Raw genomic sequence first — 56384 nt, forward strand, 5'->3', positions numbered from 1 at the left:
GGCCGGGGCGGGCCGCTGTGGCCGGGGGCCCCCCGGGGGCCGGTTTGGGCCGGCCCCCCCGCCGCCCCCGGGGGGGGGGCCGCGGGGGGGGGCGCCCCCCCCCCCCCCCCCCCCGCCGCCATCATGGCGGCCAGCAGCAGCCACGACCTCCTGCCCCGGGTGCTCACAGCGCGCAGTCCTGCGGCAGCGACAGGGCGCTGGCGATATCGCGCCAGTCGAACGCCACCACGCCCTGGTCGTCATGTACCGCATACAACGCGCCCTGCGGGAAGCGTGCCGATGCCTGCTGGCTGCTCCATATGCCGTCGGTATTGGCCACCGTATCGCCATGGAACGCGCCGACGTGGGCCAGCGTTTTGCGGTCGAACAGGTGGAACACGCTGCGCTCCTTGCCCTGCTCGGTGGTGATCCACCAGCCGCCCTCGCCGCAGGTACGCAGCATCACGCCCTCGGCCTGGGCCTTGAACACACCCTCGCCGAAGGTGCTGCCGGTGAAGTCGCCGGCCAGCGTGTAGACCTTGACCTCGCTGGCGTAGCTTTCGTCCTCCTCGGCCACCAGCAGGCGGTCGTTGGCCGGATCGCCCCAGATCGACTCGACCACCCGCAGCGCCCCCTTGGCCGTGGTGTCGCCGATGCTGCGGACCAGACGGGCCTGCACGGCACCGCCATCGACGCGGACGTGGTAGCGGCGCACCCGCTCGTTCAAACGCTCCAGCGGCGGCAGGATATCGTTGCCGGCGGCGTCCTCGCCCTCGTCGTAGGAATCGGTGACGTACACGTCGTAGCCGTCCTGCTGCGGATTCACCCACAACCCGTAAGGCTTGCGCAGGTCGGTGCCGGCGAATGTGCCCAGCGGGGTGAAGTCAGGCAGTTGCAGCACCTGCACGCGATGGTTGTCGCGCTCGACGATGAACAGCAGGTCGCCCTGCACGGCGATGCCGTTGGGGCGGTCGAACTGGCCAAGCGCGGTGCCGCTGCTACCCACGTCACGCAGGTGCTGGCCGGTCTGCCCGTCGTAGACCACCAGTTTGTCGGTGGCCTTGGCGGTGGCGATCAGCCATACCCGGCCATCGGCGTTGCGCCAGCTGGCTGGCGAATCGATGTTGTCGGCCGACGTCGTCGGCGTGAGGAAGGCTTCCCCTACCCGCTTGGCAACCGGGGGGCGCGCACCCTCGGCGATGTCGGCCGCAGTCAGCGGATGGGAGCTTCTGGCAGCCGGCTGGCAGGCGACAAGCGTCAGGGCTAGGCCGCTACACAGCAGCGCGGCCCTCACAGTGCCACCTTCAGGCCAACGGCGTAGGTACGGCCGTATTCCTCGTTCTGCAGCGTTCGCGAACGCACGCCCTGGTACAGCTCCAGCGGTTTGTCGAGCAGATTGGACGCCTCCAGATACAGGCTCACGTTGCGGGTGAAACGGTAGTCCAGACTGAAATCCAGCTGGGTGTGCGGTGCCACATGGATGTCGTAGGCGCGGCTGTCGCCGATGCTGTCCAGATACTGGCTGCGGTACACACCGGCCAGACGCGTGCTGAAGCCGCCCCACTCATAGCCCACATGTGCGCTGTAGACATTGCGCGACGCGCGCGGCAGGGTGAAATCGTCGCGCGCACGACCGGCGATACCGGGATCGAATCCGGTGTCCAGCCAGGTGCCGCTGGCCCCGACCAGCAGGCCGCCCCAGGCCCCCGGCAGGAACGCCAGTTGCTGCTGCCAATTGAACTCGGCGCCGAACACCCTGGCCCTGTCGCCATTGATCGAACGGGTGACCTCGAAGCCGGGGAATCCGGCATCGGCATCGCTGACGGTCTGCACGATGTAACCGTCGATGTCCTTGTGGAACAGGCCCAGCGCCACCAGCCCGGTCTGCCCCAGATAGCGCTCGAACGAGAAATCCAGGTTGGTCGATTCGTAGGGGTCCAGCTGCGGGTTGCCGACCCGGACTTCCCCGTCATCCCGGTTCATCGCCAGCCGCGGTGACACGTCGCCGAAGGACGGGCGCGCCACGCTCTTGTTGAGCGCGCCGCGCAGCACCCAGTTGTTGCCTGTGTCGTAGCGTAGATGCAAGCCCGGCAACACGTTGCTGTAGCTGTTGCTGGCGGTGCGCGGGCTGACGGTGACGGTCCTGCCGTCGGCGGCGATGTCCACCTGGTTGCCGCTGGCATCGAACCGGGTGTTTTCCACGCGCACGCCGCCGATCACACGCAGCGCGCCGATATCCCAGGTGCCCATCGCATAGGCGGCGAGGATGTCCTCGTTGGCGGTGTAATCCTCTTCCAGCGAGGCCATGACGTTGCCGGCGACATCCTGCGGCCGGGCACTGTACTGGCCACCGCTGCTCGCCCACCAGCGACGCATCGCCGCCGAGCTCATGCCCTGCCCCAGCGGCCCGCCACGGTGTGCCAACGTCGCACCGTTCCAGCTGGTCAGATCCACCGCCGGACCGCGGCGCATTTCGGCCTCGTCAACATTCACCGCACGCTCGCGCCAGCGGCCGAGCAGGCCGAACTTGTAGCTGGCATGGTCGGCATCGAAACGGGCATTGACCTGCGCGCTGCGTTCGCTGTCATCCACCTGCTTGGGCCCGATCACCACCCGGTCGAACGTGTAGTTGGCGCTGTCCATCCAGCCGGCATAGCCCAGGTCCAGCGCGGGAATGCCGCGGTTCTGGTCGATCGTGGCCGACAGGTCGGCACCGTCGTACTCGAAGCGCGCTTCCATTTCGTCATTCACGCGCTCGCGGGTCCTGGTATAGCCCAGCCGGTAATCAAGCACCGCATTGCTCAGGCGGTTTTCACCGCCGAGACTGGCGGCAAAGGTGTCCTCCTCCTTGGTGCGGTAGCGCATGCGTTTGCTGATCGCGTCGGCCGGCAGGTCATCCACCTGGTAGCGACCACCGCCCAGCGCACTGATGACACCGTCCTCCAGACCGAACACGGTGCGCTGGCGGGTTTCGGCATCATCGAAGCGGCTGTACAGCGTGCGCAGGTAGTAGCGGTTGTCCTGGTCCGGTCGCCAGTCCAGATTGAGGTTGGCGCCGCTGCGGGTGCGCTCGATGCTGTACTTGCGACGCTGGATCTCCAGCGCGGCCAGGTCATCGTCGGCGCCCCCGTCGAAGCTGCCGTAGGCAACCTCGGTGTTGTCCGACTCGAAGCTGCGTTTGTGGTGGTTGATACCCAGCGCGATACCGAAGGTGTCGTTGAACACCTCGCTGTAGTTGAACGCGGCCTTGGGGCTGGTTTTGCCGGAAAGCTGCTGGTGACTGGCTTCGAGCTTGCCTTTGAGCGAACGGCCGTCGCGGTCGAAGGCCGAGGCCGACTCCACCACCACACTGCCGCCAATGGCATCGCCCGGCATGTCCGGCGTGGCCGACTTGATCACCCGCAGGCGTTCGGTCGAATCGGTGGGAATCACGTCCAGCGGCGCGGCGCGCGAGGAATCTTCCGGCGTGCCCACCGCGATGCCGTCGATGCTGACACTGTTGAGCGCCGCATCCAGACCACGGATCACCACGAAGCGGCCTTCACCCTGGTCGCGGGTGACGCTGACGCCGGGCAACCGCTGCAGCGACTCGGCGACGTTCATGTCCGGGTAGTCGCCCATCGAATCGGAAGCCACCGCATCCTGGATCGCATCGGCGTCGCGCTTGAGTTCGACCGCCCGGGTCTGCGCCTCGCGCTGAGCCCGCACCTCGATCGGCTGCAGATCCACCGCTGCCGCCGTGACGGCGGCAACCACCGCGCCATCCGGAGCAACCGGCTTTTGCCCAGCCTGCGCGGTGGCCATACAGGCCACCGCCGTCGTCACCGCCATCACCAACACGCGCTTGCGCACTACCGCCCCCAGAGGATGTAAAGGATGGGTGGGCACGGTATGTCCGTGGGATTGCGCGGCGATGACAGCCCGGGGACGGTCGTATTGCAACGCCGTACTGGCCGGATACAGAGGGCCTGCGGCACACTGGCCACTCGCCCCTGCCGTCATATCCGCCATGAAAATCGTCGAAGTCCGCCACCCCCTGGTCCAGCACAAGATCGGCCTGCTCCGCGATCCGGACATGAGCACCAAGGATTTCCGCGAAGTGGTCAACGAGCTGGGTACCCTGCTCGCCTACGAGGCCACCGCCGATCTGGACACCGAGAGCCACACGATGAAAGGCTGGGCCGGTCCGGTGCAGGTGCAGCGCATCGCCGGGGCCAAGATCACCGTGGTGCCGATCCTGCGCGCCGGCCTGGGCATGCTGACCGGGGTGCTGTCGCTGATTCCGGCCGCACGGGTGAGCGTGGTCGGCCTGCAGCGCGATGAGGAGACCCTGCAGCCGGTGCCCTATTTCGAGCGCCTGACCGGTCGCCTGGAAGAGCGCGACGCACTGATCCTGGATCCGATGCTGGCCACCGGCGGCACCCTGATCGCCACCATCGACATGCTCAAGCGCGCCGGCGCCCGCCGCATCAAGGGCATCTTCCTGGTCGCCGCACCGGAAGGCCTCAACGCCGTGGAGGCCGCGCACCCGGACGTGGAGATCTTCACCGCCGCCATCGACGAGCGCCTCAACGACAAGGCCTACATCCTGCCGGGCCTGGGCGATGCCGGCGATCGCATCTTCGGTACCCGCGTCGGCTGAGTTCCACGGTCCCGGGCGCCATCGCCCGGGACCTTCGGGCAGTTTTCAGGCAGCGGCCAGCGCGCGGGCTTTCAGCTCGGCCACTTCATGGGCGGTGCCGAAACGGCCCTTCTCATCACGCACCACCTGCGCCATCGCGCACTGCGGATCGTGGGTGAAGAACAGATGCACGTTGCGCGCAAGCTTGTCTTCCAGAAACGCGCGCTTCTCGTCGATCAGCAGCTCGGCATTGCGGTCATAGCCCATCGTGATCGGCACATGCACCCACGAGCGGCCGGGAATCAGGTCGGCACAGAACACCACGCCACCGCGCGGCAGGCCATCGACCCGCTCCGGGCCGACGATCTCGGCCAGCATCAGCCCCGGCGTGTGGCCGTCGCTGAAACTGAAACGCACCGATTCCCCGAGCACCTTCGAATACTCGCCGGACACCACTTCCAGCCGCCCGCTGTCCTGCAGCAGCTTCGGCAGTTCGGGGATGAAACTGGCACGGTCACGCGGATGCGGATGCAGCGCCCGCTCCCAGTGCGCGGCGCCCACCACGAAGGTGGCGTTGGGAAACAGCAGCTCCGGTGCGCGGCCTTCCGACCATGGCGCCAGCAGCCCACCGGCGTGGTCGAAATGCAGATGGCTCAGCACCACCACATCGATATCCTCGTGCTCGAAGCCGGCTTCGCGCAGCGAATCGATCAGGATATGTCGCGGCTCCTGCACACCGTAGCGTTCGCGCAGTTTCGGCTCGAAGAACGCGCCAATACCGGTTTCGAACAGCACCGTCTTGCCGGCCAGCGGACTGGCCAGCAACGCCCGGCATGCCAGTTCGATCCGGTTGAGGTCATCGGCCGGTGCCCACTTTTCCCACAATGCCTTGGGGGCGTTGCCGAACATTGCACCGCCATCGAGTTTTTGCGAATTACCGCGGATCGACCATAGTTTCATATGAAAAATTCTACTGACTCCGCGTTAAATATTCGCAAGCCGACAGCGCCGGATTATTGACACCCCGGAACAGAAAAGCCCCGCCGGACGGCGGGGCTTTTTGCGTTGTTCGGCGCGCGTGTCAGTCGGCCGTTGCGTTGCGCTTGACCTCGGCACTGCCGACCGGATTGCGCGGGTCGGTGCCGCCGCTGAGGGTGTTGCTGCGGCGGTCCCATTCCACCGTCTGCAGGTTGCCCCACACGTGGCTGGAACCGCGGCCACCAGCGGCGCTGTCCCCGGGCAGATCGACCTTGTGACCCATCGCCTGCAACTGCCTGGCCACGTCCGCCGAGAACGCCCCGGACTCGGCGGAGATCTCATCGGGCAGCCACTGGTGGTGGTAGCGCGGCAACGCAGCCACCTGCTGCGCATCCAGTCCGGCGTCATAGCCGAGGATGCCCAGCAATACCATGGTGATGATGCGGCTGCCGCCCGGCGTGCCGATCACGATGACCTTGTCCTCGTTCTCCATGAAGGTCGGCGTCATCGAGCTCAACATGCGTTTGCCGGTCTTGGGCGCGTTGGCCTCGTAGCCCATCACGCCGAACGCATTCGGGGTGCCCGGCTTGAGCGCGAAGTCGTCCATCTCGTTGTTCAGCAACACGCCGGTGCCGGCCGGGATCAGCCCCGAGCCGTACAACAGGTTCACCGTCTGGGTGCCGCCGACGCGGTTGCCTTCGCCGTCGATGATCGAGAAGTGCGTGGTCTCGTCGTCTTCCAGCGGCGTCGGATTGCCCGACAGCAGGTCACTCGGCGTTGCCTTCTCCGGATGAATCGTCGCGCGCAGGCCCTGCGCATAGTCGCGACTGGTCAACACCTTCTGCGGGATATCGACAAAGTCCGGATCGCCGAGGAAGAACGTGCGGTCGCGATAGGCGCGGCGCATCGCCTCCACCACCAGATGGGTGCGGTGGGCCTCGTCCATCTTGTTGATGTCCCAGCCTTCCAGGATCTGCAGCATCGATGCCAGCGCGATGCCACCGGAGGACGGCGGCGAGGCGGTGGTGATCTTCCAGTCGCGGTAGTTGAAAACGATCGGCTCGCGGGTCTTGACCCGGTAGCCGGCCAGCTCCGCGGCGGTCCAGCGGCCGCCGGCCTGCTTCACCCCGGCCAGCAGCTTCCTGCCGGTTTCGCCGCGGTAGAAACCGTCAAAGCCCTTCTCCGCCAGCAGCTGCAGGGTGCGCGCCAACTCCGGCTGCTTGAAGATGTCGCCTTCGGCGATCGGACGGCCGTTGCGCAGGTAGACCTCGCGGGTCCCCGGATAACGCTCCATCACCTCGCGGCGCGACTCGTAGCCACGGGCCATACGTGCATACACCGGGAAGCCGTCACGGGCGACCCGGATTGCCGGCGCCAGCGAGTCGGTCAGCGGCAGCCGGCCGTGTTCGCGGGCCACCTGCACCAGCAGCGCCGGCAGGCCCGGGATTCCAGCCGACCATGGACCGTTGACCGAGCGGTCGCGATCCAGCTCGCCGTTCTTGTCCAGGAACTGCTCGGGCGTGGCCGATTCGGGCGAGGTCTCGCGCGCGTCCAGCATCACATCCTTGCCGGTTCTGGCATCGTGCAGCAGGAAGAATCCGCCGCCACCCAGGCCCGAGCTGATCGGCTCGACCACGGCCAATGTCGAGGACACCGCCACTGCGGCATCAAAGGCGTTGCCGCCCTTGGCCAGGATTTCCATGCCGGCATCGGTGGCCAGTGAGTGGCCGCTGGCGATGACCGCTCCGTCAGGATGGGTGGCACGGGCCGGTGCCGTGTCCGAGGCCCACACGCTCGGGCTCAACAGCCATGCACACAACAACAGGGAACGGGCAAACGGTTTCATGCCGTCGGATCCTCCGGTTCGTAAAGTTCGGGATGGTCGCGCTGCAGGCCGAACAGCTTGGCCAGCAACTGCTCCTGGGTTTCGGGGATATCCGGGTCCGGGTCGATGCATTCCACCGGACAGACCACCACGCATTGCGGCTCATCGAAATGGCCGACGCATTCGGTGCAACGGGCCGGATCGATCACGTAGATCGTCTCGCCCATGGAAATCGCCTTGTTCGGGCAGGCAGGCTCGCAGACGTCGCAATTGACGCAGAGCTCATTGATTTTCAACGACATGGCACTACTCCATGCCCGCGCCTGCCAGCGTTGAACCGGTGGGCCCAGCCGCGACCGGTTGCCTGCGGCGTGACATCGCTGCCGGCCGCAACCGGGCACGCATTGCGCGTGCCCGGCCTTGCACGGGTATTACTTGGCTTCAACGAAGATGTAATCGGCGCCGGTCGGCTGCACGATGGTCTGCACGCGGGCATTGTCGGCGGCATCGCCGATGAACACCACGCGCACGCCCTTCATCGAATCGGCCTGCACGTCCTTGAACGCGGTATCGATCAGGTCGGCCATCTTCGCCGAAGCCGAGGAACCGAAGGCCAGCATGTTGCCCGGCTGGATGCCGCGGCTCATGGCGGTGGTGGCGCTTTCCACCTGGCGGCCGTACTTGGCGGCGAATTCCGGATCGGACTCCGGCGGCAGGTAGTACAGGAACGGGCTGGCGGTGATGTTGCCCATGTTCTGCACGGCCACGGCCTGCAGGTACTTCTTCCAGCCGGCATCGTCGTCCTTGGCCGGGGCGACCAGCGCCTGCTGGGCGTCGGCGACCGGCGCGGCCTCTTCCTTCTTGCAGGCCGCGAAGGCCAGCACCAGCGAAGCGGCCAACATCACGCGCATCGTTTTCTTCATGGTGGTTCTCCCTTTAAAGGTGTTCGTTACAGCTGTTTGGAGGATTCGGCGGCCGCGCGGGCTTCGCGGGCCTTGCGCAGCGCTTCCAGCACGGTTGCCGGCACGAAACCGGACACATCCCCGCCCAGCCGGGCGATTTCACGCACCAGCGAGGAGGAAATGAAGCTGTGCTGTTCAGAGGGGGTCAGAAACAGGGTTTCGACCTCCGGGATCAGATGGCGGTTCATGCTCGCCATCTGGAATTCGTATTCGAAGTCGGACACCGCGCGCAGACCGCGCAACAGCACGCCGCCATGCACGGAACGTACGAAATGTGCCAGCAGCGTATCGAAACCCACGACTTCCACATTCCCATGGCGCTTGAGCGCCTCACGCGCCAGCTCCACGCGCAGGTCCAGCGGCAAGGTCGGGCCTTTGGACGGGCTGAAGGCCACACCGACCACGATCTTCTCGAACAGCGGCGCAGCCCGGTTCACGAGGTCGATATGACCATTGGTGATCGGATCAAATGTCCCCGGATAGACGGCAATACGACGATTGGCCGAAGTCATGCGTTGTTTACCGCGTTCAAGTCGTTGCGAAGTGTAACAGTGGCATGCCGATACAGGGCATAGCCGACCTCGCGCGTGCCGCCCTCGCGATGCAGGCTCCATTCCGGCGGCAACGACTGCCGCCGCTGCGCTGGCGCCTCCACATACAGCCACGCACCCGGCGCGATATGTCGCGGCAGGCGTTCGATCACCTGCTCCCACAGGCCATCGGCGAACGGCGGATCGACGAACACGATATCGGCCTGCTGCGGCGCGGCCGTGTCCAGCCAGCGCAGCGCATCGCCGCTGGCGACCTGCACCTGCCCCTCGGCCCCCAACCGGGTCACCACCGCGCGCAGCGCCGTGACCAGGACCGGATCCCGCTCGACCAGCACGGCGGAGGCCGCGCCTCGCGAAAGCGCCTCCAGCCCCAGCGCGCCACTGCCGGCGAACAGGTCCAGCACCCGGGCACCGGGCAGCTTGGGCATCAGCCAGTTGAACAGGGTCTCGCGCACGCGGTCACTGGTCGGACGCAGCCCCGGCAGGTCCGGCACCTGCAGCCGGGTATTGCGCCAGCGCCCACCGACGATACGCACCTGTCCGCCACCAGCTGGACCGGCCGCCTTGCTGCGGCCGTTCATGTGCCCACCACCGGAAGGAACAGGCGAGAAATCAAGGACATTGGCGGCACGGACCTTCGAGCGAAAAACAGGACGGGAATGATAGACCAAGCACCTGCCGGGCCACCCAAGCCTTGAAATCGGTTCAATCACCCTTACCCGTGGAGTCAGCCGCCGCGATCCCCACGCGGCATGTCAGCCATGGAGCACGACCGACCGATGAACGCAGAAACCCAAAAGGAAACCCTGGGCTTCCAGACCGAGGTGAAGCAGCTGCTGCACCTGATGATCCATTCGCTGTACTCGAACAAGGAAATCTTCCTGCGCGAGCTGGTGTCCAATGCCGCCGACGCCGCCGACAAGCTGCGCTTCGAAGCGCTGACCCGGCCCGAGCTGCTGGAAGGCGGCGCGCCACTGCGCATCCGCATCGAGGCCGACCCGGCCGCGCGCACCCTGATCATCGACGACAACGGCATCGGCCTGAGCCGCGAGGAAGCCATCGCGCACCTGGGCACCATCGCCAAGTCCGGCACCGCCGATTTCCTGAAGAACCTGTCCGGCGACCAGAAGAAGGACTCCAACCTGATCGGCCAGTTCGGCGTGGGCTTCTATTCGGCCTTCATCGTCGCCGACCAGGTCGACGTTTACAGCCGCCGCGCCGGTCTGCCGGCCAGCGAGGGCGTGCACTGGTCCTCCAGGGGCGAAGGCGAGTTCGAGATCGCCACCATCGACAAGCCCGAGCGCGGCACCCGCATCGTGCTGCACCTGAAGGAAGGCGAGGACAGCTACACCGACGGCTGGCAGCTGCGCAGCCTGATCAAGAAGTACTCCGACCATATCGGCCTGCCGATCGAGCTGCAGAAAGAACACCACGGCGAGGAAGCCGACAAGCCGGCCACGCCGGAATGGGAGACCGTCAACCGCGCCAATGCGCTGTGGACCCGCGCCAAGTCCGAGATCAGCGACGCGGAATACCAGGAGTTCTACAAGCACATCGCCCACGATCCGACCAACCCGCTGGCCTGGAGCCACAACAAGGTCGAGGGCAAGCTGGAATACACCTCGCTGCTGTACACCCCCGGTCGCGCCCCGTTCGACCTGTACCACCGTGACGCGCCCAAGGGCCTGAAGCTCTATGTGCAGCGCGTTTTCATCATGGACCAGGCCGAGCAGTTCCTGCCGCTGTACCTGCGTTTCATCAAGGGCGTGGTCGACTCCAATGACCTGCCGCTGAACGTGTCCCGCGAAATCCTGCAGTCCGGCCCGGTGATCGACTCGATGAAGTCGGCGCTGACCAAGCGTTCGCTGGACATGCTGGAGAAGCTGGCCAAGGACAAGCCGGAGGACTATGCCGGCTTCTGGAAGAACTTCGGCCAGGTGCTGAAGGAAGGTCCGGCCGAGGATTACGGCAACCGCGAGAAGATCGCCGGCCTGTTGCGCTTCGCCTCCACCCATGACGGCAGCGGCGAGCAGAGTGTGGCCCTGGCCGACTATGTCGCCCGCATGATCGACGGCCAGGACAAGCTCTATTACCTGACCGGCGAAAGCTACCAGCAGGTCAAGGACAGCCCGCACCTGGAGGTGTTCCGCAAGAAGGGAATCGAGGTGCTGCTGATGACCGACCGCATCGACGAGTGGCTGATGGGCTACCTCAACGAGTTCGACGGAAAGTCCTTTGTCGACATCGCCCGCGGCGACCTGGACCTGGGCAAGCTGGAAACCGAAGAGGACAAGAAGGCGCAGGAAGAAGTCGCCAAGACCAAGGAAGCTCTGGTCACGCGCCTGAAGACCGCGCTGGGCGAGGACGTGGCCGAAGTGCGCGTCTCCCACCGCCTGACCGATTCGCCGGCGATCCTGGCCATCGGTGAGCAGGACCTGGGGCTGCAGATGCGCCAGATCCTGGAAGCCAGCGGCCAGAAGGTACCGGAGTCCAAGCCGGTGTTCGAGTTCAACCCGGCCCATCCGCTGATCGAAAAGCTCGACGCCGAAGCCGATATGGACCGTTTCAACGACCTGGCCCACGTGCTGTTCGACCAGGCCGCACTGGCCGCCGGCGACAGCCTGAAGGACCCGGCCGGCTACGTGCGCCGCCTCAACAAGCTGCTGCTGGAGCTGTCGGCGTAACTTGCGCCCACGCAGCCCCCGCCCGGAGCCGGCCCTGTGCCGGCTCCGCGTTTATCCGCCACCGCCCCCCTGCGGGCCCCGGTGGTAGCATATGCCGCTGATTTCAGGCCTTTTTCCCTCATGTTCAGCTTTTTCCGCCGCAAGAAGAACGACGACGCCCAACAGCCCGCCAAGCCGTCCACGCTGAGCGCGGAGGAGCTGGCCGCGGCGTTCCCGAAAGCACCCGCCGATGCCTCACCGCATGTCGATGCCAGTGAAGCGTTTCCGGCGCCGGCGGCTGAATCCCCTGCCACGGCCGTGAGCGAGACGCCTGCTCCGGCCAGTGTGGTGGCCGAAACACAGCCTGCATCCGTCATCAGCGCAGCGACAGCTGCCGTACCGGCCGCTCCGCAAACGCCGGCCGCGGTGATCGAACCAATGCCCGCCGCGCAGGAAGAGGCGCCACCGGTAGCGGTTGCAGTGCCCGCAGTCGAAACCGCGGCGACCGACGATGCGCTTATTCCCGCCAGCGCCGCACCGGCCGCCGCCTCCGGCAAGCTCGGCTGGCGCGAACGTCTGCGCAACAGCACCCTCGCCCGCAGCTTCGGCGGCCTGTTCTCGCGCAATCCCAAACTCGACGACGACCTGCTCGACGAGATCGAGACCACGCTGATCACCGCCGACGTCGGCGTGCCGGCCACCACTGCACTGGTCGAAGACCTGCGCAAGCGCATGAAATCGCGCGAATTCGCCGACGCCAATGCATTGCTGGCCGCACTGCGCGCGGACCTGATCGCACTGCTGCAGCCAGTGGCCAAGCCACTGGTCATCGACGCCAACGCCAAGCCGTTTGTGATCCTCACCGTCGGCGTCAACGGCGTCGGCAAGACCACCACCATCGGCAAGCTGGCCAAGCGTTTCAAGGATCAGGGCCACAGCCTGATGCTGGCCGCCGGCGACACCTTCCGCGCCGCCGCCGTTGCCCAGCTGCAGATCTGGGGCGAGCGCAATGGCGTGGCCGTGGTCGCCCAGGGCCAGAACGCCGATGCCGCCTCGGTTGCGTTTGATGCCCTGCAGGCCGGCAAGGCGCGCGGCACCAGCGTGCTGATCGCCGATACCGCCGGCCGCCTGCACACCCAGACCGGTCTGATGAACGAACTGAGCAAGATCCGCCGCGTGCTCGGCAAGATCGACGACACCGCTCCGCACGAAGTGCTGATGGTCATCGATGGCACCACCGGCCAGAACGCGCTGTCACAGCTGCGCCAGTTCCACGCCGCCGCCGGCGTCACCGGGCTGGTGGTGACCAAGCTGGACGGCACCGCCAAGGGCGGCGTGGTGTTCGCGCTGGCCCGCGAGTTCGGCATTCCGATCCGTTTTGCCGGCATCGGTGAGCGCCCGGAAGATCTGCGCGTGTTTGATCCGGAAGCCTTCGTCGACGCCCTGCTGCCCGAAGCACTGGGCAGCAGCGGCAACTGATGCCCCGCTCCGCGAAGACCGGCGCCGACACCTTCGCCGGACCGCTGCTGGCGTGGTTCGACCAGCACGGCCGCCACGACCTGCCGTGGCAGCACCCGCGTTCGCCATACCGGGTATGGCTGTCGGAGATCATGCTGCAGCAGACGCAGGTGGCCACGGTCATCCCCTACTTCCTGCGTTTTGTGCAGTCGTTTCCGGCTCTGGCCGATCTGGCCGCCGCCGACAACGACATGGTGATGGCGCACTGGGCCGGGCTGGGCTACTACGCCCGCGCCCGCAACCTGCATGCCGCGGCAAAGCAATGCGTTGAACTGCACGGCGGTGAACTGCCCCGCGATTTCGAGGCCCTGCTCGCCCTGCCCGGCATCGGCCGCAGTACCGCCGGTGCGATCCTCAGCCAGGCCTGGAACGACCCGTTGCCAATCCTCGATGGCAACGTGAAGCGGGTGCTGACCCGCTATCACGGCATTGCCGGTTTTCCGGGCCTTCCCGCCATCGAAAAGCAGTTGTGGGCGCTGGCCACCGAACAGCTCACCCAAGTGCCCGCCGGCCGCATGGCCGACTACACCCAGGCGCAGATGGATTTCGGCGCCACGCTGTGCACCCGCGCCAAGCCGGCCTGCATCCTGTGCCCGCTGCAGACTTCATGCATTGCCCATGCGCAAGGACTGGTCGAGTCGCTGCCCACGCCCAAACCGAGCAAGACCCTGCCCGAACGCGAGGCCACCGCGTTGCTGCTGGAGGACGCGCAGGGTCGCATCCTGCTGCTCAAGCGCCCGCCGACCGGTATCTGGGCCTCGCTGTGGACCTTGCCCCAGGCCGACACCGACAGCCAGATGCGGCAATGGTTTGCCGACAACATTGCCGGTGACTACGACAACAGCAAGGAATTGCCGCCGATCGTGCATACCTTCAGCCACTACCGCCTGCACCTGCAGCCGCTGCACGTGCGCAAGGTCGCCCTCCACGCAAGGGTCGGCGACAATGACAGCCTGCGCTGGGTGGCAGCCAGTGAACTGCCCTCGCTGGGGCTGCCCGCACCGATCCGCAAACTGCTAGAGCGCCACCCGGCGCACTGATCCAACAGGAATACGCCATGTCCCGCTCCGTCTTCTGCCAGTACGAACAACGCGAAACCGAAGGTCTGGACTTCGTGCCCTATCCCGGCGAGCTGGGGCAGCGCATCTTCACTGGCATCGGCAAGCAGGCCTGGGCATCGTGGCTAGCGCACCAGACCATGCTGATCAACGAGAACCGGCTCTCGCCGCGCGATCCGAAGCATCGCGCGTTTCTGGAAGAAGAACTGGTGAAGTACCTGTTCGCTGGCGGGGCGGAAAAGCCTGCCGGTTATGTGACGCCCGACACCCAGGGCTGAACCCGAGGCGCAGGCCACCTGCGGCCCGCCGTGCGATTACGGCTTGGCCGCTTCGCGCTCCTGCAACCTGGCTTCGCGCAACGCCTTCTCGGTCTGCCGCAGGCCCTTCACGTCCACTGGCCGGATGGTCTGGATCCGGCAGGGAATGCCCGGCCCACCCAAGCCAGCGCCAAGCACGATCACACTGTCGAACCGGGCAGATACCCGCCCCATCTGGTTGGTCACTGAAATGGCCGGCGCAAAATCCAGATCGATACATGGCCCCATCAGCTCCAGCAGATATGCCTCACTGGGGCGGGTCCACACCGCCAGTGCGCTGTCGCCCAGCTCGGTCCAGCCGTTGAGCGAGCCGAAATACTGGAAATCCTTTACCGGTTCGCCGGCATGGGCGCGATACAGCGCCAGCCGCTCATCGCTGGACAACTTGCCCGTGGTTGCACACCCAGCCAGTGCGGCGAGAGCAATCAAGGTAACCAGCAGCTTTCTCATGACATGACTCCTTGGACATAGGGTGACCACGGGCATGGCACCCGCATGGCGATCATCCGCCGTGCAAAGTTAAATCCGCAGCAATACCGGCGCGTAAGACCCGGGATCAGACCTGGCCGCGTTCCAGCTCGTGCAGGCGTCCTTGGCGCAGCTCCAGCACCCGGTCCAACTTGCGCGCCAGACCCCGGTCGTGGGTCACCAGCACCAGACTGGTGCGCTGGGCACGGTTCAACTCCAACATCAGCTCGAAAACGGTCGCGGCCGTCTTGTCATCCAGATTGCCGGTCGGCTCGTCTCCCAGCACGCAGGCCGGCTGGTTCACCAGTGCACGCGCCACCGCGGCACGCTGGCGCTCACCGCCAGACAGCTCGCCCGGCTTGTGCTCCAGGCGATGGCCAAGCCCGACCGATTCCAACAGGGCCGTAGCACGCTTGCCCGCCTCGGCCGCGTCGCTGCCGCCCAGCATCACCGGCATCATCACGTTCTCCAGCGCGGTGAACTCCGGCAGCAGATGGTGGAACTGGTAGACGAAGCCCAGCGAGCGGTTGCGCAGGCGCCCGCGCTCGGTATCGGACAACGTCGACATCTTCTGCCCGGTGACATAGACCTCGCCGGCGCTGGGAATATCCAGACCGCCCAGCAGGTGCAGCAGCGTGCTCTTGCCGGCACCGGAAGCGCCGACGATCGCCACGGTCTCGCCGGCGGCCACATCCAGGTCCAGGCCATCGAACACCGGCGTGTGCATCTTGCCTTCGGCGTAGGTCTTGCCCAGTCCCTCGGCGCGGATCACCGATTCCATGCGTGCATTCTCATTCATAGCGCAGCGCCTCCGCCGGCTGGGTGCGCGCCGCGCGCCAAGCCGGGTACAGCGTTGCCAGGAAACTCATCATCAGCGCCACCAGGGTGATCACCACGATATCGCCGGTCTGCATATCCGTCGGCAAGCCGGTGATGTAATACACGTCCTCCGGCAGCAGCTTGATGTTGAAAGCGCTCTCGATCAGGCCGAGGATGCGCTCCAGATTCAGCGTCAGGGTGATGCCACCGATCACGCCGGCCAGCGTGCCGAACACGCCGATCAAGGTGCCCTGCACCATGAACACCTGCATCACCCCGCCGGGAGTCAGGCCCAGGGTGCGCAGGATCGCGATGTCGGCCTGCTTGTCGGTGACCAGCATCACCTGCGAGGACACCAGGTTGAACGCCCCCATCGCGATGATCAGCGACAGCAGGATGCCCATCACCGTCTTCTCCATGCGCAACGAGTGGTAGAGGTTGGCGTTTTCCTGGGTCCAGTCGCTCACGCGGTAATAGCCGTTGAGATTGACTGCCAGATCGCGCGCCACCGTGTAGGCCTGGTCCATGTCGTGCATCTTCAGGCGCACGCCGGTGGCCCCGTCCATGCGCAGCACCCGTTCCATGTCCTGCATGTTGGTGAAGGCCACGCCACGGTCGACCTCGTTGGAACCGGCCTCGAAGATGCCACTGACGGTGAAGCGCTTGACCCGCGGCATCGCCCCCATCGGCGTGCCCTGCACTTCGGCCAGGGTGGCGACCACACTGTCACCGACGCCGACGCCGAGCCAGATCGCCAGCTCCTTGCCGAGCAGGATGTTGAACTCTCCGGGCTTGAGGCTGTCCAGCGATCCCTTGACCATCTTCTCGCCGATCACCGACACCTTCGGCTCCTGCGCCGGGTCGATGCCCTGCACGATGGCACCCTGCACGCGCGGGCCGGCCAGCATGGCCTGGATCTCGATATACGGCGCGGCACCGGCCACGCGTGGATCCTTCATCGCCACATCCACCGCATGTTGCCAGTTGGACATCGCCTCGCCATCGGCACTGACGGTGGCATGGGCGGACATCTGCAGCAGGCGGTCGCGGATCTCCTTCTGGAAACCGCTCATCACCGCCAACGTGGTGATCAGCACCATGACCCCGAGTGCGATACCCAAGATCGATGCCATCGAGATGAAGGAAATGAAACCGTTGCGGCGCTTGGCACGCAGGTAACGCAATCCGATTGCGACAGGTAAGGGTTTGAACATGCGTGTGTGCCCGTGAACTGCCGCTATGGTGCCACCGTCGGCGCGTCGCGGGAAACGGCATGGGTACGAACGGCCAGTCGGAGTTCACGTCGCTGCCCGGAATCCAACGTGTCGGGCCAGAACAGACAGCTGCCGCGGCGGCGGCCCTGCCTGAAGCGCAGCAGCGTCAGCGGCCCGCGCTCGAGCAACTCCACGGCGGTGACCGGCGCGCCGTCCACCAGCACCGGCGATGGCGCGCAAGGAACCAGCAGATGACGCGGCGGGCGCCGCAGCTCGCAACGACAGCGCCACACGCAGACGGCCAATACGCACAACGCCGCGGGCGCCGCATACAGGCGCGGCAACGCGCAGTCCATCAAGGCGATGGCCGCGCCGAGGCCCAGCGCCATCATCACCAGCGCCTGCCAGCGCGATGGCCGCCACTCACACCGGCAAGGCGCGGATCTTGTCGAGCAGTTGTGCCAGTTGCGCATCGGGGCAAGCCTCGTAGCCCATGGACCAGCGCCACAACTTATCGTCTTCGGTCTCCAACAGCTGTAGGAAAACCACGCGTTCTGCTGCCGGCGCCTGCACCCAGCAGCGGTCCAGATAGCGACCGAACAGCTGGTCCAGCTCGCGCATGCCGCGTCGGCAGCGCCAGCGCAGCTTCTTCAGCTCGATTTCTTCTTCCGGGCTCATCATCCACCTGTCCTGCAAGCCGTGGCCAGTCCACGGCAGAAACGAAGACGGCACCAGACCCAAAGGCCGGTGCCGCCAAAGTCGCCAGGCACGGTTGCCTGGCGGAAAACCGCTGGATCAGGCGCGGCGCGCCATCATCAGCTTCTTGATCTCGGCAATGGCCAAGGCCGGGTTCAAGCCCTTCGGGCAGGTCCGTGCGCAGTTCATGATCGTGTGGCAGCGGTACAGCTTGAACGGATCTTCCAGGTCGTCCAGACGCGCACCGGTGTCCTCGTCACGCGAGTCGATGATCCAGCGGTAAGCCTGCAGCAGGATCGCCGGGCCCAGGTAACGCTCGCCGTTCCACCAGTAGCTCGGGCAGCTGGTCGAACAGCAGGCGCACAGGATGCACTCGTACAGGCCGTCGAGCTTCTTGCGGTCCTCCGGCGACTGCAGGCGCTCACGGTCCGGCGGCGCCGGGGTCTGGGTACGGATCCACGGCTTGATCGAGGCGTACTGCGCATAGAAGTGGGTCAGGTCCGGAACCAGATCCTTGACCACGTCCATGTGCGGCAGCGGGTAGATCGGTACCTCGGCCTTGCCGCAATCGGCGATGGCGCGGGTGCAGGCCAGCGTGTTGGTGCCATCGATGTTCATCGCGCACGAACCACAGATCCCTTCGCGGCAGGAGCGGCGGAAGGTCAGGGTCGGATCAATCTCGTTCTTGATCTTGATCAGCGCGTCCAGAACCATCGGGCCGCACGCATCGAGATCGATCTCGTAGGTGTCGGTCCGCGGATTCTGGTCGTCATCCGGCCTCCAGCGGTAGATCTTGAAGGTCCGCGTGTTCTTCGCACCGCTCTTGGCGGGGAAGTGCTTGCCCTTGGTCAGCCGGGAGTTCTTCGGGAGTGCAAATTCAGCCATTTTCGTAGTTCCCCGGATCAGTAGACGCGCGGCTTCGGCGGCACCACGGACACGTCATCGCTGAGCGTGTACATGTGCACCGGACGGTAGTCGAAGCTGCACTTGCCCTTTTCGTCGACGGTGACCAGCGTGTGCTTCTGCCAGTTGACGTCGTCGCGGTCCGGGAAGTCCTCGTGCGCGTGGGCACCGCGGCTTTCCTTGCGCTGTTCGGCCGAGTTGATCGTGGCCACAGCGTTGAGCAGCAGGTTGTTGAGCTCGTAGGTTTCGATCAGATCCGAGTTCCAGACCAGCGAGCGGTCGGAAACCTTGACGTCCTGGAACGAATCGAACACCTGCGCCATCTTCTGGCAGCCTTCTTCCAGCGTCTTGCTGGTGCGGAACACGGCCGCGTCAGCCTGCATCGTGCGCTGCATGTTGTCGCGGATCACCGCCGTCGGCGTATCGCCATTGGCGTGGCGCAGCTTGTCCAGCAGACCCAGCGCCTTGTCGCAGGCATCGGACGGCAGGGTCTTGTGCGATGCACCCGGCTTGATCGTTTCGGCGCAGCGGTTGGCAACGGCACGGCCGAACACCACCAGATCCAGCAGCGAGTTGGAGCCAAGACGGTTGGCGCCATGCACCGAAACGCATGCGGCTTCACCGATGGCGTACAGGCCCGGTACGACCGCATCGGGGTTGTCGCCGACCTTGCGCACCACTTCACCGTGGTAGTTGGTCGGGATGCCACCCATGTTGTAGTGCACGGTGGGGATCACCGGGATCGGCTGTTTGTGCACGTCGACGCCGGCGAAGATGCGGGCGCTTTCGGCGATACCCGGCAGCTTCTCGTCGATCACGCCCGGGCCCAGGTGGGTCAGGTCGAGCAGGATGTGATCCTTGTGCTCGCCGACGCCGCGGCCTTCGCGGATCTCGATCGTCATCGAACGCGATACCACGTCGCGCGAGGCCAGATCCTTGTAGTGCGGTGCATAGCGCTCCATGAAGCGCTCGCCACTGCTGTTGCGCAGGATGCCACCCTCGCCCCGGACACCTTCGGTGATCAGGCAGCCGGCGCCATAGATACCGGTCGGGTGGAACTGCACGAACTCCATGTCCTGCAGCGGCAGGCCGGCACGGGCGACCAGACCGCCACCGTCGCCGGTGCAGGTGTGGGCCGAGGTGGCGCTGAAGTAGGCGCGGCCGTAGCCGCCGGTAGCCAGCACCACGCCCTGCGAACGGAACAGGTGCAGGGTGCCTTCGGCCATGTCCAGCGCGAGCACGCCGCGGCAGACGCCTTCCTCGTCCATGATCAGGTCGAGCGCGAAGTACTCGATCATGAACTGCGCGTTGTGCGCCAGCGACTGCTGGTACAGGGTGTGCAGGATCGCGTGGCCGGTACGGTCGGCGGCGGCGCAGGTGCGCTGCGCGGACGGGCCCTCACCATACTTGGTGGTCATGCCACCGAACGGACGCTGGTAGATCTTGCCGTCTTCGGTACGCGAGAACGGAACACCGTAGTGTTCCAGCTCGATGATCGCCGGAATGGCCTCGCGGCACATGTACTCGATCGCGTCCTGGTCACCCAGCCAATCGGAGCCCTTGATGGTGTCGTAGAAGTGGTAACGCCAGTCGTCCTCGCCCATGTTGGCCAGTGCGGCGGAGATGCCGCCCTGCGCCGCCACGGTGTGCGAGCGGGTCGGGAAGACCTTGGTGATGCAGACGGTCTGCAGGCCCTTCTGGGCCAGACCGAAGGTCGCGCGCAGGCCGGCGCCGCCGGCGCCGACGACCACCATGTCGACCTTGTGTTCAGTGATGTTGTAAGCGGACATGTATCAGTTCCCAAGCGCAACGCGGGCAACCGCGAAGATGCTGACGATCGCGCCGATCACGGCAACGAACTTCACCGTGGTCTGCAGGGCCAGGGCCAGCAGCGAATTGTGGATGTAATCCTCCAGCACGACCTGCAGACCGAGCTGCGCGTGCCAGAACATGGCCACCAGGAAGCCGACCAGCAGCATGGCATTCCACGGCTTGGCCACGGCAGCCACGGCGGTGACATAGTCGGCGTTCATCAGGCTCAGCACGAAGCACAGGAACCACAGGGTCAAGGCGACCAGTGCGGTTGCGGTCAGGCGCTGGTGGATGAAGTGCTCGGTGCCGGACTTGGCGCTGCCAAGGCCGCGGGCATTCTTGAGCGGGGTGCGGTACTTGCTCATGCGGCAGCTCCCATGCAGACGTAGGCCCAGATCAGCGCGGTGATGACCAGCGATGCGATCACCGACACCCAGCTGCTGCGGATGAAGGTCGGCTTGGCGTAGCCGATGGCGAAGTCCTGCACGATGTGCCGGATGCCATTGCACAGATGGTAGGCAAAGCACCAGGTCCAACCGAACAGGATCACCTTGCCGTACCAAGCGCCGGCATGGGAGGTGAAGCAGCTCCAGGACTCAGGGCCCATCATCAGGGCGAGCAAACCGCCTGCGATGATCAGGGCGCCGACAGCCAGAATGATGCCGGTAGCTCGATGCAGGATCGAGGTGGCCATCTGGATCTGCCAGCGATACACCTGCAGGTGCGGAGAAAGGGGGCGGGGTCTGTTCGCCATTCGCTGACTCGTATCTCGGCTGGGCGGCGGAATGCCGCGTTGGCTGTACGCTGCTCAGAAATCGATGCAGCGCCCGTTTTTTTCCCAATCCCCGTATCGCACCGGATCAAGTCCGCCGCGACCACCGATTTCCTGCGGCACCGCGTCAGCCTCGGGAAGCGGCTGCTTCTCCGGTGCCTGCGGGGCTTCAGTTTCGGTCTCGGGAGTGGGGGTTGTTTGGCCTATCATTGTCGGTCTCGCAACGCACAAATTTTAGTCCCCAGTCACGTGTCTGACAACCTCGCCCCTGTTTTCAACGGTTTCCGCATGCTCGCCCAGCCGCAGGTATTGCGTCTTGCCGGCCCCGATGCGGTCCCCTTCGCCCAAGCCCAATTCGCCAATGACGTGGTCGCGCTCGATGACGGCCATTGGCAATGGAACGCCTGGCTGACGGCCAAAGGCCGCGTGGTTGCTGCGTTTCAGCTGTTGCGCGTGGATGCCCAGCAGTTGTTACTGGTCTGTCATGACGGCGGTGCGGAAGCCATGGCCGAGCAACTGCGCCGCTTCGTCTTCCGCCGCAAAGTCACCCTGACGACGGAAGCCACCCCCTGCGTGAGCGGCGCCTTCCAAGCACCGGCCCAGGCCACCGGTGCGCAGATCGCGCAGCTTGAAGGCGGTGTCCTGGAGCTGGATGTGGGTACGCCGCAGCTGCCCCGGAGCCTGCGCCTTGGCGCAGCCAGCGGCGCTCAGCAGGCCAGTGCGACAGAAGAGCTGGCCTGGCGCCAGTCCGACCTGCGCCTGGGCCTGCCGCGTCTGATCGACACGCAGCGCGAGCAATGGACCCCGCAGCAACTCGGGCTGGACCGGCTCAATGCCTACAGCGTCAGGAAGGGCTGTTACCCGGGACAGGAAATCGTGGCGCGCACCCACTTCCTGGGCAAGGCCAAGCGCTCGCTTGCGCTGCTGCACACCGCTGCCACCCCCTCGCCCGGCGACAGCGTGAGCGCGGAGGATGCCAGCGTCGGCACCGTGGCCAGCTGTGCCGGCGCACTGGCATTGGCGGTATTGCCACTGGAGCTGCCGCCAGCCGCACTACGGATCAATGGTGAGGACGCCGCGCGGCTGGAGCTGCTGGACGGTCTGGCCCGCTGATCACCCCGGCACCCATTCCAGCCGCTGGCCAGTACCGGCATCAAAGAAGTGCAAGGCCGCCGGAGTGACCGCGACCCCGACCCGCTCACCCGGCGCCGGCAGCGGCTGCGGCGCCACCCGCATCACGAGCGGCTGCGCGCCATGGCGCAGGTTGACGAAGATCTCGTTGCCGACCGGCTCCACCCCCTCGACCACGGCACTGAAGTGCCCTACCGCTTCACTGGGCTGAAGATGCTCGGGGCGCACGCCCACCACGATCTCCGTGCCAAACCAGCCCGGACTCAGCGTCAGCCCGCCCAGCGGCAGCAGCGGCCCGTCCGCCAGTTCCAGCGCCAGGCCATCCACGGACGAGGACTTCAGCCGCCCACGCAGCATATTCATTGCCGGACTGCCCAAAAACCCGGCCACGAACAGATTGGCCGGCCGCTGGTAGAGCGCCATTGGCGTATCGATCTGCTGGACCCGCCCTTCATCAAGCACCACGATGCGCTGCCCCAGCGTCATCGCCTCCACCTGGTCGTGGGTGACATAGATCATGGTGGTACCCAGCTTGCGGTGCAGCTGGGCGATCTCGGCGCGCACCGAGTGACGCAGCTTGGCATCCAGATTGGAGAGCGGCTCATCCAGCAGGAACACCGAAGGCTCGCGCACCAGCGCCCGCCCCAACGCCACGCGCTGCCGCTGCCCGCCCGACATCGCGCGTGGCAGCTTGTCGAGCATCGCTGCCAGGCCGAGCGCCTCGGCCGCGCCCTGCACTCTTCGCTGTACCTCGGCCTTGCCGTGGCCACGCAGTTTCAGACCGAAGGCCAGATTCTCGGCGACGGTCATGTGCGGATACAGCGCGTAGTTCTGGAACACCATGGCGATGTCGCGATCCTTCGGCGCCACGTCGTTGACCACACGATCACCAATGCTCAACGTGCCGGCGCTGATCTCCTCCAGCCCGGCCACCATCCGCAGCAGGGTGGACTTACCGCAGCCAGATGGCCCCACCAGCACCATCAGCTCCCCATCTTCGATATCGAAACTGGCCCCGTGCACCGCCACCTGGCCGTTGTCGTAGACCTTGCGCACCCCGTCAAACCGGACCTTGGCCATCGCCACCTCGCTGCCGAACCCGTCACCGCCACCTCGCGGCAGCCCTCCAGCACAGGCAAAACCATCCAGCACCCGTACCCTGCAATCGTATACATCGGAAACCGTGCCCCCGTTAAGCATATTCATATGGCACCATCACCTGGGTTCCCAGCGTGAACGGCGGACCCGAAGTCCGCGGGCGAAATCGCCCAGCCAGATCGCCCTGCGCACGGTGCCGTGCACGCCGCAACTGCCCGTGCCAGCCTGCATTTCCATACCCGCCCGCATGTGGTGCGGCCCGATGAACAACGATTGACAACGATGTCACCCGCACACGAAACTCGAACCATGCACGACACCCTTTTCCTGTTCGGTGCCACAGGCGATCTGGCCCAGCGTTATCTGTTCCCCTCCCTCCTGCGCCTGCTGGGCGATGGCCTGCTTCCCGAGGACTTCCGCGTACGTGCACTGGCGCTGTCGCCGCACGATACCGCGAAGTTCCACGACATCCTGCGCCCGCGCCTTGAACAGGCCGTGCCGCATGCCAGCCAGGACGACATCGACAGCCTGCTCGCGCGTATCGACTACCGCTCGGTGGATCTGCGCAACCCGGAGTCGGTGGCCGAAGCGGTCAAGGATCTGGCGCACCGCAAATGCGTGAGCAACCTGTCCATCCCGCCGGGCCTGTACATCTCCACCTGCGAAGGGCTGGCCCTGGGCGGCGCGCTGGCTGCACCGAACCGGCTGATGCTGGAAAAACCGATCGGCTCGGACTCGGCCAGTGCCGCCGAAATCCTGCGTTCGATCGGCAAGCTGATCGACGAGGACCGCGTCTTCCGCATCGACCACTACCTCGGCAAGGCGGCGGTGCAGAACCTGATGGCGCTGCGCTTCGGCAACACCTTGCTGGAGGCGGTGTGGAACCGCAATTACATCGAGTCGGTGCACATCCTGGTTGCCGAAAGCGATGGCGTGGATGGCCGTGACTCTTATTACTCCCGCTCCGGCGCGATGCGCGACATGGTGCAGAGCCACATCCTGCAGCTGCTGTGCTTGGTGGCGATGGAGCCGCCGGCATCCCTGGAAGCCGACCGCATCCGCGACGAGAAGGTCAAAGTGCTGCGCGCCCTGCGCCCGCTCAGCGCCAAGCACGCGGCCAAGGACAGCGTCCGCGGCCGCTATACCGCCGGCACCATCAACGACCAGCCGGTCCAGGCCTACCAGCCGCCGGAAGGCAGCGAGGCCGAGACCTTTGTCGGCGTCACCGCGCATATCGACAACTGGCGCTGGGAAGGTGTCCCGTTCCATCTGGTTACCGGCAAGCGCCTGCCCGAGCGCACCACCCGCATCGAAGTCAATCTCAAGCCGGTCACGCACTGGGTGTTCGAACGCCCGGATCGCAAGAACGCCACGCCCAACCGCATCACCTTCCAGCTGCAGCCGCAGGAGAACATCCAGCTCGGTCTGATGAGCTCGCTGGCCGGCCCGGAATGGGGCGCGCTGGAGCTGCAGCCGCTGTCGCTGGAGCTGTCCGTCCCCACCGGACTGCACCGCCGCATCGCCTACGAACGCCTGTTCCTGGACGCGTTCAACGGCAACCACGCCCTGTTCGTGCGCGATGACGAAGTGCGGGCGGCCTGGGCCTGGATCGACAGCATTGCCGATGCCTGGAAAGCGGCCGACCTGCCCATGGAGCCTTACGCGGCCGGCAGCTGGGGCCCGGCGCAGGCCCTGGATTTCCTGCCCGAAGATATGGCCGCCAAGTCTGCGGAGGCAGCACAGTGACGGCATCGGCGGAGTTGACCCTGGTGGCCGATATCGGCGGGACCAACGCGCGCTTTGCGCTGGCCGACATCACCGCCGGGGCCCCGCTGGACCAGAGCAGCATCCGTGCCTACCCGGTGACGGCCTTCCCGTCGCTGGCGGATGCGGCAGCCCACTATCTGCAGGAACAGGGCGCGCAAGCGCGCAGCGGGGTGTTCGCGGTGGCCGGTCGGGTGGATGGTGACGAGGCCCGGATCACCAACCATCCGTGGGTGATCTCCCGTGACCGCACCGCCGCGCAGCTGGGCTTCCATTCGCTGCACCTGGTCAACGACTTCGTTGCCCAGGCCATGGCCGTGGCACTGCTGCAGCCGCAGGATGTCGCCCAGATCGGCGGCGCCAGCTGGCAGCCGGGCGCCGCCGGCCAGTCGCGCACCTACTGCGTGATCGGCCCGGGCACGGGCCTGGGCGTGGGGGCGCTGGTGGTCCGCGATGGCCGCAACTATCCGCTGCCTACCGAGGGCGGCCACGCCAGCTTTGCGCCGGCCTCGCCCGAACAGATCCGGATTCTGGAAATCCTTTCGGCACAGTTCGGCCGTGTCTCCAACGAGCGGCTGGTCTGTGGCCCGGGCCTGGTCAACATCCACCGCGCACTCAGCGAGATGGCCGGCAATGACCCGGGGCTGCTGCGGCCGGAACAGATCAGCGAACGCGCCCAGGCTGGTGATCCGCTGGCTGTGCGCGCTATCGAGGTGTTCATGGAAGTGTTCGGCGCGGTGGCCGGCGATACCGTGCTGGTCCAAGGCGCATGGGACGGGGTATTCCTGACCGGCGGCCTGGTGCCACGACTGCTCGATTCACTGCGCCATTCGGGCTTCCGCCAGCGCTTTGAAAGCAAGGGCCGGTTCACCGCGACCATGTCGCAGGTACCGTCAATGGCCATCATCCACCCCTGCCCCGGACTGCTCGGCGCTGCCGCCTATGCCGTGGACGCGGCCCGTCACACTGAAGGAGTTGTCGCATGAACGCCGCTGTTTCCGACCGTATCACGCTGGTTCGCCACGCCAATCACGAGGCCTGGACCGACGGTGTTGCCAAGGAGATGGAAACGGTCCTGGCCCACGAGATCGAGCAACGCGGGCGCGCACGCATGCTGCTGTCCGGCGGTACGACCCCGGCACCGGTCTATGAAACGCTGGCCGAGCTGCCGCTGGAATGGGCACGTGTCGAGGTCGGCCTGGCCGACGAACGCTGGCTCTCGCCGCAGGACCGCGACAGCAACGCCTGGCTGGTCCGCAACAGCTTCCTCAAGCATGCCGAAGGTGCGCACTTCGATCCGCTGGTGCGAATCGGCAAGCCGCTGGCCGAGTGCGTGCACGACGCCAATTTGCAGGCCCAGCACAGCCAGCCGGCCTGTCTGGTGGTGCTCGGCATGGGCAATGACGGCCATACCGCCTCGCTGTTCCCGGGTTCGCGCGATCTCGGACGGGCCTTGGCCAGCACCCAGACCTATGCGGCGCTGGACGCCACCGGCTGTCCGGTCGCCAATGGCTGGCCGCTGCGTATCACCCTGACACCGCAGGGGTTCGCTCCGATCGGCACGCGCCTGTTGCTGCTGCGCGGCCAGCAGAAGCTGGACGTGCTCAATGCCGCTCTCGAATCCAACGATGTCGCCCGCTATCCGGTACTGGCCGCCATCAATGCCCCGGGCCCGCGCCTGCGCGTGCACTGGTGCGCCTGAGTACCGGTCCGGGCCAACCACGCTGCCGACGATCGCGCCTGCGCAGTCGCCGCACCCTGTCACCGGGCGCTGTCCGCGCCCCTCTCATAGCTGGTAGCCAATGAGCCTGCACCCGAAAATCCAAGCCATCACCGACCGCATCCGCCAGCGCAGCGCCCCCTCGCGCGCGGCCTACCTGGCCGGCATCGACGCGGCGTTGCGTGACGGACCGTCCCGTTCGCGCCTGAGCTGCGGCAATCTCGCCCACGCCTTTGCCGCCTGTGGTCCGACCGACAAGGGCCGCCTGCGTGCCGATGTCACCCCGAACCTGGGCATCATCACCTCCTACAACGACATGCTCTCGGCCCACCAGCCGTTCGAGCACTACCCCGAGCAGATCCGCCGGGCCGCGCGTGAACTGGGCGCCACCGCGCAGGTCGCCGGCGGCGTGCCGGCCATGTGCGATGGCGTCACCCAGGGCCGTGGCGGCATGGAACTGTCGCTGTTCTCGCGGGACGTGATCGCCCAGGCCACCGCGATCGGCCTGAGCCACGACATGTTCGACAGCACGATCTACTTGGGCGTGTGCGACAAGATCGTGCCGGGCCTGCTGATCGGCGCACTGGCCTTCGGCCACCTGCCGGCGGTGTTCGTGCCGGCCGGGCCGATGACCCCGGGCATCCCCAACAAGAAGAAGGCCGAAGTCCGCGAGCGCTATGCCGCCGGCGAGGCCACCCGCGAAGAGCTGCTGGAAGCCGAATCGGCCTCCTACCACGCCCCGGGCACCTGCACCTTCTATGGCACCGCCAACTCCAACCAGGTCCTGCTCGAGGCGATGGGCGTGCAGTTGCCCGGCGCCTCGTTCGTCAATCCGGAGCTGTCGCTGCGTGATGCACTGACCCGCGCCGCCACCGCACGGGCGCTGGAGATCTGCGCGCTGGGCACGGACTTCCGCCCGCTTGGCCGCATCATCGACGAGCGCGCCATCGTCAACGCGGTGGTCGCACTGATGGCCACCGGCGGCTCCACCAACCACACCATCCACTGGATCGCCGTGGCCCGCGCCGCGGGCATCGTGCTGACCTGGGACGACATGGACGAGCTGTCGCAGATCGTGCCGCTGCTGGCCCGCGTCTACCCCAACGGCGAAGCCGATGTGAACCGCTTCGCCGCCGCCGGCGGACCGGGTTTCGTGTTCCGCGAGCTGATGGACGCCGGGCTGATGCATGACGACCTGGTCACCATCGCCGAGGGCGGGATGCGCGCCTTCGCCCAGGAGCCGCGTCTGCTCGATGGCGAGGTCCGTTACGTCCCGGCCGCAGCGGTCAGTGGCGACGAGGACGTGGTGCGCCCGGCCTCCAATCCATTCGAAGCGCAGGGTGGCCTGCGCCTGCTCAAGGGCAATATCGGCCGCTCGCTGATCAAGCTGTCGGCGGTCAAGCCGCAGTACCGCACCATCGAGGCCCCGGCCGTGGTGGTGGATGCGCCGCAGGTGCTGAACAAGTTGCACGCCGCCGGCGCCCTGCCGCAGGACTTCGTTGCGGTGGTGCGTTACCAGGGCCCGCGCGCCAACGGCATGCCGGAGCTGCATTCGCTGGCACCGCTGCTGGGGCTGCTGCAGAACCAGGGCCGGCGCGTGGCGCTGGTCACCGACGGCCGCCTGTCCGGCGCCTCGGGCAAGATCCCCGCCGCCATCCATGTCACCCCGGAAGCCTCCCGTGGCGGCCCCATCGCCCGCGTGCGCGAGGGCGACATCATCCGCCTGGACGGCGAGGCCGGCACTCTTGAAGTGCTGGTGGACGCCGCCGAATGGGCGGCCCGTGGCATCGCCGCCAATACCGCGCCGGCCGGCAACGACCTGGGCCGCAACCTGTTTGCGATGAACCGTCGCATCGTCGGCCCGGCCGACCAGGGCGCGGTGTCGATTTCCTGTGGCCCGGCGCATCCGGATGGCAGCCAGTGGGACTATGACGCCGAATACGAACTCGGTCATGACGCCGCCGCGGCCGCCGCGCCGCACGAAGCCAAGGACGCCTGACCCCCGCGCGCCGCGCAAGCACGGCGCGCCCACCGCTTCAAGAGGAACCCCATGAGTATCGCCCAGCACCAGGATCGCGCCGAACAGCTGCTCACCGCAGCCGGCATTCTGCCCGTGGTCACCGTCCATACCCTGGACCAGGCACGGGCGGTCAGCGCCGCGCTGCTTGAAGGTGGCCTGCCGGCCATCGAACTGACGCTGCGCACACCGGTGGCGATGGAGGCGCTGGCCATGCTCAAGCGCGAGCTGCCCGACGTCGTGGTCGGCGCCGGTACCGTGCTGACGGTCGAACAGATGCAGCGTGCCATCGATGCCGGTGCCGATTTCCTGGTGACACCGGGCACCCCGGCGCACATGGCCGAGGCGCTGGCCGCCGCGCCGCTGCCAGTCGTACCCGGCGCGGCCTCGCCGACCGAACTGCTGACGCTGGTCGCGCGCGGTTTCCGCATCTGCAAGCTGTTCCCGGCCACCGCCGTGGGCGGGCTGGCGATGATCAAAGGCGTGGCCGGACCGATCCCGGAACTGAAGCTGTGCCCCACCGGCGGCATCACCGAAGCCACCGCCGGCGACTACCTGTCGCAGAAGAACGTGGTCTGCATCGGCGGCTCGTGGATGGTCCAGGACAGCTGGATCCGTGCCGGCCAGTGGGATGAGGTCAAGCGCTCGGCTGCTGCCGCGGCGGAAATCGTCCGTACGGCCCGCGCCGGCTGATTTTCTGAAAGTACGGCGGGAATCCCCCTCTCCTTTCCCGCCGGCTTAATGCGCCTCGCCTGCGAGGCGCAGTTTTTATTTGCGCAGACCACTCCCGCCCACCTCAGCGGCGTGAGCGCTCATCGCGCCGCACCTGCGCCGGCATGTCGATCTCGACCTTGGCCGGCACGCTGCCGATCCGCAGCTCCCCGCCCGACCACGGTACCGGCTCGCCATTGATCATGGCCGCCCCCGGCTCACCCTCGTAGGGCCACGGCAACACCAGCCCGCCGGGCGGAAGCTGCAGGCCGTCGGCCACCTGCAAGGTCAAGCGACGCTCGCTGCGGACCAGGCTGAATTTCAAGGGGCCATGCGCGGTATGCAGGCCCTCAATGGCAACGCCCTTGCCGGACAGCCAGGCCACCGGCACCCCGGCGGCCAGCACAATCGACTCGTCCAGCTCACGCTCGTAGGCGAACATGTCCAGCGCCGAACGCACGAAGTCCGACGCCACCCAGGCATGCGGCAGGTCGCCGACAAAGAACGGCTCGCGCGGCGTGCGTGACACCACCTCGGCCCACTGGTTCCAGCCGGCCGGCGCACGATCCTTGAAGAAATATTCGCTGGCCTGCTGGGCCCGTTCGCGCCAGCCCAGGCGCACGAACGCCCCGACATTGCGCCATTCGTAGGGCGTGTAGTCCTTCCAGTCGCGCTTGCCGTCACGGCGGGCGAGGAATTGCTGCAAGTAGCGCTCGAAAGTGTTGTCCAGCGCCGGTTGCGGCAGCCGCCCCTGCTCGCCGCCGGGCGCCAGCGCGATCGTGGTCGAGGTCGGATCGAAGTCGCCCAGTTCCACCGAACCGGGCAGATAGTCGATGCGATGGGCCTTCATGGTTTCCAGCAGCGACTGCTGCAGGTCCTGCTGGAACTGGTCGCGCGACTCGGCCATCGCCAGCGCCTCGGTCTCCAGTCCCAGCGCCACCGCCATCGCCGCCGCGTCCTTGTAACCGCGCAGCGCCCAGAAACCGTCCCAGTACGAATGCACCGGCTTGGCCGAATAGCCTTCGTGGCTGATTGAGGCCGGCATCATGCCGTAGAAGCCCGGATGCCGCGCGCGGTTCTCCTCGGTCCGCTCGCCCAGGCGAAGGTCTTCCATATACCCCCAGGCAGCCAGCACATGCGGCCACATGCGCTCGAGGAAAGCGCGGTCGCCGGTATGCCGCCAGTACTCGGCGATGGTGTAGATCAGCTCGCCATGGCTGTCGTTTTCCGGCACCGGATCACTGCCGCGCGCATCCACACAGCACGGCACCATGCCGTTGTCGAACTGGTAGGGCGCATACCAGTCCACATAGCTGCGTACCGCATCACTTCGGCCCATGCGCAACAGGCCTTCGGAGATCATCGCGCCATCGCGGATCCAGCTGCGCGCATACGAGCGCGTGCCCGGCTGCAGGCTCGAACCGACGCGGGAGATCAGCATGTGCGCCAGCGCCGTGCGCAAGGTGTCGGCCAGCGGTTGGCCTGCGGCAGGCAGCTGCAGCCGCACCTGGTCCAGTTTCTGCCGCCACATCGTGGCGACCTGCTTTTGCGCCTTGTCCGCATCGAACGCCGCCGGCATCTGCCAGGCGCCCCGCTGCGGCAGCACCAGTGCCACTTCGCGGCTCTGCCCCGGCTCCAGCCTCCACGTGTAGAGCATCGCGCCGGACGCCAGGCCGGTGCTGTCACGCACCTCGCGGGTCGGCGGCAGACTCTTGCCGGCCAGATGGGTGACCTCCAGCTTGCTGTCGAAGGCGCTGGCAAATTCGGCATCGGGCTTGAGCGTGGCGAATGCCTGCAGCGTGCCATTGACGCTGACCTTGCCGTCCTGGATCGCCAATCGCTCGATCCGGCTGACGCCCCCCACGGTGTTGAGGAACTGGCCGGGTGGATTGACCTGGAACGGACGCACGGCCAACGCCAAGGTGTAGTCGTGGGCGACCCTGTCCGGATTGTGCAGCCGGTAGCGGGCCACCAGCTGCGCCTGCTCGGGGCGGCCTTGCACGAACCCGGTGACCGTCAGACCAAGCTGGTCATGCTGCCACTGCACCGAGGGAATGGGCAGATAGCCATCCTGCAGCTGCTGACTGGCTTTCACGTCGGCCCAGCCCAGCGTCTTGCCATCGAGCACCACGAACGGCTCGATGCTGAAGCCGGATTTGACCGCCTCCAGCGCGCCGTCCTCGCCCATCAGCGCCTGCTCGTGGCCCCCGTCCAGGCCCAGCAGGGTCCAGTACGGCTGCTCGCCACTGAAACCGCGCGGCAGCGCCCCTCGCGGCAGCTCCTGCGCCAGCGAGCGGATGAAATCGTTGGGCGTGGCCGCGAACGCCAGCGGCTTGAGGCTGATATCGCGGATGCCGTAGCGCCAACTGGGACCATCGACCAGGTCGAAACGCAGATAGCGCGCCTCCGTCTCCGGCAAGGCCAGCCAGTCGCGTCCGCCGCCTCCGGCCACCACTTCGCGGATCTTCTGCCAGTCGCGTCCATCGCGCGAGGCCTGCACCACGTAGCGCGATGCCTCCAGCCCGGGGACCCACTGGATCACCGCGCCGCCGAACTCGCGCACCTTGCCCAGATCCAGGCTGATGGTCTGCTGTTTCACGCCGCCACTGATCCACACCGTATCGGGCTTGCCATCGGCGATCCGCTGCTGCAGCGCGGTGGCGGTATCGGCGATCACGCTCGTGGTCAGCGCCGAGGTGTCTTCCTTGGGCAGCACCTGCATCGTCAGGCGGTCGAAACACACCGTACCCTTGCCACCGAACTTGCTGTAGAGGGTGAACTCCACCGCCGCGGTGCGCCGCAGGGTCTTGTCCTGGCCAGGGCCCCAGGCTTTTTCGATATGCCGTTTGCGATAGCTCACCTGGGTCCAGTCTTTCGGAAACACATAGCCGGGTCGGTTGACCCACCACACGTTGTCGCCGCTGGCATCGATCAGCTTGAACTGCAGGTCGTTGGCCGGCGAATCGCCGCGCAGCATGAACGACACCTGGTAGTTCTCCGGCCAGGTCATTTCCAGGGGCCGGCGGATGCCCACATAGCCGGAGACATCGTGGAAGTCGTAGTCCAGGCACAGCGCGCGACCGCTGCCGGCCATCACCGGCCGCAACGCGCCACTGACCTGGTTGGAGGTGATCAACTGCCATGCATTGACGTCATCGAACTTGGCCAGCACCCGCGCACCACTTTGCGCCTGCGCCGCGACCGCCAGACCCAGCCCCCCCACCATTGCGATGATTGCCGACCACTTCACCCTTTGACACTCCCGAGCAACAGCCCTTGTATGTAGTAACGCTGCAGCAGCAGGAACAGCAGCAGCACCGGCAGCACGGTCACCACCGCCCCTGCCATCATCATTTCCACGTCCATGATGTGCTCACGCGACAGCGACGCCAAGGCCACCGGCAGCGTGTAGTGCTCCTGGTCGGTCAATACGATCAACGGCCACATGAAATCGTTCCATGTGCCCATGAACGTGAATATCGCCAGCGTCACCAGTACCGGTTTGAGCATCGGCAGCACGATCTGGAAGAAGATCCGCGCCTCGCTGGCCCCATCGATCCGCGCCGCTTCCAGCAGCTCATCGGGAATCGAGCGTGCGTACTGGCGCACGAGGAAAATTCCGAACACGCTGGCCAGTGCCGGAATCACCACGCCGGCAAACGTATTGACCAGGCCCAGCTGCTTCATCAGCAGGAACAGCGGCAGCATCGCCACCTGCGCGGGGATCACCAACGCGGCCAGCAGCAGCCGGAAGATCCGCTCCCGGCCGGCTAACCGCAGCTTGGCGAACGCATATCCGGCCAGCGTGTTGAACAGCAGCGAGCCCAACGTGATCGCAACCGATACCAGCAGACTGTTGAGGAAGTTGCCGCCCATGCCGGTACGCGCGAACAGCGTCCGGTAGTTGTCCAGCGTGGTCTGCACGGGCAGCAGCGGCGGCGGAAACTGCGAGGCCTGACCGCTGGGCATGAATGACACCGACAGCATCCACGCCAGCGGCGCCAGGCTCACCATCGCCAGCACCGCCAGCCCGCCATTGATCCACAGCACATGCCAACGCGACTGCCCGATCTCGCGCCCGCTCCCGGTGTGACTCATACCAGCTCCCGGCGCTTGCCAAAGCGCAGCATCAGGGTGGTCAGCGCCAGAATGATCAGAAACAGCAGGAACGCCACCGCCGAGGCGCGCCCCAGGTTCCACCATTTGAAGCCTTCCTCGAACATGAAATACAGCACGCTCACCGTGCTCTGCAGCGGATCACCGCGGGTCATCACGTACGGCTCGGCGAACAGCTGGAAGTAGCCGGACACGGTGATTACGCCCACCACCAGCAGCACCGGCCCCAGCATCGGCAGGGTGATATGCAGGAACTGCTGCCAGCGCGAGGCACCATCGATGCGCGCGGCCTCGTACAGGTCCTTGGGAATCGCCTGCAGGCCGGCCAGAAAGATCACCATGTTGTAGCCGAAGTTCTTCCACACCGCGAAACCGATGATGGTCGGCATGGCCCAGCGCGGGTCGCCCAGCCAGTCCACCGGATGGAGACCGATCTGCTCCAGCCCCCAGTTCACCAGCCCGTAGCGGGTATGGAACAGGTAGCGCCAGATCACCGCCACCGCCACCAGCGTGGTCACCACGGGTGCGAACAGCGCGGTGCGGAACAGCGCCTTGAACCGTGCGGCGGGCGCGTTGAGCAGCAGCGCCGCGCCCAGCGACAGTGCGATCGACAGCGGCACGCCCAGCAGCACGAAGTAGGCGGTATTGCCAAGCGACTTCCAGAAGATCGGCGTCCGCAGCAGGTCGATGTAGTTGTCCAGGCCGGCGAAACGCAGGTTGCGGGGATCGGCCAGCGCATACAGGTCGAAGTCGGTCAGGCTCAACGCCAGCGCCGACAGCACCGGCAGGCCGAAGAACACCCCGATGACGATCAGCGCCGGCGCGGCGAAGATCCAGCCCGCCAGTGAACGGCGCTTCATTGCCCCGCTCCGGCAGCCGCCTGGTCGGCATGCCGCTCCTGTATCCAGCTGCGCTTGGCCAGGATCTCATCGACTTGTCGGTCCAGCTGCTCCACCGCCCGGTCCTGCGGCAACCCGCCCCGCACCACCTGCTCGGTCACCACCCGCATCTGCTGGGCGATGCGCTCCCATTCCAATACCTTGGGCGTGGGTTTGACGCGTTCCAGCTGGTCGGCGAACGCGGCAGTCAGCGGGTCGTTGACCAGCTCCGGCGATTGCCACGCGCTGCGACGCGGCGGCAGGTCGCCGATGATCGTGTAGAAGCGCTGCTGGATCTCCGGCCGCGACAGGAACTCGATGAGCTTCCATGCCGCCTCCTTTTTCTGTGAGGAACGGAACACCACCAGGCTGGTGCCGCCAGCGATGCCGGCACCCGGGCCATGCGGTCCGGGCAGTGGCGCGGTGCCCCATTCGCCCTCCAGCCCGGGAGGCTGGCGCTGGCGGAATTCACGGATGTTCCAGGGACCGGACAGATAGAACGCGGTGAAGCCGCGGAAGAACTCGTCCCAGACGTTGGAGATCTGCGTCTCGGACATCTTCGGCGCCCATCCCTGCGCGAACATGTTTTCGTAGAAGGCCAGCGTGCGCCGGAACCCGGGGCTGCGGAAATTGCCGCGGGTATCGCCCTCACGCAGCAGTGGATCGTGCTGCTGCAGGGCAAACGACAACTGGGGCTCGAACTCGTTCAACGGCATCAATACCGGATAGCCGCGATCGCCCATGCGCTTCTTCAGCGCGGCATTGACCTGCTCCCACTCGGCCCAGGTCCGCGGCGGATGGTCATAGCCGGCTTGCCGCAGCAGATCCTTGCGGTAGAACAGCAACCGCGTATCCACGTACCACGGGATACCGGCCAGTTGGCCGGCGATGACATTGGTGTCCCAGATACCGGCGAAGTAGTCCGCAGGATCCACCACCGTTGACGCCTCCACGTAGGACTGCAGCGGGGTCAGCGCCTGCAGCGTGGCGAATTCGGCAATCCAGGTATTGCCCAGCTGGCAGACATCCGGCAGACCCTCGGCGGCATAGGCGGTGAGCAGCTTCTCGTGCGCCGCGGTCCACGGGATGTTCTGCACCTCGACCCGGAGGCCGGGATTTTCAGCCTCGAACTCGCGGACCAGCTCGCCGACCACTTCGGCCTCGCGCCCCATCGCCCAGAAGCGCAGCGTGGTGTCCTGCTCGGGCCGCGCGCAGCCGGCCAGCACCAGCAACAGCATCACGACGGCCAGCCAGCGGATCATCGCGCTGCTTAAGGCTGATGCGGCTTGGACGCCGCCGGCTGATCGGCGGCGGCCTTCTGCGCTTCGGCGGCCGCCGCACGCGATTCGGCAATCCCGGAGGCGCGTGCCGAGGCGGCCTGTTCGTCCTTCTGCAGCGGCTGGCTATCGCCTTCCGGCGCCAGCCAGCCCCCACTGAAACCGGCACGTTCCAGTCCTTTGCGGATGTAGGGGTTCTTCTTCATCACGTTCCAGACGAACTCGTCACGGTAGTTGGCGATACCCGTCAGGATCGGTCCCTGGTCGATGGCGATGTAATCGCTGGCGACCCAGCCACGACCCGGAATCAGGCGCCCGGTTTTGAGCGGGATATCGTAGTTGAAGCTGGGGTTGAACGAATCCAGAAAGCCATAGCTGGAATACAGATAATCCCCATAACGCTGGTGCATCGCCACCGTTGCCGGAATCACCACCTCCGGCGCGAACGGCAGCGAGGAAATCGCCGCCGACGGCACGATGGTGCCATCGTCGAAATTCTCGCGCAGACCGGCGCCACGGGCCGAATAGTGGCGGAACTGGCGCTGCTCGCTGCGGTATTCCTGGGTGGTGTTCTGCGGGCCGTCGCCCGCGGTCAGCCCCCACACGTTCTCGCCGTAGTCCTTCCATTGCATCGGGTTGGCGATGGCGTACTCGCGCTGGGCCAATGTCGCCCGGCGGCTGTTGAGGAAGTAGTCGATGCCGCGCTCGCGCATGTAGGCATCCTGGATGTCGCGGAAATCGATCCAGACATGGCTGTACTGGTGCCCGAACAACGGGCCGAAGGACAGATACTCCTGGCCCTGGAACACGCCCCAGTCGTTGTCGTAGGTTCGCGCCCATACCGTCCAGGCATCCGGCCCGACCGGATGGGTCGGCGAACCCAGCGCCAGCACGTACAGCATCATCGCCTCGTTGTAGCCCATCCAGTCATGCTCGATGAAGCCACTCTCGGGAAACCAGCCCATCGACACCAGCGGCTTGTTGCGCTGCAGCCACTGCCAGTCGGTACGCCGGTAGATCGTGTCGGCGATCTGCCGGATCTCCTTCTCGCGTGCATCGTCGCCGTCGTAATAGGACTGCGCGAACAGCACGCCCATCAGCAACAGCGCGGTGTCGACGCTGGAAAGCTCCACCCAGCTGTCGTAGCGGCGGCCTTCCTGCATGTCCAGGAAGTGGTAGTAGAAGCCCTTGTAGGCGCCTTTGCCGGTGCGCTGCGGGCCCGAAGGCAGATCACGGAAGAACTTCAACGTGAGCAAGGTGCGGTCGATCGCCTGGTTGCGGCTGATCCAGCCGTTCTCGATACCGATCGGATAGGCGGTCAGCGCGAAACCGACCGAGGCGATGGAGGCGAACGGCCGCGACGGATAGCGGTCCGGTGTCAGCCCGTTCTGCTCGTTGGTGGTGTCCCAGAAATACTGGAAGGTGCGTCGCTCGATATCGTCGAACAGCGGCGGCAGCTCGGGCTTCATCGGCCGCGGCGGCAGGTCGGCCTCGATCAGGATCACCTGCGGCAATATCTTGGGCATCGGCGGCTCCGGCGCTTTGCCACATCCAGCCAGCAGCACCAGCCCGAAACCGGCGACAACGCTACACAGCAACGGGATCAGGCGCGGCATGCTCAAGGCAACATCCAGATGAAGAGGAGTCAGGCCGCCACGATCCCGCGACGGAACAGGTGACGCATGTGCGAAAGGTCCCGGCCGCCATGACAGCGGCCGGGATCCGCACTTACCAGTCCAGTCCGAAAGACAGCTTGAAGGTGCGGGTGCCGCCGACGATGCCGTCCTGATGGCGGCCAAAGTTCACATTGGGCTCGTTCGGACCGCCGTACCAGTCGTCATAGCCATCCCAGTTGGTCCAGTCGAACACATTGAGCAGGTCCGCCCGTACCCGCAGCTTCAGCGAAGTACCCGTATCCCATTCCTTGCTGGCGGCCAGATCGAAGCGCTTGTAGCCGATGCTGCCATTGGGCTGGTAGGGATCGATGAAGCAGTCGTCCCAGCCTGGCAGGCAGTTGGTGGCATTGCGGTATTTGGTGGACTCCAGCGTCAGCTTGCCCGACAGGGTGACGCCCCAGCCCGCATCCCAGATGCCGGTGCTCACCAGCCGGTGCTCGGGCACGCCGCGCGCCGGCAACCAGCCGTAGTAACCGGTATTGGGGTACTCGAACATGTCGATCCAGCCATCGGCATTGGTGTTCTGGCGGCCACGGGTATAGGTGTAGGCCACCGTCGCGCCCCAGCGCGAGGCGGCATTGAACGGCTTGTCCAGCTTCAGCAGCACCGACTTGGTCTTGGTCTCGTACATGTTGTCCAGCAGGACGATGCGGCCAAACGGCGGATCGAAGCCCCACGGCGTGCCCCAGGTCCCGCCGGGTGGCAGGAACGAGCCGTCCGGCCGGCGATTGCCCAGGCGCGCGGTGATGCCATCGTGACTGCGGACGTAGGACAGCGTCACCTCGCTGTACCAGGTCTGCGCACCCAGCTCGAACGCATTGCGCATGCCCAGGCTGAACTGGTCCGAGTACGGCACCTTCAGGTCGTTGTTGTTCAACCACCACTCGCGTGGCAGGTCGACGGTTGCGGCCAGCTGGTCCAGCGCGCCGGGATTCAGGTAGCCCGGATCCCAGGCCACGCAATCGTTGCCAGGGCGGCGGCAGAGGCCGTCGGCATCGGTGAAATAGAAGTTGTAGCGGCCAAACGAGGTGCGGTTGGTCTCGATCTGCAGGTAGTCGAACAGGTTGCGGTCATAGGCACGGCCGGCACCGCCAAAGATCACGTGGCGCTGGTCGGCATTGAGGTCGTAGGAGAAGCCCAGACGGGGCTGCCAGGCGCCCTTGAACGCATCACGGTTCTTGCCGGTGGAGAGGTAGTCATCTGGGTTCCAGTCGGCATTCTGGAAATTGGGATAGTTGCGGATGTCGTTCGCCAGCGCCGCCGGCGTGACGAAATCCTCATAGTTCGGGGTGGTCTCATAGTCCCAGCGCACGCCGTAATTCACGGTCAGGTGCTCATTGACCTCCCAGTCGTCCTGGATGTAGACGCCGAACTGCTTGTTGGCCGAGGTGGTGAAACCACCCGAGGTGCTGGGATCGCCGGTGGCGAATTCGACCCGGTACGGCTGCTGGAGGCCGGTCGCCAGGTCATAGTAGAACTGCGGATTGGAGTAGTTGCGCTCCACCGCGTTGACGTCGACCGCCTTGTACTTCACGCCCATCTTCACGGTGTGGTTCTGCCAGCCGGTGAAGGTGAAATCGTTCTGGATCGACCAGCCCTTCTGCCCCTTGTCCTGGTTGTTGGGGCTGGCGCCGGTGTTGATGATCGTGCCCAGGTTGAGCCGGTCAGTGGCGGTCGGCTGGGAGATATTGAGGATGTAGCCGTTGCCGTCGAAGGTCGGCTGCGGTGCCCACGACAGGTCCTCGTAGGTCAGGTGCGCATCGTTGAGCCAGGTGTCGGCGCTGTATTGCCAGCGCAGGTCGTAGCGGTTGACCTCGTTGTGGTTGATCGTGGCCCGCTGCGCGGTGTTCTGGTCACCCACACCGATGCGCTCGTCTTCTTTGCGTACCTGCGCGGACAGTTCGACCAGGTTGCGGTCATCCGGCGTCCAGGTCAGCTTGCCGAAGTACATGTCCTGGGTGAACGGCGAGGCGGCCGGGCCGATCTGGTCGCGGATATCGGCCGGGATATCGGCCAGGTCATAGCGCCCCTGCGCGCCCAGACTTACCGTCTTGGGCGTGCTGTACTCCTTGGCCTCATAGGCGACAAAGAAGTTCAGGCGATCCTGGACGATCGGGCCACCGAAGGAGACACCGTACTGCTCCTCCTTCGAGGGCACTTTCTTGCCGCCGGCTTTCTCTTCGGCCGGGGTCGCGGTGCGCCAGTCGGTGGAGGTGCGGTCCCAGAAGAAGCTGCCCTCGAACTCGTTGCTGCCCGAGCGCGTGGCCGCCACCACCGCGGCGCTGCTGATCTGGTCGAACTCGGCCTTGTAGTTGGAGGTGATGACCTTGTACTCGCCGATGGCCGACTGCGGGAACGGATTGCCGCGGGTCGAGTCCTGTCCACCCACGCCACCGGGCAGGGTGTAGCCCTTCTGGCCGACGCCATCGATATACACATTGATGCCGCTGCTGCCCTGCGCGCCGGAACGCAACTTGGTGTTGCCGGCCGCATCCTGGGTGAACTGCATGCCCGGCACGGTATCGGCAAAGGCCAGGAAGTTGCGGGTGCCCTGTGGCAGCGCTTCGATCTGCTTGCGGGTGATGTAAGTGGCCACTTCCGAGGTGCGGGTTTCAACCGGACTGGCCACCACCTGCACAGTATCCAGCGTGGTCGCCGTCCCGCCGGCGGCGGTTTCTGCGACGCCGCCCACGCCCAGATCCAGCGTGGCCGTCTGTCCCACCTGCACGGTGATGTTCTGGCTGCTGCGCTTGCCGCCGGCCTCGACATCCAGCCGGTAGGTGCCCGGCGGCAGGCCGGCCAGCGAATAGCCCCCACTGGCAGTGCTCTGCACAGTGCGGCTCAGGCCGGTCGCAAGGTTTGTGGCGGTGATCTGCGCCTGTGCGGCCGGGGCGGAGTCCGCCATCACCTGGCCGCGGATCGTGGCGCTGGTGCTTTGCGCGAAGGCCGGCGCGGCGCCCAGCAGCAGGCAGCTGGCCAGGGCGCAGCTGAGCAATCCGCGTGGGGGATGCGAGGTGCGAGGGGGGTGGCTTGTCATGAGGGGGGTTTCTCCGTGGACGGCGGGCAGGCGGTGCTATCCGCGCGATTCGTTAATCGGATATCCCTGCGCCAGGCGCCGGGCTTGAAGGACTTCGTGCAGCGGTGGAATCACGCACGACCAGGCTTGGAACCAGCGTCACGCCGGGCGTTGTGTCCAACGCGCCATCGCTGTCGATCAATTGCAACAGGTGCAACATCGCCCGCTCGCCCAATTCAGCAATACTCACCTGCATCGTGGTCAATGAAGGGTGAACAAAACGCGCCAGCGGGATGTCGTCAAACCCGGCCAGCGCCACCTGATCCGGCACACGGATACCCGCCTGTGCAAGCGCATACAGGCACCCCAGCGCCATCATGTCGTTGGCGGCAAAGATCGCATCGGGCAGCCGCGCGCCACGCAACAGCTCAAGGCCGGCGCGATGTCCGGACGCTTCGTCAAAGTTGCCCGGCAACTCGATGGCCTCGGCGCCGGCACCGAACGCGGCCATCGCCTCGCGGAATCCGCGCAGGCGCTCGCGCGCATCGTGGTTGTTCTGCGGCCCGGCAATGAACGCGATGCGGCGGTATCCGGCTCCCAGCAGGTAGCCGGTCATGGCCAGCGCCCCGGCGTGGTTGTCGATGGTGAAAGCGGGATATCCGCCTTCCGGCAGCGGGGTGTTGATCAGTACGGTCGGCAGCGCCGGCGGCAGGTTGTCGACCAGGAAATCCGAATCCACCGCGTACGGGGACAGCACCACAAGGCCATCGACCCGGCCACGCATGGCCTGCAATGCCGCCGCCTGCTGCTGTTGGTCGCCGTGGTAGCTGGACACCAGCAGATGGCGGTTGCGCGCACGCGCCGCACCGTCGATACCGCGCATCAGTTCGGAAAAGAACTCGCCGTGCAGGTCGGGCAACACCACGCCCAGGGTCTGGGTACTACGGCTGCTCAGACTGCGTGCCGCCGCATGGGGCGCATAGCGCAGCCGTCGGGCGGCCTCCAGCACCCGCTGGCGGACCGGCGCGGCGACGTTGGCATGACCGTTGAGCGCCCGTGACACGGTGGCGACCGAGACATCCGCCTCGCGGGCAACATCCTTGATGGTGATTGCCGACTGCGCCACCGCCCCACCCTCCGTCGACCCGGGTTGGGCGGAATGTAAGCGTTTCCAGACCGGACTGTAAACCGTCCGTTATCGCCGCCGAAAATGAACAGGACAACGTATGACCGCCACAGGATAGCGACGCCCCACCCCCTGGTGCCGCCCTGATCGCGTCAGGGCGCCTCGTCGGGACTGTGCGCCTTGATCGACAGCGCATGGATGTCGGTTTCCATCATCCCGCCCAGCGCCGCGTAGACCGCCCGGTGCCGGGCCAGCGGCGTCTTGCCCGCAAAGGCGGCACTGACGATATGCACATTGAAATGCCCGCGCCCGTCGCGCGCACCGGCGTGCCCGGCATGGCGATGGCTGTCGTCCTCGACCTCCAACAGTTGCGGGGCGAATGCTTCCTGGAGCGCCGCACGGATCCGTTCCACCCGGACCGCGTTCATGGCAGCACCTTCCTGAACGGACGCACTTCCACCCGCGCATAGACCCCGGCAGCAACATAGGGATCGGCATCGGCCCATTCCCGCGCGGCCTGCAGATCGGTGAATTCGGCGATGACCACGCTGCCGCTGAAGCCCGCCGCACCGGGGTCCTCGGCGTCAATGGCAGGACAGGGGCCGGCCAACAACAGCCTGCCCTGCGCCAACAGGGCCTGCAAACGCGCCAGATGGGCGGCGCGGGCGCCCATCCGGGCTTCCAGCACCTGCTCACCGTCATAGCCTTCAATCACGTACCACACGGGCTGCCTCGCTTTGTCCGCTGAATGGATTCCCGACCAGTCTAGCGTCACGGCGCTGGACATCGGCCGGTCCCGGCCATTACTCTTTGCACCATTGCACGCAGCCGGCCTGTCGCGGCTCGGTACGGCAGCAGGCCCCGCCCTCCTGTCGAACCGCCGATCCACAGCGCATCCCGGACCGCGTAGACGACCTCCTCGTGATGACGTTGCCGCAGACCTGCGGCGCGCCCAGTTGTTGATATGTGTACGCACGCCTGACTGGCGCGCATGGCTTGCAATATTGAGGGCGGCATCCTTTCCGGCAGGAACCGGGAATGTGTGCGGCTACTGCAACACCCGATGTCGACCTGATGACTGCCGAACTCGCGCACGACGCGAACCCGCCAACGCCGCCTCACTTTCCGCAGCAGCAGGAAATGCCGCTGGCGATGGTGCATGGGCAGCCGGTGCTGCAGATCCCACAGGACCTGTATATCCCGCCGGACGCGCTGGAAGTCATCCTGGATGCGTTTGAAGGCCCGCTGGACCTGCTGCTGTACCTGATCCGCCGGCAGAACCTGGACATCCTGGATATCCCGGTCGCCGAGATCACCAAGCAGTACGTGGAATACATCAACGTGATGCAGGAGCTGCGCTTCGAGCTGGCGGCCGAGTATCTGGTGATGGCCGCGATCCTGGCCGAAGTGAAGTCGCGGATGCTGCTGCCACGTCCGCCGGCCGAGGAAGGCGAGGAGGCCGATCCACGTGCCGAACTGGTACGCCGGCTGCAGGAGTACGAACGTTTCAAGCAGGCCGCCGAAGATATCGACGCCCTGCCCCGCCAGGACCGCGACACCGCCGTCGGCCATGCCTTCGTACCGGAGCGCGCCGCGGTGAAACTGCCGCCACCGGTGGAGCTGAAGGAAATGCTGATGGCGCTGCACGACGTACTCAAGCGCGCCGAGCTGTTCAGCGGTCATGCGATCAAGCGCGAGGCATTGAGCGTGCGGCAGCGCATGGGCGATGTGCTCAGCTATTTGGAAGATGGCAAGTTCTACCGTTTTGAGACCCTGTTCACCGCCGATGAAGGCAAGCTCGGCGTACTGGTCACCTTCCTGGCGTTGCTGGAACTGGCCAAGGAACAGCTGCTGGACATCGTGCAGGAAGCGCCACTGGCGCCGATCTACGTCAAATCCCTGGCCGCCGGCAACACCAACGCACCGCTGCAATTCTCCAGCGAGTTCGATGACGCCGACACCTCCGACCCCGCCTGAGCAACCGACCCGCCGCATGGATCAACCGCTGATCAACCGCATCGTCGAAGCCGCGCTGCTGGCCTCCCACCAGCCGGTGACGCTGTCGCAGCTGCAGAGCCTGTTCCCGGAAGACGAGCCGGCCCCGCCGGGCAGCGTGGAGCGGGCCCTGGAGCTGCTGGCCGAGGCCTGCAGCGGGCGCGGCGTGGAGCTGGTGGAGGTCGCCTCCGGCTTCCGCTACCAGATCACCGGCGAAGTCCACGGCTGGGTCTCGCGGCTGTGGACCGACCGCAAGACCCGCTACACCCGTGCCACCCTGGAAACGCTGGCACTGATCGCCTACCGCCAGCCGATCACCCGCGGCGAAATCGAGCAGGTGCGCGGCGTGGCGGTCAGCAGCAACATCATCCAGGCCCTGGAAGAGCGCGAGTGGATCCGCGTGATCGGCCATCGCGACGTGCCCGGCAAGCCGGCGCTGTTTGGCACCACCAAGGCCTTTCTGGACTATTTCGGACTCAAGCGCCTGGACGAACTGCCGCCGCTGTCCGAACTGCGCGAGCTGGGCGAGCTGGAGCCGCAACTGCCACTGGGCGAGGACGGCCAACCGGCCGCCCCGCTGACCGCAGGCGCGGCGGCCAACGATGACGCGGGCGCAGGCCAAGGCAGCAACACAGACACCGCCGTCGCCGCTGGATCTTCCGATTCGCCGGCGACCGCATCCGATACCGCCCTCACGGGCGAACCCGACGCCGCGCCGGGAGAGCGCGCGGCGGAAGTGGAAGACACCGAAAACAACGCCGTCGCGAAGACGACCGTGGCTGTTGACGAAGCCGATCCCGAACAACAGGCCGACGCGGAAAACGCCGGCCGGAGCCAAGTAGATGAGTGACACCCCCCGCAAACCGGCACTGAACAAGCTCTCGCTCAAGCGCGACGCCACTGCCGAACAGCCCAAACTTGAAGAGCGCCTGCACAAGGTGCTGGCGCAGGCCGGCCTCGGCTCGCGCCGGGCACTGGAGCAGCGCATCGCCGACGGCCTGGTCAAGGTCAATGGCGAAACCGCGCAGACCGGCATGTCGATCAAGAGCGGCGACAAGATCGAGCTCGATGGCCGCGGCTTTGTCGCCAGCGCCCTGACCGATCCCTCGCGCGTGCTGATCTACAACAAGCCCGAAGGCGAAGTGACCACGCGCGAGGACCCGGAAGGCCGTCCGACCGTGTTCGAAGCGCTGCCGCCGCTCAAGGGCGCCCGCTGGATCGCCATCGGCCGCCTGGACATCAACACCACCGGCCTGTTGCTGCTGACCACCGACGGTGAGCTGGCCAACGCGATGATGCACCCGTCCTTCGAGGTCGAGCGCGAGTACGTGGTGCGCGTGCGCGCCCCGGAAGGCGAGGAGAAGGTGCCGGACAACATCGTCGACCGCCTCGCCCGTGGCGTGGCCCTGGAAGACGGCCCGGCCAAGTTCGACGAGATCGAGCGCATCGGCGGCACCGACTCGCACGACTGGTTCCGCGTGGTGGTCAAGGAAGGCCGCAACCGCGAAGTGCGCCGCCTGTGGGAATCGCAGGGCTGCCAGGTCAGCCGCCTCAAGCGCACCCGCTACGGCAAGATCGAGCTGCCGCGCGAACTGCTGCGCGGCCAATCGGTGGAACTAGCCACGGCCCAGGTCAACACACTGCGCAACCACCTGCAGCTGGAAGAAGGCACCCCGTCGGCGCTGACCCTGCAGCCGGTGATCGGCCAGCGCCGCGCGGCCAAGACCACCGTGCGCGTGTCGCGCGATGGCGGCCGGGGCAACGCCTACGTCAACGGCCACAACAGTGCCGATGAAGGCCGCGAACTGCGCCGCTTCGACAACGTGCGCGAAGAGCGTGGCCGTGGTCGCGGCGGCAAGCCCGGCGGCGCCTACAAGGGCGGCCTGACCGTCAGCGGTGAAGCCGCGGCCAAGCAGTCACAGCGTCCGTTCAAGGCACGCCCCGACAAGGGCAACCGCGCACTGCCGGAAGGCAATCCGGCGGCGTTCCGCAGCTGGTACGTGCCGGACGGCGTCAGCACCGGCCCGAGCGGCCACCGCAATGCCGGTCCGGGCGGCAATCGCGGCCCCGGCCGCGGCCCGGCCGGTGAAGGCCAGGCCCGCCCGTATGGCAAGCCGCGTCCCGGCGCGAACGCCGGTGGCCCCGGCCGCGGCGGTCCGGGCCAGGGCCGACCGCAAGGCGGCGCAGGGGCCGGTCAGGGCCAGCCGCGCAAGGCGCACCCGTACGGTCATCCGGGCAATGCGCCCAGCTTCCCGTCCGACCACGCCAATCCGGGGTTCAGTCCGTATGGCAGCGCGCGCCCGGCCGGCGGCCGTCCCAGCGGCAATGGTCGTCCCGGTGGCCCGGGCCGCGGCCCCGGTGGTCCGGGCGGTCGCCCTGCCGGTGGCCCGCGTCCGGGCGGCAACCGTCCCGGTGGCGCCGGTCGCCCGGGGGGCGGTGGACGTCCCGGCGGCGGTGGCAATCGCGGTCCGCGCGGCGCCTGATCGCTGATCGGCAAAAGAAAAACGCCCCGGTAACGGGGCGTTTTTTATGGCCATCGCCGCGCGGCGGGGCTTGCTCCTGATGAGGGAGCCAAAGCTCAGCGGCGCTCGATCACGAACTTGCCAAAACCGATCCCCAGACTCCAGCCCTGCCCGGTTCCGGCCAGCGCCAACGACACATCGCCCTTGGTCATCACCTGGGCATCGGTCGCCTTGGAGGCGCTGGCGTGCACCTCGGCAGCGGCGTAGGTACCGAGCAGATCATTCACCGAATAGGCACCGGTGAACTTGCCCCGGCCGTCGGTGATGGAGGTCTTCCCGACGGTCAGCCCGCCGCCCTTGGCGGTGATCTTGACCGGAAAGCTGGCGCCGTTGTCGCAGCGGATCGTGCCCGTGCCCTCGGCGGTCTTGTAGAACGCCGACCAGCCGGACAGGTTGTAGCGCAGCTCACAATCAATATTGCCGGCGGCCTGCGCGGCCGGTGCCATGGCGGTCAGCGCCAGCAGCGCCATCGTGCCCAGAATCGGTTTCATGCTGTTCGGCCCTCGTCATTGACTGCCCGCGAGCGTAGCAGCCCATCCATGCGATGCAGACCGCCCGCGCCCGCCGCGGCCGGTTTGCGTTCAGCGAGCCACCACCGGGCCGGCCAGGATGAAATCATCGGCATCGAGCATCGCCGGGAAGCGCTCGCGGTGCGCAGCCAGGGCCGCGGCCGAGATGGCGGTGGTGACCACCTGTTCGCGTTCGCGGATTTCCAGTTGCGGCTGGCCCAGGAAGTCGATCACCGCGCTGTCGCCGGAATAATGCAGACCGTTGCCATCCACCCCCACGCGATTGACGATGGCCACGTAGCACAGGTTCTCGATCGCCCGCGCCCGCGCCAGCGTCTGCCATGCATAGGCGCGCGCCGACGGCCAGTTGGCGACGAAAATCTGCAGGTCGAAGTCCATCTGTCCGGGCCGTTCCACATCAAACCGGTTGCGGCAGAACACTGGAAAGCGCAGGTCGTAGCAGATCTGCGGATTGATCCGCCAACCCTTCAGCTCGACACACAACCGCGCATTGCCGGCCGCATAGCGTTTGTGCTCGCCGCCGTAGCGGAACAGATGGCGCTTGTCGTACCAGTGCAGCCCGCCCTCGGGCGTGGCCCACAACAGCCGGTTGTAGATGCCCTCGCCCACCCGCAGCTGCACGCTGCCGGTGACCACCGCGCGCAGCGCGCGCGCCTGCGCACGGATCCAGGCCACGGTCGGGCCGTCCATGTCCTCGGCCTGGTCGATGGCGTCATTGGAAAAACCGCTGGTGAAGGTCTCCGGCAGGATCACCAGGTCCGTGTTGCCGGCCAGCGGCGCCAGCAGCGCGGCATAGTGCTCGCGGTTGGCAGCCGGGTCGTGCCAGCGGGTGTCGCCCTGTACCAGCGAGATGCGCAGATCCTGCATGCCCGATACCTCCGGCGTCACAGCTGCTGCAGCCGTGCGATGGCGGCATCCAGCGTCGCATCGTTCTTGGCAAAGCACAGCCGCACCAGACGCTGGCCAGCCGGCGGGGTTTCATAGAACGGCGACAGCGGAATGGCGGTGACGCCCTTCTCGATGGTCAGCCATTTCACGAATTCATGGTCCGGCAGATCGCTGACCGCCGAGTAGTCCACCAGCTGGAAGTAGCCGCCCGGCACCGGCAGCGGCGTCAGCCGCGTGGTCAGCAGCTGCTCGCGGAAGCGGTCGCGCTTGACTTGGTAGAACGCACCCAGTTCCAGATGGTGTTCGGGCTCATCGCGGATCATCGCGGCAAAGCCATATTGCGCCGGACTGTAGGTGGTGAAGGTGTTGTACTGGTGGACCTTGCGGAACTCGGCGCTCAGCGCCGGCGGCGCGATGGCGTAGCCGATCTTCCAGCCGGTGCAGTGGTAGGTCTTGCCGAAGCTGGAGATCACAAACGCGCGCTCGCGCAGCTCCGGGTAACGCAGCGCCGATTCATGGCGGGCGCCGTCATAGATGATGTGTTCGTAGACCTCGTCGGAGATCAGGTAGATGGCGGTGCCACGCAGCACATCGATCAGCGCCTGCATGTCGGCCGCCGACAGCATCGCCCCGGACGGGTTGTGCGGGGTGTTGACCATCAGCATGCGGGTTTTGGGCGTGATCGCCGCGCGCACCCTGTCCCAGTCCACCGCGAAGGTCTGCGGGTCCAGCGCGACATGCACCGCGCGCGCGCCGGCCAGATCGATCGCCGGCTCGTAGCAGTCATAGGCCGGATCGAGCACGATCACCTCGTCGCCGGCACGCACCACCGCGTGGATGGCGTTGAAGATCGCCTCGGTGCCGCCGGAGGTCACGGTGATCTCGCTGTCAGGATCGACCTGCGCGCCATAGCAGTCCAGCGCCTTCTGCGCGATGGCCTGGCGCAGCGGCGCCACACCGGTCATCGGCGCGTACTGGTTCAAGCCCTCGCGCATCGCTTTGGCGGTTTCGTCGATCAGCCGCTGCGGCGCCGGGAAATCGGGAAACCCCTGGCCCAGATTGACCGCGCCATGTTCGGCAGCGAGCTGGGACATCACGGTGAAAATGGTGGTGCCCACCTTGGGCAGCTTGGTCTGCGGTTGCATCGGTACGTACGCGCCGGGGGAGAAAGCAGCGAGTGTAAGCAAAAGCGGCGACAAGGGCCCGCGGGCAGAGCGCCGGGCAGCGCACTGATCGGCCGCACACCCGCGTCTATAATGGCGGCGCCCCGATGCGCCAGCGATATCTGCGCTCCCACCCAAGGACGGAAGCGCCCGACCCGATGACCCAGACTTCGAACATCCCGCCGCTGTTGTCCGCGCGCGGCCTGCGTTTCAGCCGTGACGACGACCCGGTGTTCGGCCCCCTCGATCTGCATGTCGATGCCGGTGAGGCGCTGCTGGTCCAGGGCGGCAACGGCGCGGGCAAGACCACTTTGCTGCGCGTGCTGGCCGGCTTGCTGCGGGCCGATGAAGGCCAGATCGAAATCGACGGGCGCCCGGCCGCCGCTGCCGACCGTTCGCGCTATATCGCCTATCTGAGCCATCTCACCGCCCTCAAGCAGGATCTGGGCACGCTGGAGAACCTGCACCTGCTGTGTGGCCTGCACGGCCGGCGGGCACGGCAGATGCCGGGCAACGCGCTGGCCATTGCCGGCCTGGCCGGCTATGAGGACACGCTGGTAAGGCAGTTGTCGGCCGGGCAGAAAAAGCGCCTGTCCATGGCCCGCGTGTGGCTCTCGCCCGCTCCGGTATGGCTGCTGGACGAGCCCTACGCCAACCTCGATCTGGAAGGTATCAACCTGGTGAACCGGATGATTTCCGCCCACCTGCGCAGCGGCGGCGCGGCGCTGGTCACCACCCACGGCGCCTATGCGGCGCCCCCGGTACGCAACCGCACGCTGACACTGGCAAACCCGTCACAGGAGCAGGCCGCATGAGCCTGGCCGGTCCGCAACCCACCCTGCTCGGTGCGGCCAGGGCGCTGCTGGCGCGCGACCTGAAACTGCTGTGGCGACGGCGGGGCGATGCGGCCCAGCCGGTGCTGTTCGCGGTGCTGGTGGTCGCCCTGTTCGCGCTGGCGCTCGGTGGCGAGCCCCGGCTGCTGCAAAGCGTCGCTTCGGCGGTGCTGTGGCTGTCGGTGCTGCTGGCGGGGCTGCTGTCGCTGGACACCCTGTTCCGCAGCGATGCCGAAGACGGTTCGCTCGAACAATGGCTGCTCTCGCCGGTACCGCTGGCCTGGCTGGTGGCGGTGCGGGTGTTCTCGCACTGGCTGACCACCGCCTTCCCGCTGGTGCTGGTGAGCCCGCTGCTGGCCGAACTGATGCAGCTGCCGCGCGACCAGCTGCCGGTGCTGGTGGCCTCGCTGGCCCTGGGGACGCCGCTGCTGAGCCTGCTCGGCGCGGTGGTGGCGGCCCTGACGGTGGGCATGCGCCGCGCCGGCATCCTGCTTGCCCTGCTGGTGTTGCCGCTGTACGTGCCGGTCCTGGTGTTCGGTGCCGGGGCCGTGGCCGCCTCGGCGCAGGGTCTGGATGCGACCGGCGCCCTGCTCATGCTGGCCGCCGGCCTTGCGGCCAGTGCCGTGCTCGCGCCGCTGACGGCGGCCGCGGCCATCCGCATCGCCAACTCCTGAGCCGGCGACGCGCTACTCTTGGCGTCCGCTTCCTGCCTGCGGTCGCCCGATGTCCAGCCCCGACTCCCCCGGCTCTCCCGACAGCGTGAAGTCCCCGTTTCGACCACGGCCTGTCGTCGGCATGCAACGCCGCGGCGAGCAGCGGATGGAAAAGTTCCTCGAAGCGGCCACCGAGGTCCTCAACGAAAAGGGCTACCAGGGCGCGCGGCTGTCGGACATCGTCAAGCGCGCCGGCGGTTCCATGGCCACCCTTTACCGGGCCTTCGGCGACAAGGAAGGGCTGGCGCACGCGTTGATGGAGCAGAGCATCCACGACTTCGGGCAAAGCGTGGAGGAGCTGCTGCAGTCCACGCTGCCGCCGGAACAGGCCCTGGAAAACGCGGCCTGCCGGATGGTCGAGGAAATCCTCAGCCCGGTCCGTATCGCCTGCCATCGCATCGTCGTTTCCGAGGGCCCGGCCCATCCCGAACTGCGGGACTGGTTCCTGGACCATGGGGTGGAGCCGATGGAGAGACTGCTCAGCCAGTATTTCGCCCGCGAGGCGCTGGCCGGCCGGCTGCACATTGACGACAACGCGGCCGCGGCCAAGGACTTCTACACGCTGATCCTTGGCGGCCTGATCCTGCGCTCGATCAATGGCCGCATCGACGCCAGCGACATACCGCAGGCGCAGCAGCAAGCGCGCGCATCCGTATACCGGTTTTTGCAGGGCACGCTGCCCCGAGACCGCCCCAGCCCCTGACCCGCGCCGCTATCACGCACGAATGCGCTTTGTCATTGATTGCTGGCCACACCAATCGCGCCGTCTTGAGCTAATCTTGCGGCAGCAAAGGCGCCTGCGCTTGGCGGGGCTTGGCGGCGGGGCCCCGCGATGGCACTGCCTTCGTCTTCCTCAGCGAGCGAGCGGATGTTCAAAGGTTTGATCGGTTGGTTCCACAAGCTGGGTTCTCCCGCCTACTTCGATGCCTTTGCCGCACGCTGGTCACCCTGGTGCTATCTCGCCGCCCTGCCGCTGTTCGCCTTCGGCCTGTGGCAGGCGCTGGCGGTGGTGCCGGCCGACTACCAGCAGGGTGACAGCTTCCGCATTCTCTATATCCACGTGCCTGCAGCCTGGATGAGCCTGTTCGTGTTCGCGCTGATGGCGTTCTACAGCGCCATCGCCCTGGTCTGGCGGATCAAGCTGTGCGAGATCCTGGCCATGGCCTGCGCGCCGATCGGTGCCGCCTTCACCGTGATCACCCTCCTCACCGGCAGCATCTGGGGCAAGCCGATGTGGGGCACCTGGTGGGACTGGGACCCACGCCTGACCACCGAGCTGATCCTGCTGTTTCTGTATCTGGGCGTGATCGGCCTGTACGGCGCCATCGACGACCGCCGCGCCGCCGCCCGCGCCGCCGGCCTGCTGGCCATCGTCGGCGTGGTGCTGCTGCCGGTGATCCGCTATTCGGTGGTGTGGTGGAATTCGCTGCACCAGGGCCAGACCATCCGTGTGTTCGGCGAATCGAGCATGGACAGCAGCATGACCCTGCCGCTGTGGCTGATGGTGCTGGCCACCAAGTTCTGGTTCGCCGGCTCACTGCTGGCGCGCGCCCGCGCCGACAACCTGCGCCGCGAGACCGGCAAGGGCTGGGTACGCGAACGTCTGGAGAAAGCACAATGAGCTACTTCAAGTATGTGGCGCTGGCCTATGGCGTTTTCTTCGCGGTACTGGCGTGGGACTTCATCATCCCCCGGCTGCAGTTGCGCCAGCAGCTGCGTGAGGCCCGCAGCCGGCTGGCCCGTGCCAGCCGCAGCGCCACCCCGCCAGCCGACCACGGGGAGTTGAGCCGATGAGTCCTGTCCAGCGCCGACGCCTGCTGCTGGTGGGTGCGATCCTCGCCGCCGCCGGCATCGCCGCGGCCCTGGTGGCCACCGCGCTCCAGCGCAACATCGCCTACCTGTACACCCCGGCTGAAGTGATGGCCGGCAAGGTCGCGCCCGACGCGCGCTTCCGCCTCGGCGGCATGGTCGCCAAGGACTCGTTCCAGCGCGAAGCCGGCGCGCTGCTCGCCCGTTTCGAGGTGACCGACGGCGACGCGCAGCTGCCCGTCACCTATGACCGCATCCTGCCGGACCTGTTCCGCGAGGGCCAGGCGGTGGTCGCCACCGGCCGCATGGTCGATGGCGTGTTCGTCGCCGAGGACGTGCTGGCCAAACATGACGAGACCTACATGCCCAAGGAACTGGCCGACAAGATGGGCATGGCGCATACCAAGCACCAGGTGCCCGCCGATGCCCCCGCCACCACGGAAACGCCCTGAGTGCTGCCTGAAATCGGACAGGTCCTGCTGATCCTCGCGTTGCTGGCAGCCGTTCTGCAGAGCGTGCTTCCGCTGATTGGCGCACACCGCCGCAACGACGCGCTGATCGCCACCGCCCGCCCGGCCGCGCTGCTGCAACTGGCCTCCGTGGCCGGCGCCTTCGGGGTGCTGACCATCGCCTTCGTCCAGCAGGATTTCTCGCTGCGTTACGTCGCCGAGAACTCCAACTCGCTGCTGCCGATGATCTACCGCTATTCGGCGGTGTGGGGCGCGCACGAGGGCTCGCTGCTGCTGTGGGCGCTGGTGCTGGCGCTGTGGACCGCCGCGGTGGCGATCTGCTCGCGCCAGCTGCCGGCCGAGGTGGTGGCGCGCGTGCTGGCGGTGATGGGGCTGATCAGTGTCGGCTTTCTCGCCTTCCTGCTGTTCACCTCCAATCCCTTCGTGCGCCTGCTGCCGGCCGCCGCCGAAGGCCACGACCTGAACCCGCTGCTGCAGGACCCGGGCCTGATCATCCACCCGCCGATGCTGTACTTCGGCTATGTCGGCTTCGCGGTGCCGTTCGCCTTCGCCATCGCCGCCCTGCTCGATGGCCACATCGACGTGCGCTGGCTGCGCTGGACGCGGCCATGGACCAACGTGGCCTGGGGTTTCCTCACCCTCGGTATCGCGCTGGGCAGCTGGTGGGCGTACTACGAGCTGGGCTGGGGCGGCTGGTGGTTCTGGGACCCGGTGGAGAACGCCAGTTTCATGCCCTGGCTGATCGGCGCGGCGCTGCTGCATTCACAGGCGGCGACCGAGAAGCGCGGCGTGTTCGTCGGCTGGACCCTGCTGCTGGCCATCGCCGCCTTCGCGCTGTCGCTGCTGGGCACCTTCCTGGTCCGTTCCGGTGTGCTGACCAGCGTGCATTCGTTCGCCGCCGATCCTTCGCGCGGCCTGTTCATCCTGGTGTTCCTGGCGCTGGTGATCGGCGGCTCGCTGCTGCTGTACGCACTGCGTGCCCCCGGACTGGAAGGAAACAGCGACAGTTCCCGCCGCGCCTTCAGCCTCAATTCGCGCGAAAGTCTGCTGCTGGCCAACAACCTGCTGCTCAGCTGCGCCTGCGCAATGGTGCTGCTGGGCACGCTGTATCCGCTGATCGCCGACGCGCTGGACTTGGGCAAGGTGTCAGTGGGCCCGCCCTACTTCGGCACCTTGTTCGTACTGCTGATGACCCCGCTGGTGCTGCTGCTGCCATTCGGCCCGCTGACCCGCTGGCAGCGCGAACAGGGCTTGCGCCCGCTGGCCTTGCTCGCGCCGTGGGCCGGGCTTGCCCTGCTGCTGGGCACCGTGACCTGGTTCATGGCGCCGCAGGGCAAGCTGAAAGCCGCCGCGGGTATCGCCGCCGCCGCGTGGGTCGGCCTGGGCACGCTCTATTACCTGTGGCAACGCCTGCGCAACAATGGCCGGCTCAACGCCGAAGCCGTGGGCATGCTGCTGGCGCATTTGGGTATCGCCGTGTTTCTGGTCGGCGCACTGCTGGTGGAAGCGCTGCATGTCCAGCATGAAGTGGCGCTGGCACCGGGCAGGTCGGTGGATGCCGGCGGCTACCAGCTCACGCTGGAGGGCGTGGATGCCGTCGATGGTCCCAACTATCACTCCGACCGCGGCCACGTGCAGGTTTCCCGCAACGGTGACGCGGTCGCCCTGCTGCACCCGGAAAAACGCATGTATGCCAGTGGCGGCCAGGCCATGACCGAAGCCGGCATCCACCCGGCGCTCGGCGGTGATATCTATGTCGCCCTGGGCGAATCGCTGGGCGATGGTGCCTGGGCGGTGCGCGTGCAGATCAAACCCTTTGTCCGCTGGATCTGGCTGGGAGCGGCGCTGATGGCGCTGGGTGGCTTCATCACCGCCGTCGACCGCCGCTTCCGCCGCATTCCGCAGAGGAAAGCCTGATGTCCAACCCGTCCCCGCAACCGCCCGTCCGCCCGCAGCGCCTGCCGCCGGTGGCGATCGTCCTCGGCGTACTGTTTTTCATCGGCCTGATGGGGCTGATGCTCTATGGCGTCAGCCGCTCGGGAAATCCGGACCGCGACAGCCTGCCCTCGGCGTTGCAGGACAAGCCGGCGCCGGAGTTCTCGCTGCCGGTGCTGCACGACCCCAGCGTCCTGATCGGCAGCCAGGATCTGCGCGGTGCGCCCTACCTGCTCAATGTCTGGGGCAGCTGGTGCCCGGCCTGCCGCGACGAGCATCCGGTGCTGACCCGTTTTGCCGAAACCAAGCGCCTGCGCATGGTCGGTTACAACTGGAAGGACGAGCCCGCCGACGCGCTGCGCTGGCTGGAGCAACTGGGCAATCCGTACATGGTGGTGCTCGCCGACCAGGACGGCCGCACCGCGCTGGACTGGGGCATCGCCGCCGCGCCGGAAACCTTCCTGGTCGATGGCAGCGGCATCGTGCGCTGGAAATACAGCGGCGCGATCACCCAGCACGTGCTCGACACGCAGCTGATCCCGGCGCTGGAGAAAGTGGAAGCCGCCGCCGGCAATCCCGGTACGCTGCCGGCCACGAGCAGCGCGCGATGAGGCGTTGGGCACTCCTGCTGGTTCTGCTGCTCGGCACTGCCGGCGCGATCCAGGCCCAGCCGATGGGCGACCCCACGCCGCTGCAGTTCCGCGACCCGGCCGAGGAGGCGCGTTTCCACGCCCTGACCGCCGAGCTGCGCTGCGTGCAGTGCCAGAACCAGTCGCTGGCCGACTCCAACGCGCAGATCGCCCATGACCTGCGCCGCGAAGTGCTCACGTTGATGCACGAAGGCCGCAGCGACGCCCAGATCGAGCAGTTCCTGGTCGAGCGCTACGGCCAGTTCGTGCTGTACCGGCCACAGGTGGATACCGGCACCGCAGTGCTGTGGTTCGGCCCGGGGCTGTTGCTGCTGATCGGCGCGGGAATGCTGGTCATCCATGTACGGCGCCGCGCCCGGGCCTTGCCGCCCAGGGTGCTGGACGAATCCAGTCAGGAAGAACGCGAATGGTGAGCGGCCTGTTCCTCGCGCTGACCGGACTGCTGGCAGCCGTCGCTGGCGGCTGGATGCTGTGGCCGCTGTTGCGCGCCGGCAAGCGCGGCATCTGGGGCACGCTGGTGGCGGCGATGGTGGTGGCCACGATCGGCCTGTACCAGTGGCTGGGAACCCCGGCCGCACTGCAACCGCAGACCCGCGCCGCGGCGGCGCCGCAAACCCTGGAAGAGGGCATCACCCAGTTGCAGGCCGCGCTGGAGAAAAACCCCGAGCGCGCCGATGGCTGGACGCTGCTGGCCCGCTCCCAGCTCGAACTCGGTCGCATTGCCGAGGCGGCGGCCGCCTATGAGCGCGCGGTCAAGCTGATGCCCGACGAACCCGCCCTGCTGGTGGAAGCCGCACAGACCCGGGCGCAGGCCGAGCCTTCCTTCCTGTTCGACGAGACCGGCCTGCGCTGGCTGCAACATGCCCGCCAGCTGGCTCCGGACAACGAACGCGCGATCTGGCTGATCGGCATCGTCCAGCGCCAGCGCGGCCAGGCCGAACAGGCCGCCCGCACCTGGGAATCGCTGCTGCCGCGCCTGCAGCCGGCCGCTGCCGCCGCCTTGCAGGAGCAGATTGCCGCCGCCCGCACGGCGGCCGGCCCCGCTTCCGGAGGCCCGGCCGACGCCGCGCCGGCCGCCAGCGGCGCGGGCCTGCAGGTGCGGGTGACCCTGACACCGGCGCTGGCCACGCGCGCGACCTCCCGCAACGACACGCTGTTCGTCATCGCCCGCGTGCCCGGTGGCCCACCGA

General features: G+C 66.7%; 55 protein-coding genes (1 of these 55 running past the window's edge). 24 read left to right on the forward strand and 31 right to left on the reverse strand.

Going from position 1 to position 56384, the window contains the following annotated elements; genetic code table 11:
- Nucleotides 1-163: 163 nt before the first annotated feature.
- Nucleotides 164-1273 (reverse strand): NHL repeat-containing protein, encoded by a 1110-nt coding sequence (locus ACVOMH_RS12490; RefSeq protein WP_481552178.1) that lies wholly within the window; start codon nt 1271-1273, stop codon nt 164-166.
- Nucleotides 1270-3783: a TonB-dependent receptor gene (locus tag ACVOMH_RS12495; RefSeq protein WP_481552246.1), complete on the reverse strand. Its 2514-nt coding sequence runs from the start codon at nt 3781-3783 to the stop codon at nt 1270-1272. Before ACVOMH_RS12495 ends, ACVOMH_RS12490 begins: the two co-directional genes overlap by 4 nt.
- A gap of 205 nt (nt 3784-3988) precedes the next feature.
- On the opposite strand from ACVOMH_RS12495, the gene upp reads away from it, so the two are divergent.
- Complete coding sequence (gene upp, locus ACVOMH_RS12500; RefSeq protein ID WP_481524572.1) at nt 3989-4621, forward strand: uracil phosphoribosyltransferase; 633 nt, start codon at nt 3989-3991, stop codon at nt 4619-4621.
- A gap of 45 nt (nt 4622-4666) precedes the next feature.
- On the opposite strand, the gene ACVOMH_RS12505 is transcribed toward upp, so the two are convergent.
- From ACVOMH_RS12505 to rsmD, 6 genes are all read right to left on the reverse strand, one after another.
- Nucleotides 4667-5560, reverse strand: a complete 894-nt coding sequence (locus ACVOMH_RS12505) for an MBL fold metallo-hydrolase (protein WP_481524573.1) — start codon at nt 5558-5560, stop codon at nt 4667-4669.
- Between the two features lie 121 nt (nt 5561-5681).
- A complete protein-coding gene (gene ggt / locus ACVOMH_RS12510) occupies nt 5682-7424 on the reverse strand; it encodes a gamma-glutamyltransferase (RefSeq protein ID WP_481524574.1) in 1743 nt (580 codons plus the stop codon).
- The gene (locus ACVOMH_RS12515) at nt 7421-7705 is read right to left on the reverse strand and encodes a YfhL family 4Fe-4S dicluster ferredoxin (protein ID WP_054658563.1); all 285 of its coding nucleotides are present in this window, start codon (nt 7703-7705) and stop codon (nt 7421-7423) included. Before ACVOMH_RS12515 ends, ggt begins: the two co-directional genes overlap by 4 nt.
- A gap of 129 nt (nt 7706-7834) precedes the next feature.
- Nucleotides 7835-8326 (reverse strand): hypothetical protein, encoded by a 492-nt coding sequence (locus ACVOMH_RS12520; RefSeq protein ID WP_481524575.1) that lies wholly within the window; start codon nt 8324-8326, stop codon nt 7835-7837.
- 26 nt (nt 8327-8352) lie between these two features.
- Complete coding sequence (gene coaD, locus ACVOMH_RS12525) at nt 8353-8877, reverse strand: pantetheine-phosphate adenylyltransferase (protein ID WP_481524576.1); 525 nt, start codon at nt 8875-8877, stop codon at nt 8353-8355.
- Nucleotides 8874-9497: a 16S rRNA (guanine(966)-N(2))-methyltransferase RsmD gene (gene rsmD / locus ACVOMH_RS12530; RefSeq protein WP_481552179.1), complete on the reverse strand. Its 624-nt coding sequence runs from the start codon at nt 9495-9497 to the stop codon at nt 8874-8876. Before rsmD ends, coaD begins: the two co-directional genes overlap by 4 nt.
- 198 nt (nt 9498-9695) lie before the next feature.
- Here rsmD and htpG point away from each other — a divergent pair, with 198 nt between their 5' ends.
- From htpG to ACVOMH_RS12550, 4 genes are all read left to right on the forward strand, one after another.
- Nucleotides 9696-11600, forward strand: coding sequence for a molecular chaperone HtpG (gene htpG, locus ACVOMH_RS12535; protein WP_481552180.1), 1905 nt, complete (start codon nt 9696-9698; stop codon nt 11598-11600).
- A gap of 120 nt (nt 11601-11720) precedes the next feature.
- Nucleotides 11721-13058, forward strand: a complete 1338-nt coding sequence (ftsY, locus tag ACVOMH_RS12540) for a signal recognition particle-docking protein FtsY (RefSeq protein ID WP_481552181.1) — start codon at nt 11721-11723, stop codon at nt 13056-13058.
- Nucleotides 13058-14137, forward strand: a complete 1080-nt coding sequence (mutY, locus tag ACVOMH_RS12545; protein ID WP_481524580.1) for an A/G-specific adenine glycosylase — start codon at nt 13058-13060, stop codon at nt 14135-14137. Before ftsY ends, mutY begins: the two co-directional genes overlap by 1 nt.
- Nucleotides 14138-14154: 17 nt before the next feature.
- A complete protein-coding gene (locus ACVOMH_RS12550) occupies nt 14155-14433 on the forward strand; it encodes an oxidative damage protection protein (protein ID WP_057505994.1) in 279 nt (92 codons plus the stop codon).
- Nucleotides 14434-14469: 36 nt separating this feature from the next.
- Here ACVOMH_RS12550 and ACVOMH_RS12555 read toward each other — a convergent pair whose 3' ends face one another.
- The 10 genes from ACVOMH_RS12555 to ACVOMH_RS12600 all read right to left on the reverse strand — a co-directional run bounded on the left by ACVOMH_RS12555 (nt 14470) and on the right by ACVOMH_RS12600 (nt 21366).
- The gene (locus ACVOMH_RS12555; RefSeq protein ID WP_054657932.1) at nt 14470-14922 is read right to left on the reverse strand and encodes a DUF6491 family protein; all 453 of its coding nucleotides are present in this window, start codon (nt 14920-14922) and stop codon (nt 14470-14472) included.
- Nucleotides 14923-15028: 106 nt separating this feature from the next.
- Entirely contained in the window at nt 15029-15739 is a 711-nt protein-coding gene (lolD, locus tag ACVOMH_RS12560) for a lipoprotein-releasing ABC transporter ATP-binding protein LolD (RefSeq protein ID WP_054657934.1), read from the reverse strand.
- Nucleotides 15732-16973, reverse strand: coding sequence for a lipoprotein-releasing ABC transporter permease subunit (locus ACVOMH_RS12565; protein ID WP_481524581.1), 1242 nt, complete (start codon nt 16971-16973; stop codon nt 15732-15734). Before ACVOMH_RS12565 ends, lolD begins: the two co-directional genes overlap by 8 nt.
- Nucleotides 16974-16996: 23 nt before the next feature.
- Entirely contained in the window at nt 16997-17365 is a 369-nt protein-coding gene (locus ACVOMH_RS12570) for a hypothetical protein (protein ID WP_481524582.1), read from the reverse strand.
- A gap of 31 nt (nt 17366-17396) precedes the next feature.
- Nucleotides 17397-17651, reverse strand: a complete 255-nt coding sequence (locus ACVOMH_RS12575; protein WP_481524583.1) for an FAD assembly factor SdhE — start codon at nt 17649-17651, stop codon at nt 17397-17399.
- Nucleotides 17652-17768: 117 nt separating this feature from the next.
- Nucleotides 17769-18554: a succinate dehydrogenase iron-sulfur subunit gene (locus ACVOMH_RS12580; protein WP_481552182.1), complete on the reverse strand. Its 786-nt coding sequence runs from the start codon at nt 18552-18554 to the stop codon at nt 17769-17771.
- Between the two features lie 17 nt (nt 18555-18571).
- Entirely contained in the window at nt 18572-20362 is a 1791-nt protein-coding gene (sdhA, locus tag ACVOMH_RS12585) for a succinate dehydrogenase flavoprotein subunit (RefSeq protein ID WP_054657942.1), read from the reverse strand.
- Nucleotides 20363-20365: 3 nt separating this feature from the next.
- Nucleotides 20366-20749 (reverse strand): succinate dehydrogenase, hydrophobic membrane anchor protein, encoded by a 384-nt coding sequence (sdhD, locus tag ACVOMH_RS12590; protein WP_054657944.1) that lies wholly within the window; start codon nt 20747-20749, stop codon nt 20366-20368.
- Nucleotides 20746-21138 (reverse strand): succinate dehydrogenase, cytochrome b556 subunit, encoded by a 393-nt coding sequence (gene sdhC / locus ACVOMH_RS12595; RefSeq protein ID WP_481552183.1) that lies wholly within the window; start codon nt 21136-21138, stop codon nt 20746-20748. Before sdhC ends, sdhD begins: the two co-directional genes overlap by 4 nt.
- 54 nt (nt 21139-21192) lie before the next feature.
- Entirely contained in the window at nt 21193-21366 is a 174-nt protein-coding gene (locus tag ACVOMH_RS12600; protein ID WP_083468406.1) for a DUF1674 domain-containing protein, read from the reverse strand.
- 39 nt (nt 21367-21405) lie between these two features.
- Here ACVOMH_RS12600 and ygfZ point away from each other — a divergent pair, with 39 nt between their 5' ends.
- Nucleotides 21406-22269 (forward strand): CAF17-like 4Fe-4S cluster assembly/insertion protein YgfZ, encoded by an 864-nt coding sequence (ygfZ, locus tag ACVOMH_RS12605; RefSeq protein ID WP_054657946.1) that lies wholly within the window; start codon nt 21406-21408, stop codon nt 22267-22269.
- On the opposite strand, the gene ACVOMH_RS12610 is transcribed toward ygfZ, so the two are convergent.
- Entirely contained in the window at nt 22270-23367 is a 1098-nt protein-coding gene (locus tag ACVOMH_RS12610) for an ABC transporter ATP-binding protein (protein WP_057506013.1), read from the reverse strand.
- 327 nt (nt 23368-23694) lie between these two features.
- Between ACVOMH_RS12610 and zwf the strand changes: the two genes are divergently transcribed.
- From zwf to eda, 5 genes are all read left to right on the forward strand, one after another.
- Nucleotides 23695-25131, forward strand: coding sequence for a glucose-6-phosphate dehydrogenase (zwf, locus tag ACVOMH_RS12615; RefSeq protein WP_481552184.1), 1437 nt, complete (start codon nt 23695-23697; stop codon nt 25129-25131).
- A complete protein-coding gene (gene glk, locus ACVOMH_RS12620) occupies nt 25128-26135 on the forward strand; it encodes a glucokinase (protein WP_481552185.1) in 1008 nt (335 codons plus the stop codon). Before zwf ends, glk begins: the two co-directional genes overlap by 4 nt.
- Nucleotides 26132-26851 (forward strand): 6-phosphogluconolactonase, encoded by a 720-nt coding sequence (locus ACVOMH_RS12625; RefSeq protein WP_481552186.1) that lies wholly within the window; start codon nt 26132-26134, stop codon nt 26849-26851. The genes glk and ACVOMH_RS12625 overlap by 4 nt, the downstream gene beginning before the upstream one ends.
- Before the next feature lie 100 nt (nt 26852-26951).
- A complete protein-coding gene (gene edd, locus ACVOMH_RS12630) occupies nt 26952-28868 on the forward strand; it encodes a phosphogluconate dehydratase (RefSeq protein WP_481552187.1) in 1917 nt (638 codons plus the stop codon).
- A gap of 51 nt (nt 28869-28919) precedes the next feature.
- Complete coding sequence (eda, locus tag ACVOMH_RS12635) at nt 28920-29579, forward strand: bifunctional 4-hydroxy-2-oxoglutarate aldolase/2-dehydro-3-deoxy-phosphogluconate aldolase (protein ID WP_481552188.1); 660 nt, start codon at nt 28920-28922, stop codon at nt 29577-29579.
- Between the two features lie 103 nt (nt 29580-29682).
- On the opposite strand, the gene ACVOMH_RS12640 is transcribed toward eda, so the two are convergent.
- From ACVOMH_RS12640 to ACVOMH_RS12680, 9 genes are all read right to left on the reverse strand, one after another.
- A complete protein-coding gene (locus ACVOMH_RS12640; protein ID WP_481552247.1) occupies nt 29683-32823 on the reverse strand; it encodes a discoidin domain-containing protein in 3141 nt (1046 codons plus the stop codon).
- A 20-nt stretch (nt 32824-32843) separates the two neighbouring features.
- Nucleotides 32844-33695 carry a carbohydrate ABC transporter permease gene (locus ACVOMH_RS12645; protein WP_481552189.1) on the reverse strand — a complete coding sequence of 284 codons (852 nt, stop codon included), beginning with the start codon at nt 33693-33695 and terminating at the stop codon, nt 32844-32846.
- Nucleotides 33692-34573: a carbohydrate ABC transporter permease gene (locus ACVOMH_RS12650; RefSeq protein WP_481524565.1), complete on the reverse strand. Its 882-nt coding sequence runs from the start codon at nt 34571-34573 to the stop codon at nt 33692-33694. The genes ACVOMH_RS12645 and ACVOMH_RS12650 overlap by 4 nt, the downstream gene beginning before the upstream one ends.
- Entirely contained in the window at nt 34570-35850 is a 1281-nt protein-coding gene (locus tag ACVOMH_RS12655; protein WP_481552248.1) for a sugar ABC transporter substrate-binding protein, read from the reverse strand. The genes ACVOMH_RS12650 and ACVOMH_RS12655 overlap by 4 nt, the downstream gene beginning before the upstream one ends.
- Nucleotides 35851-35861: 11 nt before the next feature.
- Complete coding sequence (locus ACVOMH_RS12660; RefSeq protein ID WP_481552249.1) at nt 35862-37484, reverse strand: glucoamylase family protein; 1623 nt, start codon at nt 37482-37484, stop codon at nt 35862-35864.
- Nucleotides 37485-37596: 112 nt separating this feature from the next.
- Nucleotides 37597-40581 (reverse strand): TonB-dependent receptor, encoded by a 2985-nt coding sequence (locus tag ACVOMH_RS12665; protein WP_481552190.1) that lies wholly within the window; start codon nt 40579-40581, stop codon nt 37597-37599.
- A gap of 52 nt (nt 40582-40633) precedes the next feature.
- Nucleotides 40634-41686, reverse strand: coding sequence for a LacI family DNA-binding transcriptional regulator (locus ACVOMH_RS12670; RefSeq protein ID WP_481524563.1), 1053 nt, complete (start codon nt 41684-41686; stop codon nt 40634-40636).
- Nucleotides 41687-41838: 152 nt separating this feature from the next.
- Nucleotides 41839-42114 (reverse strand): BolA family protein, encoded by a 276-nt coding sequence (locus tag ACVOMH_RS12675; protein WP_481552191.1) that lies wholly within the window; start codon nt 42112-42114, stop codon nt 41839-41841.
- Nucleotides 42111-42410, reverse strand: coding sequence for a YciI family protein (locus ACVOMH_RS12680; RefSeq protein ID WP_054657613.1), 300 nt, complete (start codon nt 42408-42410; stop codon nt 42111-42113). The genes ACVOMH_RS12675 and ACVOMH_RS12680 overlap by 4 nt, the downstream gene beginning before the upstream one ends.
- Before the next feature lie 350 nt (nt 42411-42760).
- Here ACVOMH_RS12680 and ACVOMH_RS12685 point away from each other — a divergent pair, with 350 nt between their 5' ends.
- The 3 genes from ACVOMH_RS12685 to rluB are packed head-to-tail and all read left to right on the forward strand — an operon-like array spanning nt 42761 to nt 46164.
- Nucleotides 42761-43663, forward strand: a complete 903-nt coding sequence (locus ACVOMH_RS12685) for a segregation and condensation protein A (protein ID WP_054657609.1) — start codon at nt 42761-42763, stop codon at nt 43661-43663.
- Between the two features lie 16 nt (nt 43664-43679).
- The gene (gene scpB, locus ACVOMH_RS12690; protein WP_054657607.1) at nt 43680-44531 is read left to right on the forward strand and encodes an SMC-Scp complex subunit ScpB; all 852 of its coding nucleotides are present in this window, start codon (nt 43680-43682) and stop codon (nt 44529-44531) included.
- The gene (gene rluB, locus ACVOMH_RS12695) at nt 44524-46164 is read left to right on the forward strand and encodes a 23S rRNA pseudouridine(2605) synthase RluB (RefSeq protein WP_057505986.1); all 1641 of its coding nucleotides are present in this window, start codon (nt 44524-44526) and stop codon (nt 46162-46164) included. Before scpB ends, rluB begins: the two co-directional genes overlap by 8 nt.
- A 95-nt stretch (nt 46165-46259) precedes the next feature.
- Here rluB and ACVOMH_RS12700 read toward each other — a convergent pair whose 3' ends face one another.
- From ACVOMH_RS12700 to ACVOMH_RS12710, 3 genes are all read right to left on the reverse strand, one after another.
- Nucleotides 46260-46694, reverse strand: a complete 435-nt coding sequence (locus ACVOMH_RS12700; protein ID WP_054660014.1) for a hypothetical protein — start codon at nt 46692-46694, stop codon at nt 46260-46262.
- A gap of 90 nt (nt 46695-46784) precedes the next feature.
- Nucleotides 46785-47600, reverse strand: coding sequence for an amidohydrolase (locus ACVOMH_RS12705; RefSeq protein ID WP_481552192.1), 816 nt, complete (start codon nt 47598-47600; stop codon nt 46785-46787).
- A 17-nt stretch (nt 47601-47617) separates the two neighbouring features.
- The gene (locus tag ACVOMH_RS12710) at nt 47618-48766 is read right to left on the reverse strand and encodes a pyridoxal phosphate-dependent aminotransferase (RefSeq protein ID WP_481524558.1); all 1149 of its coding nucleotides are present in this window, start codon (nt 48764-48766) and stop codon (nt 47618-47620) included.
- A gap of 176 nt (nt 48767-48942) precedes the next feature.
- Here ACVOMH_RS12710 and ccmA point away from each other — a divergent pair, with 176 nt between their 5' ends.
- The 10 genes from ccmA to ACVOMH_RS12760 all read left to right on the forward strand — a co-directional run.
- On the forward strand, nt 48943-49599 hold the full coding sequence (gene ccmA / locus ACVOMH_RS12715) for a heme ABC exporter ATP-binding protein CcmA (RefSeq protein ID WP_481524557.1): 657 nt from the start codon (nt 48943-48945) through the stop codon (nt 49597-49599).
- On the forward strand, nt 49596-50291 hold the full coding sequence (gene ccmB / locus ACVOMH_RS12720) for a heme exporter protein CcmB (RefSeq protein ID WP_481552193.1): 696 nt from the start codon (nt 49596-49598) through the stop codon (nt 50289-50291). Before ccmA ends, ccmB begins: the two co-directional genes overlap by 4 nt.
- Nucleotides 50292-50436: 145 nt before the next feature.
- Nucleotides 50437-51033, forward strand: a complete 597-nt coding sequence (locus ACVOMH_RS12725) for a TetR/AcrR family transcriptional regulator (protein WP_481552194.1) — start codon at nt 50437-50439, stop codon at nt 51031-51033.
- A 165-nt stretch (nt 51034-51198) separates the two neighbouring features.
- Nucleotides 51199-51951 carry a heme ABC transporter permease CcmC gene (ccmC, locus tag ACVOMH_RS12730; RefSeq protein WP_481552195.1) on the forward strand — a complete coding sequence of 251 codons (753 nt, stop codon included), beginning with the start codon at nt 51199-51201 and terminating at the stop codon, nt 51949-51951.
- Nucleotides 51948-52124 carry a heme exporter protein CcmD gene (gene ccmD, locus ACVOMH_RS12735; RefSeq protein ID WP_481552196.1) on the forward strand — a complete coding sequence of 59 codons (177 nt, stop codon included), beginning with the start codon at nt 51948-51950 and terminating at the stop codon, nt 52122-52124. The genes ccmC and ccmD overlap by 4 nt, the downstream gene beginning before the upstream one ends.
- Nucleotides 52121-52591 carry a cytochrome c maturation protein CcmE gene (gene ccmE, locus ACVOMH_RS12740; RefSeq protein ID WP_481552197.1) on the forward strand — a complete coding sequence of 157 codons (471 nt, stop codon included), beginning with the start codon at nt 52121-52123 and terminating at the stop codon, nt 52589-52591. The genes ccmD and ccmE overlap by 4 nt, the downstream gene beginning before the upstream one ends.
- On the forward strand, nt 52592-54526 hold the full coding sequence (locus ACVOMH_RS12745) for a heme lyase CcmF/NrfE family subunit (RefSeq protein WP_481552198.1): 1935 nt from the start codon (nt 52592-52594) through the stop codon (nt 54524-54526).
- Nucleotides 54526-55155, forward strand: a complete 630-nt coding sequence (locus tag ACVOMH_RS12750; protein ID WP_481552199.1) for a DsbE family thiol:disulfide interchange protein — start codon at nt 54526-54528, stop codon at nt 55153-55155. The genes ACVOMH_RS12745 and ACVOMH_RS12750 overlap by 1 nt, the downstream gene beginning before the upstream one ends.
- Nucleotides 55152-55607 carry a cytochrome c-type biogenesis protein gene (locus ACVOMH_RS12755; protein WP_481524549.1) on the forward strand — a complete coding sequence of 152 codons (456 nt, stop codon included), beginning with the start codon at nt 55152-55154 and terminating at the stop codon, nt 55605-55607. Before ACVOMH_RS12750 ends, ACVOMH_RS12755 begins: the two co-directional genes overlap by 4 nt.
- Nucleotides 55601-56384 carry the 5' portion of a tetratricopeptide repeat protein gene (locus ACVOMH_RS12760; protein WP_481552200.1) on the forward strand. The gene runs 260 nt beyond the window's last position, so the window shows 784 of its 1044 coding nt (coding positions 1-784); its start codon is at nt 55601-55603; its stop codon lies beyond the right edge, outside the window. Before ACVOMH_RS12755 ends, ACVOMH_RS12760 begins: the two co-directional genes overlap by 7 nt.

It is taken from the genome of Stenotrophomonas sp. STEN013, assembly GCF_056760355.1.

Excerpts from the sequence above, each read along its gene's own strand:
- ACVOMH_RS12495 (WP_481552246.1), bottom strand. The coding sequence starts at position 3,783 with ATGGCCACCGCGCAGGCTGGGCAAAAGCCGGTTGCTCCGGATGGCGCG.
- upp (WP_481524572.1), top strand. The coding sequence starts at position 3,989 with ATGAAAATCGTCGAAGTCCGCCACCCCCTGGTCCAGCACAAGATCGGC.
- ACVOMH_RS12505 (WP_481524573.1), bottom strand. The coding sequence starts at position 5,560 with ATGAAACTATGGTCGATCCGCGGTAATTCGCAAAAACTCGATGGCGGT.
- ggt (WP_481524574.1), bottom strand. The coding sequence starts at position 7,424 with ATGAAACCGTTTGCCCGTTCCCTGTTGTTGTGTGCATGGCTGTTGAGC.
- ACVOMH_RS12515 (WP_054658563.1), bottom strand. The coding sequence starts at position 7,705 with ATGTCGTTGAAAATCAATGAGCTCTGCGTCAATTGCGACGTCTGCGAG.
- ACVOMH_RS12520 (WP_481524575.1), bottom strand. The coding sequence starts at position 8,326 with ATGAAGAAAACGATGCGCGTGATGTTGGCCGCTTCGCTGGTGCTGGCC.
- coaD (WP_481524576.1), bottom strand. The coding sequence starts at position 8,877 with ATGACTTCGGCCAATCGTCGTATTGCCGTCTATCCGGGGACATTTGAT.
- rsmD (WP_481552179.1), bottom strand. The coding sequence starts at position 9,497 with ATGAACGGCCGCAGCAAGGCGGCCGGTCCAGCTGGTGGCGGACAGGTG.
- htpG (WP_481552180.1), top strand. The coding sequence starts at position 9,696 with ATGAACGCAGAAACCCAAAAGGAAACCCTGGGCTTCCAGACCGAGGTG.
- ftsY (WP_481552181.1), top strand. The coding sequence starts at position 11,721 with ATGTTCAGCTTTTTCCGCCGCAAGAAGAACGACGACGCCCAACAGCCC.
- mutY (WP_481524580.1), top strand. The coding sequence starts at position 13,058 with ATGCCCCGCTCCGCGAAGACCGGCGCCGACACCTTCGCCGGACCGCTG.
- ACVOMH_RS12550 (WP_057505994.1), top strand. The coding sequence starts at position 14,155 with ATGTCCCGCTCCGTCTTCTGCCAGTACGAACAACGCGAAACCGAAGGT.
- ACVOMH_RS12555 (WP_054657932.1), bottom strand. The coding sequence starts at position 14,922 with ATGAGAAAGCTGCTGGTTACCTTGATTGCTCTCGCCGCACTGGCTGGG.
- lolD (WP_054657934.1), bottom strand. The coding sequence starts at position 15,739 with ATGAATGAGAATGCACGCATGGAATCGGTGATCCGCGCCGAGGGACTG.
- ACVOMH_RS12565 (WP_481524581.1), bottom strand. The coding sequence starts at position 16,973 with ATGTTCAAACCCTTACCTGTCGCAATCGGATTGCGTTACCTGCGTGCC.
- ACVOMH_RS12570 (WP_481524582.1), bottom strand. The coding sequence starts at position 17,365 with ATGATGGCGCTGGGCCTCGGCGCGGCCATCGCCTTGATGGACTGCGCG.
- ACVOMH_RS12575 (WP_481524583.1), bottom strand. The coding sequence starts at position 17,651 with ATGAGCCCGGAAGAAGAAATCGAGCTGAAGAAGCTGCGCTGGCGCTGC.
- ACVOMH_RS12580 (WP_481552182.1), bottom strand. The coding sequence starts at position 18,554 with ATGGCTGAATTTGCACTCCCGAAGAACTCCCGGCTGACCAAGGGCAAG.
- sdhA (WP_054657942.1), bottom strand. The coding sequence starts at position 20,362 with ATGTCCGCTTACAACATCACTGAACACAAGGTCGACATGGTGGTCGTC.
- sdhD (WP_054657944.1), bottom strand. The coding sequence starts at position 20,749 with ATGAGCAAGTACCGCACCCCGCTCAAGAATGCCCGCGGCCTTGGCAGC.
- sdhC (WP_481552183.1), bottom strand. The coding sequence starts at position 21,138 with ATGGCGAACAGACCCCGCCCCCTTTCTCCGCACCTGCAGGTGTATCGC.
- ACVOMH_RS12600 (WP_083468406.1), bottom strand. The coding sequence starts at position 21,366 with ATGATAGGCCAAACAACCCCCACTCCCGAGACCGAAACTGAAGCCCCG.
- ACVOMH_RS12610 (WP_057506013.1), bottom strand. The coding sequence starts at position 23,367 with ATGGCCAAGGTCCGGTTTGACGGGGTGCGCAAGGTCTACGACAACGGC.
- zwf (WP_481552184.1), top strand. The coding sequence starts at position 23,695 with ATGCACGACACCCTTTTCCTGTTCGGTGCCACAGGCGATCTGGCCCAG.
- ACVOMH_RS12625 (WP_481552186.1), top strand. The coding sequence starts at position 26,132 with ATGAACGCCGCTGTTTCCGACCGTATCACGCTGGTTCGCCACGCCAAT.
- edd (WP_481552187.1), top strand. The coding sequence starts at position 26,952 with ATGAGCCTGCACCCGAAAATCCAAGCCATCACCGACCGCATCCGCCAG.
- eda (WP_481552188.1), top strand. The coding sequence starts at position 28,920 with ATGAGTATCGCCCAGCACCAGGATCGCGCCGAACAGCTGCTCACCGCA.
- ACVOMH_RS12640 (WP_481552247.1), bottom strand. The coding sequence starts at position 32,823 with ATGGTGGGGGGGCTGGGTCTGGCGGTCGCGGCGCAGGCGCAAAGTGGT.
- ACVOMH_RS12645 (WP_481552189.1), bottom strand. The coding sequence starts at position 33,695 with ATGAGTCACACCGGGAGCGGGCGCGAGATCGGGCAGTCGCGTTGGCAT.
- ACVOMH_RS12650 (WP_481524565.1), bottom strand. The coding sequence starts at position 34,573 with ATGAAGCGCCGTTCACTGGCGGGCTGGATCTTCGCCGCGCCGGCGCTG.
- ACVOMH_RS12660 (WP_481552249.1), bottom strand. The coding sequence starts at position 37,484 with ATGCCGCGCCTGATCCCGTTGCTGTGTAGCGTTGTCGCCGGTTTCGGG.
- ACVOMH_RS12665 (WP_481552190.1), bottom strand. The coding sequence starts at position 40,581 with ATGACAAGCCACCCCCCTCGCACCTCGCATCCCCCACGCGGATTGCTC.
- ACVOMH_RS12675 (WP_481552191.1), bottom strand. The coding sequence starts at position 42,114 with ATGAACGCGGTCCGGGTGGAACGGATCCGTGCGGCGCTCCAGGAAGCA.
- ACVOMH_RS12685 (WP_054657609.1), top strand. The coding sequence starts at position 42,761 with ATGACTGCCGAACTCGCGCACGACGCGAACCCGCCAACGCCGCCTCAC.
- scpB (WP_054657607.1), top strand. The coding sequence starts at position 43,680 with ATGGATCAACCGCTGATCAACCGCATCGTCGAAGCCGCGCTGCTGGCC.
- rluB (WP_057505986.1), top strand. The coding sequence starts at position 44,524 with ATGAGTGACACCCCCCGCAAACCGGCACTGAACAAGCTCTCGCTCAAG.
- ACVOMH_RS12700 (WP_054660014.1), bottom strand. The coding sequence starts at position 46,694 with ATGAAACCGATTCTGGGCACGATGGCGCTGCTGGCGCTGACCGCCATG.
- ACVOMH_RS12705 (WP_481552192.1), bottom strand. The coding sequence starts at position 47,600 with ATGCAGGATCTGCGCATCTCGCTGGTACAGGGCGACACCCGCTGGCAC.
- ACVOMH_RS12710 (WP_481524558.1), bottom strand. The coding sequence starts at position 48,766 with ATGCAACCGCAGACCAAGCTGCCCAAGGTGGGCACCACCATTTTCACC.
- ccmA (WP_481524557.1), top strand. The coding sequence starts at position 48,943 with ATGACCCAGACTTCGAACATCCCGCCGCTGTTGTCCGCGCGCGGCCTG.
- ccmB (WP_481552193.1), top strand. The coding sequence starts at position 49,596 with ATGAGCCTGGCCGGTCCGCAACCCACCCTGCTCGGTGCGGCCAGGGCG.
- ACVOMH_RS12725 (WP_481552194.1), top strand. The coding sequence starts at position 50,437 with ATGGAAAAGTTCCTCGAAGCGGCCACCGAGGTCCTCAACGAAAAGGGC.
- ccmC (WP_481552195.1), top strand. The coding sequence starts at position 51,199 with ATGTTCAAAGGTTTGATCGGTTGGTTCCACAAGCTGGGTTCTCCCGCC.
- ccmD (WP_481552196.1), top strand. The coding sequence starts at position 51,948 with ATGAGCTACTTCAAGTATGTGGCGCTGGCCTATGGCGTTTTCTTCGCG.
- ccmE (WP_481552197.1), top strand. The coding sequence starts at position 52,121 with ATGAGTCCTGTCCAGCGCCGACGCCTGCTGCTGGTGGGTGCGATCCTC.
- ACVOMH_RS12750 (WP_481552199.1), top strand. The coding sequence starts at position 54,526 with ATGTCCAACCCGTCCCCGCAACCGCCCGTCCGCCCGCAGCGCCTGCCG.
- ACVOMH_RS12755 (WP_481524549.1), top strand. The coding sequence starts at position 55,152 with ATGAGGCGTTGGGCACTCCTGCTGGTTCTGCTGCTCGGCACTGCCGGC.